Here is a 57,671-nt window from a genome sequence, read left to right as displayed (position 1 = left end):
GACTGCCACACCGTCCTCAACGGCATCACCGGCTCCATCGGCCTCGCCCCGACCCTGGCCGCCCTGGAGGCGGGCCGCACCCTCGCGCTCGCCAACAAGGAGTCGCTGATCGTCGGCGGCCCGCTGGTCACCGCGCTCGCCAAGCCCGGCCAGATCATCCCGGTGGACTCCGAGCACGCGGCCCTGTTCCAGGCTCTCGCCGCCGGTACCCGGGCCGACGTCCGCAAGCTCGTCGTCACCGCCTCCGGCGGCCCCTTCCGCGGCCGGACCAGGGCCGAGCTGGCCGGTGTCACCGTGCGCGACGCCCTCGCCCACCCCACCTGGGCGATGGGCCCGGTGATCACCGTCAACTCCGCGACGCTGGTCAACAAGGGACTGGAGGTCATCGAGGCCCACCTGCTGTACGACATCCCCTTCGACCGCATCGAGGTGGTCGTGCACCCCCAGTCGTACGTCCACTCGATGGTCGAGTTCACCGACGGGTCCACGATCGCCCAGGCGACGCCCCCCGACATGCGCGGGCCGATCGCCATCGGCCTCGGCTGGCCCGAACGGGTCCCCGACGCCGCCCCCGCCTTCGACTGGAGCAAGGCGTCCACCTGGGAATTCTTCCCGCTGGACAACGAGGCCTTCCCCTCGGTGAACCTCGCCCGGCACGTGGGGCGGCTCGCGGGCACGGCCCCGGCGGTGTTCAATGCGGCCAACGAGGAGTGCGTCGCCGCCTTCCTGGACGGCGCGCTGCCCTTCAACGGGATCGTGGAGACCGTCACCCGGGTGGTCGAGGAGCACGGCACCCCGGTCACGGGAACCTCGCTCACCGTGTCGGACGTCCTCGAAGCGGAGACCTGGGCCCGCGCCCGGGCCCGCGAACTCACAGCCACGACGGCGACCGCGGAGGCGCGTGCATGACGACCTTGATGTTCATCCTCGGCATAGTGGTCTTCGCGGTGGGCCTGCTCGTCTCGATCGCCTGGCACGAGCTGGGGCACCTGTCCACGGCCAAGCTCTTCGGCATCCGCGTCCCGCAGTACATGGTCGGCTTCGGCCCGACCATCTGGTCACGCAAGAAGGGCGAGACCGAGTACGGCATCAAGGCCATCCCGGCCGGCGGCTACATCCGCATGATCGGCATGTTCCCGCCCGACGACCAGGGCCGGGTCACCGCCCGCTCCACCTCCCCCTGGCGCGGCATGATCGAGGACGCCAGAGCGGCGTCCTTCGAGGAACTGAAGCCCGGCGACGAGACGCGCATGTTCTACACGCGCAAACCGTGGAAACGGGTCATCGTCATGTTCGCCGGGCCCTTCATGAACCTCGTCCTCGCGATCGGCCTGTTCTTCTCCGTGCTCATGGGCTTCGGCGTCCAGCAGCAGACCACCACCGTCGCCTCCGTCTCGCCCTGCGTCATCGCCCAGAGCGAGAACCGCGACACCTGCGCGAAGACCGACAAGCCCTCCCCGGCCCAGGCCGCCGGCCTCCGCACCCGCGACAGGATCGTCTCCTTCGACGGCCGGCCCACCAAGGACTGGGACACCCTCTCCGACCTCATCCGGGACAGCGCCGGGAAGACCGTGCCGATCGTGGTCGAGCGCGACGGCAGGCAGCTCACCCTGCACGCCAGGATCGCCACGAACCTGGTCGCCAAGAAGGACGCCGGCGGCGGCTACGTCCAGGGCAAGTACGTCGAGGCCGGCTTCCTCGGCTTCGGCGCCGCCACCGGCGTGGTCACGATGGACTTCGACGACTCCGTGGCCTGGATGACCGACCGGGTCGGCGACGCCGTCGCGTCCCTCGCCGACCTGCCCGGCAAGATCCCCGCCCTGTGGGACGCCGCCTTCGGCGACGGCCCGCGCGAACCGGACTCCCCGGTGGGCATCGTGGGCGCCGCCCGCATCACCGGCGACATCGCCACCCTGGACATCCCCGCCTCCCAGCAGGTGGCGATGTTCGTGATGATGCTCGGGATGTTCAACCTCTCCCTCTTCCTGTTCAACATGCTCCCGCTGCTGCCGCTCGACGGCGGGCACATCGCGGGCGCCCTGTGGGAGGCCCTCAGGCGGAACCTGGCCCGGGTGCTGCGCCGGCCCGACCCCGGCCCGTTCGACGTCGCCAAGCTGATGCCGGTGGCGTACGTGGTGGCCGGGATCTTCGTCTGCTTCACCGTCCTGGTGCTGATCGCGGACCTCGTCAACCCGGTGAAGATCTCCTAGCCATCCGGTGTTCACGCGGCCCGGAACCCCTTCCGGTCCCGGGCCGCGTGCGACCGCGCCGGATCACGGGTGTGATGTGTGGCGCCCGGCCCGGTGCCGTAATCTCGGACCCTGGAGCCCGCCGTATACGGGACCGGATCCTGAACCACGACTTGGGGTTGCACAGCAGATGACTGCGATTTCTCTCGGCATGCCGTCCGTTCCGACCAGGCTCGCCGAGCGTCGGAAGAGCCGGCAGATCCAGGTCGGAAGCGTGGCGGTCGGCGGGGACGCGCCGGTCTCGGTCCAGTCGATGACCACCACCCGCACGTCCGACATCGGCGCCACCCTCCAGCAGATCGCCGAGCTGACCGCCTCCGGCTGCCAGATCGTCCGTGTGGCGTGTCCCACCCAGGACGACGCCGACGCCCTCGCCACGATCGCGAAGAAGTCGCAGATCCCGGTCATCGCCGACATCCACTTCCAGCCCAAGTACGTCTTCGCCGCCATCGAGGCCGGCTGCGCCGCGGTCCGCGTCAACCCCGGCAACATCAAGCAGTTCGACGACAAGGTCAAGGAGATCGCCAAGGCCGCCAAGGACCACGGCACCCCGATCCGGATCGGCGTCAACGCCGGCTCCCTGGACCGGCGCCTGCTCCAGAAGTACGGCAAGGCGACCCCCGAGGCGCTGGTCGAGTCGGCCCTGTGGGAGGCGTCCCTCTTCGAGGAGCACGACTTCCGGGACATCAAGATCTCCGTCAAGCACAACGACCCGGTCGTGATGATCGAGGCCTACCGCCAGCTCGCCGAGCAGTGCGACTACCCGCTGCACCTCGGCGTCACGGAGGCCGGCCCCGCCTTCCAGGGCACGATCAAGTCGGCGGTCGCCTTCGGCGCGCTGCTGTCGCAGGGCATCGGCGACACCATCCGCGTCTCCCTCTCGGCCCCGCCGGTCGAGGAGATCAAGGTCGGCATCCAGATCCTGGAGTCCCTGAACCTGCGCCAGCGCGGCCTGGAGATCGTCTCCTGCCCGTCCTGCGGCCGCGCCCAGGTCGACGTCTACAAGCTCGCCGAAGAGGTCACGGCGGGCCTGACCGGCATGGAGGTCCCGCTCCGCGTCGCCGTCATGGGCTGCGTCGTCAACGGCCCCGGCGAGGCCCGCGAGGCCGACCTCGGTGTCGCCTCCGGCAACGGCAAGGGCCAGATCTTCGTCAAGGGCGAGGTCATCAAGACCGTCCCCGAGTCCAAGATCGTGGAAACCCTCATCGAGGAGGCCATGAAGCTGGCCGAGCAGATGGAGCAGGACGGCGTGGCCTCGGGCGAGCCGTCGGTGTCGGTAGCGGGCTGACCCCCGTACCCGCCCTTGTTCCCGTGAGTCCCGTCACCGCCCGGTGGCGGGACTCAGCCGTACCCCGGCCCACAGGTCTTGCCCGGCTGCCCCGGCGCGACGCCCCACTTGTCGGCGAGCGGCCGGACTCGTCACACGGCTCCCGCACCTCGGGCAGCCGCTCGGCCCGCGTGTCGGACACGCTTCCGGTCTTCGGGCGGCTGTCGAAGCGAGTGCGGACACAGGCGGCCACGGAACGCGCCGAACTGGGCCGCCTCACCGGCTACTCGGCGGCGACCCTCGCGTCGTTCGAGCAGGGCGCTGACCGACTTCGTCGAGGAGAGGGAGAGGGCGCGGTATCCGGCGTTCTTCCAGGACGCGGCGGTGCTGGAGAAGAAGGCGGTGGCGGTGCACTTCTTCGGTGTGCAGACCGTGCCTGGTCCGAGGAAGCGGTACTACGGCGGCGACTGGGCGGTACGTCTCGTACGTGCTGAGGCCCTGTCGCCACGGAAGTCACTGGCCCTCGCAGAGGAAATGCTGGAAGAGGTATGAACGGGCCGGCGTGGTTCGAGAGCGGCTACAGCGACGGCGAGGGCGGCGAATGCGTAGAGGTGGCCGCCTGCCCCACCACCATCCACGTCCGGGACTCCGAGCACGACCCCGCCACCGCCCCCACCCTCGCGGTGCCGACGGCGGCCTGGGACGCGTTCGTCGGGTTCGTCCGGCGTCCGTGAATCGATCTCGCTCCCGCGGCGAGGCGCTGCGCAGGTCCAGGAGGTACAGTGCCGGGACCAGCAGAACCCCACCGTGAGGCCCCGTAGTGTTGACCCAGACCACAACCCGGGTCCTGGAACCGAGTGACCTGGACGCGGCGCTCGCCGTGCTCGATCGTGAGCCGGTCGCCAACGCCTTCGTGGCCTCCCGGGTCCAGGTCGCCGGCCTCGACCCCTGGCGGCTCGGCGGCGAGATATGGGGCTGGTACGAGGATGGCATGCTCACGTCCCTGTGCTACGCGGGCGCCAACCTCGTCCCCATCTGCGCCACCCCCCGCGCCGTCCGCGCCTTCGCCGACCGCGCCCGCCGGGCCGGCCGCCGCTGCTCCTCCATCGTCGGCCCCGCCGACGCCACCGCCGAGCTCTGGCGGCTGCTGGAGCCGCACTGGGGCCCGGCCCGGGACGTCCGCGCCCGCCAGCCGCTGATGGTCACCGACCGCATGCCCGACGACATCGCCCCCGACCCGTACGTCCGTCGCGTCCGCAAGGACGAGATGGAGACGATCATGCCGGCGTGCGTGGCGATGTTCACCGAGGAGGTCGGCGTCTCCCCGCTCTCCGGTGACGGCGGCCTGCTCTACCAGGCCCGGGTCGCCGAACTCGTCGGCTCCGGCCGCTCCTTCGCCCGCGTGGACGAGCGGGGCCGGGTCGTGTTCAAGGCGGAGATCGGCGCCGCCACCCCCCAGGCCTGCCAGATCCAGGGCGTGTGGGTGGCCCCCGAGTACCGGGGCAGGGGCCTGGCGGCCCCCGGCATGGCCGCGGTGCTGCGCTACGCCCTCGCGGACGTCGCCCCCGTCGCGAGCCTCTACGTCAACGACTTCAACACCGCGGCGAGAAGGACGTACCGGCGCGTCGGCTTCCGGGAGACCGGGGCCTTCATGAGTGTGCTCTTCTGACACCCCTGTACGCTCCCCGCATGGACCCAGTGATCGGCCCCCTGGACCTCACCGCCCACGTGGACGAGGCGTTGGCTGTCCAAGCCGTCGCCTTCGGCCTCGGCCCGGAGGAGGTCGCCGTACGCCGGCAGATCGTCCAGCGCCACATGCAGTACCAGGGCGCGCGGGCCTACGGCGCGACCGTCGGCGGCCGGCTCGTCGGCTTCGTGTACGGCATGCCCAACAGCCGCACCCACTGGTGGTCCACCGTCGTGGAGCCCTACCTGCGCGCGGGCGGCAACGCCCACTGGCTGGACGACTCCTTCGTCATCACCGAGCTGCACGTCCACCCCGACCACCAGAACCGCGGCATCGGCCGGAAGCTGATCACCACCATCACCGACACCGCCGCCGAGCCCCGCTCGATCCTCTCCGCGATCGACGTCGACAGCCCCGCCCGCGGCCTGTACCACTCCCTCGGCTACACCGACCTCGCCCGCCAGGTGCACTTCCCGAGCGCACAGCGCCCCTACGCCGTGATGGGCGCCCCGCTGCCGCTGCGCAGGCGTTAACCGATTTCCACCGGCACGGGCGGCCCGGATAACCTCCATGCCACCACCTTTATCCGGCAGGAGTACGAGAACCATGGCCAACGCACCGGTCCAGCGCATGTCCCAGTTGATGGCGAAGACGCTGCGCGACGACCCGGCGGACGCCGAGGTCCTCAGCCACAAGCTCCTCGTCCGCGCCGGCTACGTCCGCCGCACGGCGGCCGGCATCTGGAGCTGGCTGCCCCTCGGCAAGAAGGTCCTCGCGAACGTCGAACGCGTCGTCCGCGAGGAGATGGACGCCATCGGCGCCCAGGAGGTCACCCTGCCCGCCCTGCTGCCCCGCGAGCCCTACGAGGCGACCGGCCGCTGGGACGAGTACGGCCAGGAGCTGTTCCGGCTCAAGGACCGCAAGGGCGGCGACTACCTCCTCGGCCCCACCCACGAGGAGATCTTCACCCTCCTGGTCAAGGACCAGTGCACGTCCTACAAGGACCTGCCGGTGATCCTCTACCAGATCCAGACCAAGTTCCGCGACGAGGCCCGCCCCCGCGCCGGCATCCTGCGCGGCCGCGAGTTCCTGATGAAGGACTCCTACTCCTTCGACCTGGACGACGAGGGCCTCGGCGCCTCCTACGCCCTGCACCGCGAGGCCTACCAGCGGATCTTCGCCCGCCTCGGCCTCGACTACCGCATCTGCGCGGCCACCGCCGGTGCCATGGGCGGCTCCAGGTCCGAGGAGTTCCTCGCCCCGGCCGAGGCCGGCGAGGACACCTTCGCGGACTGCCCGAACTGCGACTTCGCCGCCAACACCGAGGCGATCGCCTACCAGCTCGCGCCGGTGGACGGCTCCGCCGTGCCCGCGCTGGAGGAGATTCCCACCCCCGACACGCCGACCATCGAGACGCTGGCCGCCTCGCTCGGCGTCCCGGCCTCCGCCACGCTGAAGAACCTGCTGGTCAAGGTGGACGGCGAGATCGTCGCCGTGGGCGTGCCCGGCGACCGCGAGGTGGACCTGGACAAGGTCGAGGCGCACTTCGCCCCGGCCGCCGTCGAGATGGTCACCGAGTCCGATTTCGCCGCCCACCCCGAGCTGGTCCGCGGCTACGTCGGCCCGCAGGGCCTGGGCGAGAAGGTGACGTACATCGCCGACCCGCGCGTGGCCCCCGGCACCGCCTGGATCACCGGCGCCAACAAGGAGCACACGCACGCGAAGAACGTCGTCGCCGGACGCGACTTCGAGGTCGACGCGTACGTGGACGTCGTCGTGGTCCAGGACGGCGACCCCTGCCCGAAGTGCGGCACCGGCCTCCAGCTGGACCGCGCCATCGAGATCGGCCACATCTTCCAGCTCGGCCGCAAGTACGCCGACGCCCTCAAGCTGGACGTCCTCGGCCAGAACGGCAAGCCGGTCCGCGTCACCATGGGCTCCTACGGCATCGGCGTCTCCCGCGCCGTCGCCGCGCTCGCCGAGCAGACCGCCGACGACAAGGGCCTGGTGTGGCCCAAGGAGGTCGCCCCCGCCGACGTGCACGTGGTCGCCGCCGGCAAGGCACTCCAGACCGAGCTGGCGCTCGACGTCGCCGGGAAGCTCGCCGCCGCGGGCGTCCGCGTCCTCGTGGACGACCGGGCCGGGGTCTCCCCGGGCGTGAAGTTCACCGACTCCGAGCTGATCGGCGTCCCGCAGATCCTGGTGGCCGGCCGCCGCGCCGCCGAAGGCGTGCTGGAGCTGAAGGACCGCAAGACCGGTGAGCGCGAGGAGCTGACGGTCGAGGAAGCGATCGCCCGCCTGACCGCGTAGGCACCGGGCCCGCCGACCACGCCCCCGGGTCCCCCGGGGGCGTCGTCGCTACAGCCAGCCCGCGAACTCCAGCAGCAGCTCCGCGTCCGCCGGCCGGCCCACCCGCAGCGCCCGCACCCCGGACTCCACCGCCCTGAACAGCGTCCAGCCGCGCAGCCGGTCCTGATCGACCTCCAGCGACTCCGCGAGCCGCTTGATCCGGCGCCGGGTGGTGGCCGGGCCGGACGGCTGCGCGATCAGGTCCTCCACCCGGTCCCGGACCAGCCGCGCCAGATCGAAGGCGCTGTCCCCGACCACCGGGTCCGGCCCCACCGCGAGCCACGGCATCCGCTCGCCCGAGAGCACCTTGCTCTGCCGGAACGTGCCGTGCAGCAGCCGGTCCTCGGGCGGCGCGGCCAGCAGCGCCTCCCGGGCGGCGAGCGCCGACTCCACGAGCGGCGCCACCTCGGGATCGGCCCCGGCACTCGCCCGCATGGCCGCCGCCTGCCGCCCGGTGCGCTCGGCGACGGTCTCGAAGACGTGCCCGGCCGGCGGCTCCACCCACAGCCTGCGCAGCGTCCCCGCCGCCTCCAGCAGCGCCTTCGCCTCCGGCAGGGAGCGCACCGACACATCCGGGTGCAGCCGCTCCAACAGCAGCGCCCCGTCCCCCGCGCCGTCCTCCAGCAGCTGTACGGCACCCAGCCCGGCCCAGTGCGCCAGCGCCGCCCGCTCGCTCTCCGGGCGGGACCGGGGCGGCACCAGCTTCAGCACGGCCGGGGTGCCGTCCGGCCGCCGTACCAGCATCACCAGGCTGCTGCGCCCGCCCGGCACCTGCACCCGTTCGACGGTCAACCCGCGCCGGGCGACGGCCTCCTCGGCCGCCGCGGGCAGCCGTGCCAGCCAGTCGTCCCCGGCCGGTGCCGTCTCACCGAGCGCCCGCACCAGGCGCGGCGGCGGTTCCAAAGCCATGCGCGAGTCGTTCCCTTCGTGTGGGGTCCATGTCCGGTCACCGCCCGAGCCCACTGGGGGCCGAGCCCGATCCCGTCCCGGTCCGTCTCCGGCCTTGCCCGGTCCGGACCTGTACCAATCCGGTCCCGATCCGATCCGATCCGGCCCGGGCCCGGGCCGAGCCCGATCCGGTCCAGCCCTGATACGGTCCCGATCCGGCCCGGGCCCGGGCCGAGCCCGATCCGGTCCCGATCCGGCCCGGGCCCGGGCCGGTATCCGATCCTGGCCCGGTCGTTTCCGGTCCCTTCGTCCGGGGCCGGACGCGCGGTCCCGCGCCCCCTCCCCGGCGCCGTCCTGCCGTTCTGCCGTCGGGCCGGGCGGCCCCGCCCGGCCCGTGCGGCCCGACGGCACCGGCGTACGAGCCGCGGACCAGCGTCTCAGCGCCTCGCCGGGGCCGTGGTGGCCGTCGCGGAAGCGGAAGCCGACGTGGTCGTGCCGGCCGCGCCGGTCCGCTCGTCGGTCCGTCCGCCGGACCGCTCGGCGAGCCCAGGGAAGGCTACGCTCTCCCCGCTCCAGCGCACCGCCCGCACCGCCGCCTCCCTGAGCGCCCCGGCCGCCTCGGCCCGCCGCGCCCCGGTCGCCGCCCGCACCAGGTCCGCGTACACGCCGGCCACCCCCTCCTCCAGCCGCGCGGCCAGCCGCACCGCCGCCGGTCCGTCCTTGACCGCGAACGGAAGCGCGTACGCGGCGCTCGCCGCGACCGGAGCGGCGCCCAGGTCGCGTACCGCGCGCACCAGCGCGTCCCGGCGCGCCCGGTGGGCGTCGTACGCCGTCCGTGCCTCCGCCCGCCGCCGCTCGCCGATCCGGCCGCCGACGACCCCGTAGCCGTACACCGCCGCGTGCTCCGCGGCCAGCGCCGCCTGGAGCGCGGTCACCTCGGCCCGCTCCGTCTCCTCGCTCACCGGGCTCCCTCCGTCAGCAGGTACGCGTGCGCGGCACCGGCCGCCGCGACCGACGCCAGCAGCCGGGCCACCTCGTCCGGCGCCTCCAGCAGGTCCCGGGCCCGCCGGTCGGCGAGGGCGCGCTCGGCGGCGGCCAGCCCGGCGACGGCGTCCTTCTCCCCGGCGGGCACGGGCGCGGCCGAGGACTTCGACACCGACGGCGTGGGCGTGGGCGTACCGTCCTCGAACGCCGCCGCGTGCGCCGCGACCTGCGCCCGCAGCGGCCGCAGCCGGTCCGCCAGGGCGGGATGCGCGGCGAGCACCGCGTCGTACCGCGCCAGCAGCCCCCGGCTGTCGAGCGCCGCACGCGCGCGGGCCCGCGCGGTGGCCGACGGCCCGTCGCCGGCCGGGTCCGCTCCGGCCGAACAGCCCGCCAGCAGGGTGACGCCGGCGGCCGAGGCGAGCAGGGTTCTTCTGCGCGGCCCCGAGGGGGTGCGCGACGGCGAGGGGTACGGCACGGCTGACGTCCTCGGGGCTCGTACGAACACACGGGCGGGAACGGCGCCCGCCGTTGATCACGGTACCCGCGCATCCGCTCGCCGCATGTCACCGGCTCAGCGGACCCGCCCGCCGCTGCGAAGCACCCCCCGCGGGAGGCAGTAGGCTTTGTCCAGACACGCGACCCATCCCACAACAGCACACGCGGCCGAGGAGTCACCCGGATGAGCACCACCCAGAGCGAGAGGCTGCGAGAGCTGCTGGAACCGCTCGTCACCTCCCATGGGCTGGATCTCGAAGAGATCGCCGTGGACTCCGTAGGACGCAAGCGGGTGCTGCGCGTCGTCGTCGACTCCGACACCGGAGCGGACCTGGACCGGATCGCCGATGTGAGCCGCGCGCTCTCGGCGAAGCTGGACGAGACCGACGCGATGGGCGAGGGCGCGTACGACCTGGAGGTCGGCACCCCTGGCGCGGAGCGCCTCCTCACCGAGCACCGGCACTTCGTGCGCGCCGTCGACCGGCTCGTGAAGTTCCAGCTCACGGAGGGCGGCGAGCTGCTCGCGCGGATCCTGGAGGCCGACGACGAGGGGATCGACGTGGAGGTGCCCGGCGTGAAGGGCCGCAAGGCCACCCGCCGCAGGCTCGGCTTCCCGGAGATCGCCAAGGCGCGCGTGCAGGTCGAGTTCAACCGCAAGGACAGCGAGAAGGACAAGAAGGACATGAAGGAAGAGGAGGAGGCGTAGCCGTGGACATCGATATGAGCGCCCTGCGGGGTTTGGTCCGGGAGAAGGAGATCTCCTTCGACCTGCTGGTCGAGGCGATCGAGTCGGCCCTCCTCATCGCCTACCACCGCACCGAGGGAAGCCGCCGACACGCGCGCGTGGAGCTCAACCGGGAGACCGGGCATGTGACCGTGTGGGCGAAGGAGGACCCCGAGGACCTCGCGGAGGGCCAGGCGGCCCGCGAGTTCGACGACACCCCGTCCGGCTTCGGCCGTATCGCCGCCACCACCGCCAAGCAGGTGATCCTGCAGCGGCTGCGCGACGCCGAGGACGACGCGACGCTCGGCGAGTACGCCGGCCGCGAGGGCGACATCGTCACCGGCGTGGTCCAGCAGGGCCGCGACCCGAAGAACGTGCTCGTGGACATCGGCAAGCTGGAGGCCATCCTGCCGGTGCAGGAGCAGGTGCCCGGCGAGACGTACCCGCACGGCATGCGCCTGCGGTCCTACGTCGTCCGCGTGGCCAAGGGCGTCCGGGGTCCGTCCGTGACCCTCTCCCGCACCCACCCGAACCTGGTGAAGAAGCTCTTCGCCCTGGAGGTGCCGGAGATCGCCGACGGCTCCGTGGAGATCGCCGCGATCGCCCGTGAGGCCGGTCACCGCACCAAGATCGCCGTACGGTCCACCCGTTCGGGCCTGAACGCCAAGGGCGCCTGCATCGGCCCCATGGGCGGCCGGGTGCGCAACGTGATGGGCGAGCTGAGCGGCGAGAAGATCGACATCGTCGACTGGTCGGACGACCCGGCCGAGATGGTCGCGAACGCCCTGTCACCCGCCCGGGTGAGCAAGGTGGAGGTCGTGGACATGGCCGCCCGCTCCGCACGGGTGACCGTGCCGGACTACCAGCTGTCGCTGGCGATCGGCAAGGAGGGCCAGAACGCCCGCCTCGCCGCCCGCCTCACCGGCTGGCGGATCGACATCCGGCCGGACACCGAGCAGGCCGGCGCCTAGCCGGGAGAACGCCCCGGGGAGCCGGGACCAGGACCGGACCCGGGGGAGCGGAGCCGCGGCCGGGGAATAGATACCGGCCGCCCGACGCTGAGATCACGACAACAGCCGTTCGATTCTTGCCCCAAAGGAGTGAGGTCGGTACGGGGAGGTAGACTTAACCGTGTCTGGCCGGACGCACGCCCGAACATGCCCTGAACGCACCTGTGTGGGGTGCCGGGAGCGGGCGGCCAAGAACGATCTCCTGCGGATCGTGGAGAGCGGGGACGCATGCGTCCCCGATCCTCGCGGTACGCTGCCCGGCCGGGGTGCCTACGTGCACCCCGCCCTGGTCTGTCTCGACCAGGCGGTACGCCGCCGGGCGTTCTCGCGGGCACTGCGCGTCCCGGGAGCGCTCGACACAAAGGCGTTGCGTCGATACGTCGAGCGGACGACAGTTGCCGAGCAGGCAACGCAGTAAGACGTGCCGTACGGAACCCCGTACGGTCTGGTACCTCGCGAGTCGAAAGCAGGTCGAGATTGCGATGAGCACTCGATGAGTACGCGATGAGTACGCCCATGAACTAGCGACGGTCCGGCTTCAACCCGGACCTCAAAGGAGCGAAGTGGCTAAGGTCCGGGTATACGAACTCGCCAAGGAGTTCGGTGTAGAGAGCAAGGTCGTCATGGCCAAGCTCCAGGAACTCGGTGAATTCGTCCGTTCGGCGTCTTCGACCATCGAAGCGCCGGTTGTACGCAAGCTGACCGACGCCTTCCAGGGCGGTGGCAGCGGCAAGTCCGCGAAGCCCGCCCCGCGCAAGGCCTCCCCCAAGCCCGCCGCGCCCTCTCCGGCGCAGGCGGCACGTCCGGCTTCCCCGGCCCCGCGGCCGGCGGCGGCTCCCAAGCCCCCGACGGCGCCCGCCGCCCCGCAGCCGGCCGCCCCGTCGGCCCCCGCGGCGTCCGCGCCGGCCCCGGCCGCCCCGGGTCCGCGCCCGGTGCCCGGTCCCAAGCCCGCGCCGCGTCCGGCCCCGGCCGCCCCGGAGTTCACCGCTCCGCCGGCCGCTCCGGCCGCGCAGGCCCCGCAGGCTCCGGCCGCCCAGGGCCCGCGTCCCGGCGGCTCCCGTCCCGGCGCCCCGAAGCCCGGCGGTTCCCGTCCGGCCTCCGGCCAGGGCCAGGCGCCCCGTCCGGGTCAGGGTGGTCAGCGTCCCGGCGGCCAGGCCCCGCGTCCGGGTGCCCGTCCGTCCGGTCCGCGCCCGGGCAACAACCCCTTCACCTCCGGCGGCAACGCCGGCATGGCCCGTCCGCAGGCCCCGCGCCCGCAGGGCGGCCCGCGTCCCGGTCCCGGCGGTCCCGGCGGCGCTCCGCGCCCCCAGGCGGCCGGCGCCCAGGGCGGCGGTCCGCGTCCGCAGGCTCCGGGCGGTCCGCGTCCGTCGCCGGCCGGCATGCCCCGCCCGCAGGGCGGCCCGCGTCCCGGCCCGGCCGGTCCGCGCCCGAACCCCGGCATGATGCCGCAGCGTCCCGCTGCCGGCCCGCGTCCGGGCGGCGGTGGCCCCGGCGGCCGCGGTCCCGGTGCCGGTGCACGTCCCGGTGGCGGCGGCGGTCGTCCCGGTGGCGGCGGCTTCGCCGGCCGTCCCGGTGGCGGCGGTGGCGGCTTCGCCGGCCGTCCCGGTGGTCCCGGTGGCGGCGGCGGTGGCTTCGCCGGCCGTCCGGGTGGTCCCGGCGGTGGCGGCGGTGGCCGTCCCGGCTTCGGTGGCCGTCCCGGTGGTCCCGGTGGCCGCGGTGGCACGCAGGGCGCCTTCGGCCGTCCCGGTGGTCCCGCGCGCCGCGGCCGCAAGTCGAAGCGGCAGAGGCGCCAGGAGTACGAGGCCATGCAGGCCCCGAGCGTCGGCGGCGTGATGCTGCCGCGCGGCAACGGCGAGACCATCCGTCTCTCCCGCGGCGCGTCGCTCACCGACTTCGCGGAGAAGATCAACGCCAACCCGGCGTCGCTCGTCGCGGTCATGATGAACCTCGGCGAGATGGTCACGGCCACGCAGTCCGTCTCCGACGAGACCCTGCAGCTCCTCGCCGGCGAGATGAACTACGCGGTTCAGATCGTCAGCCCCGAGGAGGAGGACCGCGAGCTGCTCGAGTCCTTCGACATCGAGTTCGGCGAGGACGAGGGCTCCGAGGAGGACCTGGTCGTCCGTCCGCCGGTGGTGACCGTCATGGGTCACGTCGACCACGGTAAGACCCGACTGCTCGACGCGATCCGCAAGACGAACGTCATCGCGGGCGAGGCCGGCGGCATCACCCAGCACATCGGTGCCTACCAGGTCGCGACCGAGGTCAACGGCGAAGAACGCAAGATCACCTTCATCGACACCCCGGGTCACGAGGCGTTCACCGCCATGCGTGCCCGCGGTGCGAAGTCGACCGACATCGCGATCCTGGTCGTCGCGGCCAACGACGGCGTCATGCCGCAGACGGTCGAGGCGCTCAACCACGCCAAGGCGGCCGACGTGCCGATCGTGGTCGCGGTCAACAAGATCGACGTCGAGGGTGCCGACCCGACCAAGGTGCGCGGTCAGCTGACCGAGTACGGCCTCGTGGCCGAGGAGTACGGCGGCGACACCATGTTCGTCGACATCTCCGCCAAGCAGGGTCTGCACATCGACTCGCTGCTGGAGGCCGTGGTCCTCACGGCCGACGCCTCGCTCGACCTGCGGGCCAACCCGCACCAGGACGCGCAGGGCATCTCGATCGAGTCCCGTCTCGACCGCGGCCGCGGTGCCGTGGCGACGGTCCTCGTCCAGCGAGGCACCCTGCGGGTCGGCGACACGATGGTCGTGGGCGACGCCTACGGCCGGGTGCGCGCCATGCTCGACGACAACGGCAACAACGTCGCCGAGGCCGGCCCGTCGACGCCGGTCCAGGTCCTCGGCCTGACCAACGTCCCGGGTGCGGGCGACAACTTCCTGGTGGTCGACGAGGACCGTACGGCCCGTCAGATCGCCGAGAAGCGCGCCGCCCGCGAGCGCAACGCCGCGTTCGCCAAGCGCACGCGCCGCGTGTCGCTGGAGGACCTGGACAAGGTGCTCAAGGCCGGCGAGGTCCAGCAGCTGAACCTGATCATCAAGGGTGACGCCTCTGGTTCCGTCGAGGCCCTCGAGTCCTCCCTGCTCCAGCTGGACGTCGGCGAAGAGGTCGACATCCGCGTCCTGCACCGCGGCGTCGGTGCGGTCACGGAGTCCGACATCGACCTGGCGATGGGCTCGGACGCCATCGTGATCGGCTTCAACGTCCGTGCGGCCGGCCGTGCCGCGCAGATGGCGGAGCGCGAGGGCGTGGACGTCCGGTACTACTCGGTCATCTACCAGGCGATCGAGGAGATCGAGGCGGCCCTGAAGGGCATGCTGAAGCCGGAGTACGAGGAGGTCGAGCTCGGTACGGCGGAGATCCGCGAGGTCTTCAAGTCGTCCAAGCTGGGCAACATCGCCGGTGTGCTCATCCGGTCGGGCGAGGTCAAGCGCAACACCAAGGCGCGCCTCATCCGCGACGGCAAGGTCGTCGCGGAGAACCTCACCATCGAGGGCCTGCGTCGCTTCAAGGACGACGTCACCGAGATCCGCGAAGGCTACGAGGGTGGTATCAACCTCGGCAACTTCAACGACATCAAGGTCGACGACGTCATCGCGACGTACGAGATGCGCGAGAAGCCGCGGGCGTAACAGCCCCTGGTTCGTGCTGGCCGGCGGGATTTCGGTCCCGCCGGCCAGCGCGCCGTTTCCGCCCATCCGATCGCTCGGGTGGGCGAGCGGGAACCCGGGGCGCCGCCCCCGGAAAACCCGGTCGAGCCGCCGGCGGGCACGCGGTACGGTGGCTCCAGGCCATCGATCCCGTACCGGCGGGTAAACCGGCACCGACATGTACGTGGGGACTCTGTCCTTCGACCTCCTCCTCGGCGACGTCCACTCGCTGAAGGAGAAGCGCTCCCTCGTCCGCCCGATCGTCGCCGAGCTCCAGCGGAAGTACGCGGTGAGCGCGGCCGAGGTGGATCACATGAACCTCCATCGGCGGGCGGTCATCGGCCTCGCCGTGGTCTCCGGCGACGCGGCGCACCTCACCGACGTGCTGGACCGGTGCGAACGGCTGGTCGCCGCGCGCCCCGAGGTGGAGCTGCTGTCGGTCCGACGCCGTATCCACGGCGAAGACGACTGACGACGACCAGACCACAGAACGCAAGCAAGAAGAAAGAACGGGAGACGGACCAGTGGCCGACAACGCGCGGGCGAAAAGGCTGGCGGACCTCATCCGGGAGGTGGTGGCCCAGAAGCTGCAGCGCGGGATCAAGGACCCGCGGCTCGGCTCGCACGTCACCATCACGGACACCCGGGTCACGGGTGACCTGCGGGAGGCGACCGTCTTCTACACGGTCTACGGCGACGAAGAGGAGCGGAACGCCGCCGCGGCGGGCCTGGAGAGCGCCAAGGGCGTCCTGCGCTCCGAGGTGGGCCGCGCGGCCGGGGTGAAGTTCACGCCGACCCTGACCTTCGTCGCGGACGCCCTGCCGGACACCGCCCGGACCATCGAGGACCTCCTCGACAAGGCCCGGCAGTCCGACGAGAAGGTGCGCGAGGCGGCCACCGGCGCCACGTACGCCGCCGGCGCCGACCCCTATCGCAAGCCGGCGGACGACGACAGCGACACGGACGGCGACGCCACCGAATGACCCAGAAGCACACCACGCCCGACGGCCTCGTCATCGTCGACAAGCCGTCGGGCTTCACTTCGCACGACGTGGTCGCCAAGATGCGCGGGATCGCGAGGACCCGCCGCGTCGGCCACGCCGGCACCCTCGACCCGATGGCCACCGGCGTCCTGGTTCTCGGGGTCGAGCGCGCCACCAAGCTCCTCGGGCACCTCGCGCTCACCGAGAAGGAGTACCTGGGCACCATCCGCCTGGGCCAGACCACCCTCACCGATGACGCCGAGGGCGAGATCACCTCGTCCACCGACGCCTCCAAGGTGACCCGGGACGGCATCGACGCCGGCATCGCCCAGCTCACCGGCGAGATCATGCAGGTGCCGTCCAAGGTCAGCGCCATCAAGATCGACGGCGTCCGGTCGTACAAACGGGCCCGCGAGGGCGAGGAATTCGAGATCCCCGCCCGGCCGGTGACCGTCTCCTCCTTCGCCGTGTACGACGTGCGCGACGCCGTCGCCGAGGACGGCACGCCCGTGCTCGACCTGGTGGTGTCGGTGGTCTGCTCCTCCGGCACCTACATCCGCGCCCTGGCCCGCGACCTGGGCGCCGGTCTCGGCGTGGGCGGCCACCTCACCGCCCTGCGCCGCACCCGGGTCGGCCCCTACAAACTGGACGAGGCCCGAACCCTGGACCAGCTCCAGCAGGAGCTGACCGTGATGCCGATCGCCCAGGCCGCGGACGCCGCGTTCCGGCGCTGGCAGGTCGACGCCAAGCGGGCCCGGCTGCTGCTGAACGGCGTCCGGCTGGAGATGCCCGAGGAGTACGCGGGCGCCGGCGCGGTGGCCGTGTTCGGCCCCGAGGACCGTTTCCTCGCGCTCGTCGAGGAGCACCGGGGCAAGGCCAAGAGCCTGGCCGTCTTCGGCTGAGCCCGGCCGGCCCCCGGGGGGGGGGGGGGGGGGGGGGGGGGGGGGGGGGGGGGGGGGGGGGGGGGGGGGGGGCCCCCCTTTCTCCCCCCCCCCCCCCCCCCCCCCCCCCCCCCCCCCCCCCCCCCCCCCCCCCCCCCCCCCCTCCACGATCCCCCCCTCTTCCCCCACCCCTAGGGTTGTCCCGCAGCCCCCGTTCATTCACCCGGCCGGCCGGGCGCTCGGAGTGAACCGGGGGAGCGGAAGGGGGCGCGTTCACCGCGAGAACTGTCCTGGCCCGCCCCGCGTGCCTACGGTCGGGGCAGGGCACGGGGACGGGCGGGGAGGTACGGCCATGGCGGAACGGGGCCCGCGCACCGAAGGCGGGCGCCGGGAGCGGGAGGAACACCGGCCCGGCGAGCCGGTACCCGGCGCACCGGCCGTGCACGGCGACCTTCCCGACGTCGCCCGGCCCACCGGCGCCTACGGATCGGGGACCCGGCCGGCCGCCCCCTCGGCCTCGGCTTCCTCGCCGACCACGAGGGCACCCTGCTCACCAGCCACGAGACCGTCGACGGCCGGCCCCGGCTCATGCTGGAAGCCCCCGGTGAGCGCCCTCGCGCGGTCACCGCCGACGCCGTCACCCCGCTGCCCCGCCTGGGCCTCGCCCTGATCCGCGCCGAGGGCCTCGGCGCGGACCCGCTGCCGCTGACCGTACGGGAACGGATCGACGCCGGCAGCTACGTACGGATCGCCGCCGGCTGCTGGCGCCAGGCGCGGGTACTGGCCGCCACCCGGGCCGCGTACACCGCCGCGGACGGCCCCCACCTCCTCGACGACGTGCTGGAGCTGGCCATCGGCACGGCGGGCCGGGACGCGCTGCGGCCCGGCGGGGGAGCGGCCGGGGGACCGGTGTGCGACGCCCGGACCGGCGCGGTCGTCGGCGTCCTCGGCACCGCCCTCGGCACCGAGGGCCGCGAGGCGGTCCTCGCGGCCCCGCTGCGGCCCGCCGACGGCGCCCTCGCCGCGCTGCTCGCCCGCAACGCGGCCACCGTGCCCGCCTACGGCGCCGACCTCAACCTCGCCGGCATCCTCCAGCTGACCACGACCTCGGTGGGCCAGGACGGCCCCCCGGGCGCCGCCGACCCGATCGAGCGCCCCGGCACCGCCCGGGAACTGGCCGCCTTCACCGGCGGCCACCGGCCCGTGCTCGGCCTGGTCGGCGCCCCGGGCAGCGGCCGTACGACACAGCTCGCGGTGCTGGCCGCCCGCCGCGCCCGGGGCGAGCGGCCCGCGCCGACGCTGTGGCTGCGCGGTGCCGACCTGGCGGCCGGGGACGGCTCGGTGGCCGACGCCGCGCGCCGCGCCCTGACTCGCGCCGCCCGGATCGTCGCCGCGTCCCGCGCCGTCCGCCCCGAGGACCTGGGCGACGTCGGCCCCGACCACCTGGCCCGCCTCGCCGCCCGGGCCGGCCGCCCGCTGCTGCTCCTCCTCGACGGCCCCGAGGAGATGCCCCCGGACCTCGCCCACCGGCTGCCCGAGTGGGCCCGGGGCACGGCCGACTGGCTCCACCGGGCCGGTGCCCGCCTGGTGGTGGCCTGCCGGGAGGAACACTGGGAGCGCGCGGGGCGGGCGTTCCCCGGCCACCTGCTCCACGCCCCGGCGGACGGCCGGGGGACCGACCTGCCCCCGTGCCTCCCCCTCGGAGACCTCACCGCCGACGAGGGGCGCCGGGCACGCGCCCGGTACGGCATCCCGGACGGCGCGCTCGCCGAGCGGGACGCCCGGCACCCGCTCACGCTCCGGCTGCTGTCCGAGGTCCGGGCCGCCGCCCCCGAAGCCCCGCTCCCCGCGCCCCTGGACCGGCACGACGTCTACGCCGCCTACCTCGACCTGGTGTGCCTGCGCGTCGCGGTCCGCCTCGCCGCCACCGGCGGGCTGCGCGGTACGGCCGTACGGCGGCTCGCCGCGCGGGTGGCCGGGCAGGTGCACGAGGCGGCCCGGCGCAGCCTCGGCCCCGGCCAGGGCGGGCTGGACCGGGAGTCGTTCGAGGCCGTGTTCCCGTGGGGACCCGCCCCGGCCGGACTCGGGGCCGGCACCGGCTGGGCCTCCGCCGTCCTCGCCGAGGGCCTGCTCGTCCCGGCCGGCGACGGCTATCGCTTCGCCCACGAGGACCTGGCCGACTGGCTGCACGGCATGCACCTGGACCTCGACGAGGCCCTGCGCGCCCTGCTGCCCCCGCCCGGCGAACGGCCCGGGGCGCCCCGCACCGACCCCGTGCCGCACCACCGCGTCGGCCCCGTCGTCCAGTCCCTGCTGTTCCTCGCCCGCCGGCACGGCACTGGCCAGCTCGCCTCACATTTACAGGAGTTGACCGACGCCCTGGACCGTGACACCGGCTCCTGGTGGGCCGCCCGGCTGCTCGCCCGGACCCTGCTCCGGCTCCCGGACGCGACCCCGTACACCCGGGTGCTGCGCCTGCTCGCCGACCGGATCGTCACCTGGCACCACGCCCGGCGGCCCGTCCCGGCCGAGTTCGGCCCCGCCTTCTGGACCGCGCTGCCCGTCCCCGACGCCGAACGCCTGGACCTGCTGCGCCGCCTCCTCCCGGCGGACCCGGCACCCTTTGCCCCGGCCGCCCGCCACCTGGACGCCGTCGCCGCACTGCTCGCCGCCGCACCCGACGTCGTACAACCCCTGCTCACCCGCTGGTTCACCGACGAGCGCCCGCTGCCCGCGACCCCGCACGCCACCGTGGCCACGGCCGCGCAGGCACTGCTGCACACCCACCGCCACCGCGCCCCCGACGGTCTCACCGAGGCGTTGGCGGACTGCCCCCACCCGCGCGCCCGGGAACTGCTCGCCGCCCTCGCCGAGGACGAACCGCCGGCCCTCTGCCGGGCGGCCGACCGCTGGGCGCACGACGAACGCCCGGCCCGCCGGGCCGCGGCCGTCGCCTTCGGACTGCGCGCCGCCCCGCACGTCCGCACGGCGGCCGACCGCGCCCTGCTGCGCCGCGCCGCCCTCGCCGTGCTCGTCCGCCCCGCCGACCACGCCCTGTACGGCGGCGCCCGCGCCGTACTGGTCCACGACCCGCACACCCGCGACCGCCATCTGCCCGCGGCCCTCGGCCACTTCGCCGAGGGCGACCCGCGGATCCCGCCGGGCGCCCTCGCCCCGGCCCTCGCCACCCACCCCGAACCGGTCCTGGAGGCCTTCCGCGCCCGGCTGCGCACCGCGGACGCGGGCGGCTGCGCGGACGCCGCCCTGCGCGCCCTCGCCGACACCGCCGCTCCCGTCCTCGCCCAGCCGGTCGCCGCGCTGCTCCGGGAGGCGGTGGAGCTGCGCCCGGAGACCGCCGGGCCGCTCGCCCGCCGCGTCCACCGCCGGCTCGACCGGGGCCCCGCCGCCCGGCCCGTCCTGCTGCCCCTCGTCACCGCCCTGCTCGACGGCGGTCCGGAACCCCTCCGGGCGGCCCTCGCCACCGTCCTGGCCGGCGCCGGCACGCCCGCCTCCCGCCCGCTCCGCCGCGAACTGCTGGAGTTCCTGCTCGACCGGGAGGCGGACCCGGCCGTCCTGGACGCCGTCCTGCACGCGGCGGCGGCCCGGGACGACACCGGCGGCGGACCGGACGAGGAGGAGACCCGTCGCCTGCTCCACCGCACCGGCCTGCTCCTCGTCCGCACGCCCGAGGGCGCCGCCCGCTGCGACCGGGCCCTGTCCGGCCTCCTCCGGCACGTGCCCGGCTTCGCCGCGCGCCTGGCCCGCTGGCTGGCCGACGCCCCCGACGACTGGGCCGCCGTGGTCGGCCCCGGCACCCGCCGCGTGCTCGAGAAACCGGCGGACGTGCGCGTACCGGCCTGAGGGGACGCGGGACGACCACGGGCGGACCCCGACCGGCCTGGGCGGATACGGGGCATACGCGCACCGGCCGGGGCGGCGCCGCCGACGTGCGCCCCGTCACAGCCCCCATGCCGATGCTGGCGCGGAGCACCCGGCATGGCACCCTTAGACCTGCACAACGAGGTCAAGACAGACACGGACAAGGGTTCGAGGAGCGGTCACAGTGCAGCGCTGGCGTGGCTTGGAGGACATCCCCCAGGACTGGGGGCGCAGCGTCGTCACCATCGGTTCCTACGACGGCGTCCACCGCGGCCACCAGCTGATCATCAAGCACGCCGTCGACCGCGCCCGCGAACTGGGCGTACCCGCCGTCGTCGTCACCTTCGACCCGCACCCCAGCGAGGTGGTCCGCCCCGGCAGCCACCCGCCGCTGCTCGCCCCGCACCACCGCCGCGCCGAGCTGATGGCCGAGCTGGGCGTCGACGCGGTCCTCGTCCTTCCCTTCACCACCGAGTTCTCCAAGCTGTCGCCCGCCGACTTCGTGGTGAAGGTCCTGGTGGACAAGCTGCACGCCAAGGCGGTCGTGGAGGGCCCCAACTTCCGCTTCGGCCACAAGGCCGCCGGCAACGTCGAGTTCCTCACCGAGCAGGGCAAGACCTACGACTTCGAGGTCGAGGTCGTCGACCTGTACGTCACCGGCGCGGCGGGCGGCGGCGAGCCGTTCTCCTCCACGCTGACCCGCCGCCTGGTCGCCGAGGGCGACGTCGCGGGCGCCCGCGAGATCCTGGGCCGCCCGCACCGCGTGGAGGGCGTCGTCGTCCGCGGCGCCCAGCGCGGCCGGGAACTGGGCTTCCCGACGGCCAACGTCGAGACGCTCCCGCACACCGCCGTCCCCGCCGACGGCGTCTACGCGGGCTTCCTGCACGCCCAGGGCGAGGCCATGCCGGCCGCCGTCTCCGTCGGCACGAACCCGCAGTTCGACGGCACCGAGCGCACGGTCGAGGCGTACGCCATCGACCGCGTCGGCCTCGACCTGTACGGCCAGCACGTCGCCGTCGACTTCCTCGCCTACGTGCGCGGCCAGGCGAAGTTCGATTCCCTGGACGCCCTGCTGGAGCAGATGGCCGAGGACGTCAAGCGCTGCAAGGAGATCGTGGCGGCGGAGAGGTAGTCCCCGCCCGTCCGCTTCCCGTCGGCTCGCACGACGCGAAAGGGCGGCCGGTGCCCGGTGCACCGGCCGCCCTTTTCCGTGCGTCCCTACTGCTGCGCGGGCGGCGCCTGCGGCGGCTGCCGGCCCGGGTACGGCTGGGGCTGTGCCTGCGGCTGCCCGGGCTGCGGGTAACCGCCCGGCTGGGCCGGGTACGGCTGCGGCTGGCCCTGCTGCGGCGGGTACGGCTGCTGCGGCGGGGCGTACGGCTGACCGGGCGCCTGCGGGTACGGCTGCCCCGGCGCCTGGGGATACGGCTGGCCGCCGCCGTACAACTGCTGGTCGGGCGCGGCCTGGCCCGGCATCGGCGGGGCGGCCACCGGAGGCGGGTTGCCGTCGCTCGTCCACAGTCCGTGCGCCTGCTGGTGCCGGGTGAAGTCCTCGGCGACCAGCGCGGCGAGGTTGAAGTACGCCTCGCGCGTCTTCGGCCGCATCATGTCGAGGTCGACCTCGGCACCGGCGGCCAGGTGCTCGTCGAACGGCACGACGACGACCCCGCGCGTGCGGGTCTCGAAGTGCGCCACGATGTCCTCGACCTTGATCATCTTGCCGGTCTCGCGGACCCCGGAGATCACCGTGAGAGACCGGGAGACCAGGTCGGAGTACCCGTGCGCGGACAGCCAGTCCAGCGTCGTACTCGCGCTGCTCGCACCGTCCACGGACGGCGTGGAGATGATGATCAGCTGGTCGGCGAGGTCCAGCACCCCGCGCATCGCGCTGTACAGCAGACCGGTGCCCGAGTCGGTCAGGATCACCGGGTACTGCCGGCCGAGGACGTCGATCGCCCGCCGGTAGTCCTCGTCGTTGAACGTGGTCGACACGGCCGGGTCCACGTCGTTGGCGATGATCTCCAGACCGGAGGGCGCCTGGGAGGTGAACCTCCGGATGTCCATGTACGAGTTCAGGTACGGGATGGCCTGGACGAGGTCGCGGATGGTGGCCCCGGTCTCCCGGCGCACCCGGCGCCCGAGCGTTCCCGCGTCCGGGTTGGCGTCGATCGCCAGGATCTTGTCCTGCCGCTCGGTGGCCAGGGTGGAGCCGAGCGCGGTCGTCGTGGTCGTCTTGCCGACACCGCCCTTGAGGCTGATGACCGCGATCCGGTAGCAGGACAGCACCGGCGTGCGGATCAGCTCCAGCTTCCGCTGCCGCTCGGCCTCCTCCTTCTTCCCGCCCAGCTTGAACCGGCCGCCCGCCGCGGTGGGCCGGCCGCTCTTCGCCTTCTGCTTCTTGTTGTTGAGCAGCCGGTCCGAGGACAGCTCCACGGCGGCGGTGTAACCGAGCGGCGCGGCACCGGGGTTGGTCGGCTGCCGCTGGTCGTGCCGCACGGGCTGCGGCCACGCGGCCCCGGTGCGCGGATCGACCGGCGCCTGCGGGGCACCGGGCCCGGCGGGACCGGACTGCGCGCTCTGCGGGGGCTGCGGGAAGCCGTAACCGCCGGGCGGGGCGGGGGCGTTGGGGCCCGGCTGCGGACCGGCCGCCGGTGCGGTGGGCTCGTTCGGCTGGGGAGCCGGGGGCTGCGGGAAGCCGTAACCGCCGGGCTGTGCCGGGGGGGTGGGTGCGCCGGGCTGGGGGAAGCCGTAGCCGCCGGGCGGGGTGGGGGCGTGGGGAGCCGGCCGGGGCCCGGCCGCCGGTGCGGTGGGCTGGTTCGGCTGGTGGGGGTTGCCGGGCGGCTGGTTCGGGTCGTGCGGCTGGTGCCACGCGGCGGGCGCGGGCTGCGGTGGCTGGGGCTGGAACGGCGGCTGCGCGCCGGGCGCACCGGCCGGTCCCTGCCCGTCCGCGGGCTGCGGCTGCGGCTGCCGGCCCGGCATCGGTCCGGGCTGCTGCGGCCACTGGGCGGCGGGCGCGGGGGCGGCGGGCTGGTACGCGGGCGGCAGCGGCGGCAGCCCCTCCTGCGGCGGAGGCGGCGGCGTCCAGCCGGGCTGGGCACCCTGCGGAGCCGGGGGAGCGGGCGGCACGGCGCCGTACGGGGCGCCGGGCCCGGGCTGCGGGGCCACCGGGGGCTGGGGGAAGCCGTAACCACCGGGCTGGGGAGCGGGGGGCTGCTGGGACGCCGGGGGCTGCGGGAAGCCGTAACCGCCGGGCTGCGGAGTCGCCGGGGGCTGGGGGAAGCCGTAGCCACCGGGCTGGGGAGCGGGGGGCTGCTGGGACGCCGGGGGCTGCGGGAAGCCGTAACCGCCGGGCTGCGGAGTCACCGAGGGCTGGGGAAAGCCGTAGCCACCGGGCTGGAGAGGAGCGGGCTGCGAGGCGGTGGGCTGCGGAGGGCCGGGCTGCGGGGTGTCCGTGGCGGGCGGCGCGGCGGGCTGCTGGGCGGCGCTGTCCGGGGCACCGGCGGCCGGGGTGCCGGCGGCCGGGGTGCCCTCACCCGGAAGGCTGTCCTCGGGCGTGCTGTCGCCGGGCTCGCTCTGCCGAGCCGTGCCGTCCTGGCTCGTGCCGTCCTGGCTCGTGCCGTCCTGAGTCGTGTCCTCCTGCGCGGTGCCGTCCTGAGCCGTGCCGTCCTGAGCCGTGCCGTCCGCCGGAACGGCGGCCGACCGCTCCGGCGCGACGGAGCGCGGGGGGCCGGCGGTGCGCTCTCCGGCACCGCTCTCCTCGACGGACTCCTCGGCGGTCTCCCCGGCAGGCTCGCCGACCGCGCCGTCCTCCGCCGCGGAACCCTCGGCGACAGCCGGTTCCGCGTCCTCCCGGCCGTCCTCGCCCGCCTCGGACGCGGTGTCACCAGCGGTGACGGCGTCCGGACCGGAGGCCCCCGCCTCCGCGCCCTCGTCCGCGGCGCCCTCGCCGTCCCGGGAATCGCCGGCACCGGCTCCGGCCCCGGCCCCGGAGCCCTCGGCCGAACCACCCGCGGCCCCGGCCTGCTTGACCTCGGCCGCCGCGCGCTCGGCGAACTCGGCCAGCTCGCGCTTCAGGGCGCCCGCGGAGAACCGCATGGTCGCCCCGCTGTCCAGATCCCCGTTGTCCGTGTTGTCCGTGTTGTCCGTCTCCGGCTCACCCGCGCCAGGGGCGGCCGGCACCTCCTGCCCGGCCGACTGCGGCTGCTGCGGCTCGAAGCCCTCGGGCAGCCGCGGCATCGGCACGGGGCCGCCGGCCGGCGGCGCGGGCGGCGCGGCCGGGGCGTACGGCGCACCTGTCGGGGCGGGCGGGGCGTACGGCGTACCTTGCGGGGCGGGCGGGGCGTACGGCGTCCCCTGCGCGGGCGTGGCCCCGTGCGCGGGAGCGGGCGGCGGATACGCGGCGCCCTGCCGAGGGGCGTACGGAGCCCCCGGCGGCGGAGCGAACGGAGTGCCCTGCTCAGGCGTGCCCGGCGGCTGGGGGGCCGGCGGCGGCACGGCACCCGGGGCCGGCGGGCTCGCCGGGAACGACGGCACCCCGGAGCCGGCCGGGGCGGCCGGGTCGGCGAAACCGCCCGCGCCCGAGGAGCCCCCCTGCGTGCCGGAGGCGTTCTGCGTGTACCAGGCGGGGGGAGCGTAGTCGATGGTGAACTCGCCGGTGGTCTCGACGGCCTCCGCGTCGGGCTGGTCATCGCCGGGTGTGTCCCAGCCCCCGCGCATCCCGTCCCGATCGCTGCTCACAATTCCTCCTGGTGTGGTCGAGCACCCTCATGCCGTGCCGGGGCGACCATGTCGTGTCGTACCGAGTCGTCCGTAGTCGTTCGGGGCGGTCCGACTCGCCGGCCCCCCCGGGACACCGACGCCCGGCCCACGGGTCCTGCCATCGCGCCCGCTCCCAGCCTAATCACCGGAAGCCGCACCCCGGCAGGCCCGCCCGCCTCTCCGCGCCCGCCCACCGGGCCGGCACCCGCCCGGAGGTGCCCCACCCGTCCCACCAGGCCACCAGGACGCCCCGACAAAAGGGACGGGAAAGGGCAGTTCAGTCCATCCGGCGCGGGGTGCCCAACAATCCGATCTCGGCGTCCGTCGGCTGCGTCAGCACGTACTGCCGGTCACGGTCGGAGCACCACAGGGTGACCCCGTCGGGCAGCGCCGGCAGTGACTCCACCTCGGTCCGCGACAGCGCCATCGTGCGCCCCAGTTCGGCCGCCTCGTCCGGCGAGACCCGCTGGATGCCGGCGAGCCGCGCCTGCCGCAGCAGCCGGGGCGCGACCGGGCTGAGATACGGCAGCAGCGTCAGCACCGACTGCCAGGGACCGGACACCACCCGGCCGCGCGGGGGCCGCATGCCGCAGTCCCGCACCACGAGCACCGGCGTACCGGCGGAGGCGCCCTGCGGCGGGACGCGCCCGACGTCGTACACGGACAGGCCGTTCTGGCCGCCGCCCATCGCGTGCACCATCTGCATCCAGGCCTGCGGCCGGCCGGTCTCCACGGCGACCCGGGCGCCCGTGGCGGCCGAGCGCAGCGCCAGCACCTGCGCGGTCCACAGGCCGCCGATCAGGACGACGTCGTAGGGCGTGGGCCGGTTGATGCCGAGCACGGCCGGCTGTCCCTCGGCGTCGACGCCGGCCACCACCCCGTCGTCCCCGATGGGCAGGGCCAGCGCGTCCAGTTGCTGCACGGGCAGCCCGTGCCGGCCGTGCCGGGGCCCGATCAGGCCCAGCCCGTGCCGCAGCCGGTCCACCGCTCGCCGCGGCCCGGACGGCTCGCGTGTCCCCGGCGCCGCGGGGGCCGCCGGGCCCGCCCCGGCAGGAGTCGTCGGAAGGGTCGTCACCGCGCACCTCCGAGGGGCAGCGTGGCCAGCATGCCGGGCAGCTGCTCGCGGTCGAGCCGGGCCAGGCCCGCCCCGGACTGCCGGGCGGCGGCCTCCAACGCCCGCCGCGCCGCCACGAGTTCGTCGTCGCTGCGCCCCGTCACCCGCAGGTGCCCGCACAGCGACACCTCCTGCCGCTCCCCGGGGGCGAGCGTCAGACTGAAGGTGGTCGCCAGGGCCGGTATCGCCGTGACCCGGGCGACGAACTGCGGCAGGGACTCGGCCCGGCCGCCGCCCAGCGGGGGCCAGCGCCGCACCCAGTACGTGGTGTGCCGCCGGTTGTCACACCGCCAGCTGCGGCCCGACTCCTCCGTGCGCCGCTCCCGGGTCTCGCTGCGCCCCGCCTCCGCGGTGACCAGCGGGTTGGCACAGGCCGAGGTGGCGAGGGCGGCGACCAGCTCCTCCTCGTCCAGCACCCGGGCCCGGAAGCCCGCGCCGGTCAGCCGGCTCGCCAGATGGTCCGCGGCCCGTACGACGCACTTCTGCGCGCCCTCCAGCCCGCCGCCGCGCGCGGCAACGGCCTCCGCGCACAGCTCGGGGTCCAGCTTCAGCGCGATCCAGGTGATGCGCACGGCCGGGGCGCCGGTCTGCTCCTGCAACGGGATGTAGTTGGCGACGGCCACCGACTGCTGGGGCAGGTGCAGCGCGGGCGCCGGCTGCGTGTGCAGCACGATCTGCGCGGACTCCAGGCGGATCCCGTCCACCTCCAGCGCGTCCCGGACCAGCCCCAGCGGCAGCGGCTGGCGGCTGCGCTCGGCGCGCAGCGCGGTCGCGTCGGCCTCCACCTGGAGCACGGCCGTGACGAACGTGCCGTCCCCGACGATGCCGGCCGGCCGCCGGTCCCGCGCGCCGTACGAGTACGTGCGCAGGGCCGGTTCGCACTCCACCGCCGGGACCAGTCCGGGCTCCGTGCCCGGCGGCACCGGGGTGTTCGCGGCCCGCTTCTGCCGTGCCCGCAGCTCCCGTGCGGTGGCGAGCCACTCCGGCAGGGACCGGCCCCGCCGCCGTACGAAGGCCAGCAGGACCAGCACCAGCGCGAGCACCGCCGCCGGCACCAGGGCCGCCATGCCGACCGCCCAGCCGACGAGCAGCACGGCCGCCGCCAGCTCCACCAGCACGAGCCGTTGCAAACGGAACGAGGCGGCCTGGCCCGGGCGTTGCCTGAGGCCGGGCGTGACCTGCTGGCGGTCGCCGCCGCGCCGGGCGGACGCACCGCGCGGCGCGGATCCGGACCCGGCCGCGCGGCCTCGTGCCGCCGACCGGCCGCGCGCTCGCGTCCGCGTTCCGGAAGCCATCACTCCATCCCCCCGATTTGCTCACAACTCGCTGGAACCAGGCCACTGAACAAGGCCCTTGAGGGCCCAGGTACCCTACCCGCTCCACGAGACCCGCTCCGTAGAAGGCATAGTAGGGGCCGGGTCCGACAACGGAGGGCGGGGGAGCGTGGTCCCCGGGCGCGCTCCGCGTGAGTCACGGGGAGAAACAGGCACAGATGGCATCTCGGCGGGACCAACTCAACGCCTACACCTTCGCGAAGCGCCGCATGCTCGCGTCGTTCGTGCAGTCGTCACCGGATGCCTCCGACGAGGGAGCCCCCCGGCCACTGCGCGCGATCCTGCCCGGCGCGATCGTCGGCGTGGTGGTGCTGGCGGCCTTCGGTGCCTGGGGGATGTTCAAGCCGACGGCCCCGCAGGGCTGGGACGCCCCCGGACAGAAGGTGATCATCGCCAGCAAGTCCACCACCCGGTACGTCGTCCTGAAGACCAAGGACAAGGTGCAGCTCCACCCGGTCCTCAACATGGCCTCGGCCAAGCTCGTCCTCGACACCCAGAGCGACGTCGACGTGGTCACCGTCGACGAGTCGGTCCTCGACAACGGCGAGATCCCGCACGGCGTCACCATCGGCATCCCCTACGCCCCCGACCGGCTGCCCTCGGGCAAGGAGGCCGGCGCGGCCAAGGAGTGGGCGGTCTGCGAGCGCCCGAGCGGCAGCGGCGGCTCCGTCCAGAAGGCCGCGTTCGTCCTCGCCGAACGGGACCGGGACAAGCTCCGCGGCAGCCGGCAGAAGCTGCGCGGCGGCGAACTCCTCTACGTCGCCACCCCGGACAGGAAGCAGTACGTGGTCGACGCGCACGGCCGGGCCTACCCCGTGGCCGCCGACGACAGCCTGCTGCTCCAGACCATCGTGGGCGCCGACCGCACCCCGCAGCGGGTGACCAAGGCGTGGATCGACACTCTGCACCCGGGCGACCCGATCAGCTTCCCGTCGGTCACCGGCGTGCCCGCCGCCGCCGCGAACGCCCCCGGCCAGCTCGACGAGGGGGCCAACCGCGTCGGCATGGTGCTGCGCGCCCCGGTCAACGGCCACGAGCAGTACTTCGTCGTCCTGCCCGGCCGGGTCGCCCCCGTCTCCGACTTCGTCGCCCAGCTCCTGCTGGCCAGCACGGACCTCGTGAAGCTCGGCCAGAACGGTCACGCCCAGGAGGTCAGCGCGGGCGCCATCACCCGGGGCGCGCCCTTCGCCGCCGACCACACCTGGCCCACCGAGAAGCCCAGCGCCGTCAACGACCCGGCCCCGGCCGACGGCAGCCGCAACACCGTGTGCAACGTCCTCCACCACGTCGACCCCGACGACGGCGCCACCACCCTGAGCACCTGGGCCGGCACCGACTTCCCGGCGGTGCTGCCCACCGGCTCCTCCAGCGCCTACGTCACCGCCGGCTCCGGCCAGCTCTACCGCCAGTTCCAGGGCCGGGAGACCAAGGCCGGCCCGGTCTTCCTGGTCACCGACACCGGCCTGCGCTACGCCCTGCAGTCCAACGACGACAGCGCCGGCGACGACAAGGGCATCGGCGTCTCCGCCAAGCAGCGCAAGCAGCTCCAGCAGGAGGCCAAGCTGGCGCAGACCCGCCTCGGCTACGCCGACGTCGACCCCGCCCCGATCCCCGCGCCCTGGTCGAAGTTCCTGCCGACCGGCCCCCGCCTGTCGACGGCGGCGGCCCGCCAGCCGCAGGGTTCCTGAGGGGGCGACGATGACGTCCACGCTCCGCGCCCGTACGGCCCTGGCGGCGGCCACCGCCGTCGCCGCCACCCTGCTGACGGCGCCCGCGGCCACGGCGGACTCCGCCTCCGACCAGTGCACGTTCGACAAGACCAACCACAAGTACGCCGGCACGCCCTGGGCGCTGCAGCGCGTCAACCTCGACGAGCTGTGGACCCAGTCCAAGGGCAGGAACGTCAGGGTCGCCGTCATCGACACCGGCGTCGACACGGCCAACCCGCAGCTCGCGCACGCCGTCGACGCGTCCCGGGGCGCCAACTTCCTGCCCCCCAAGGACAAGGAGGGCCGGCCCCTCGACCGCGGCAACGGCAAGGGCACGACCGACACCGTCGGCCACGGCACCCGGGTCGCGGGCATCATCGCGGCCCGCCCCGTGAAGGGCACGGGATTCGTCGGGCTCGCCCCCGAGGCCACCATCATCCCGATCAAACAGAACGACGCGGACGGCAACGGCACGGCCGCCACCCTCGCCCGGGCGATCCGGCACGCTATCCAGGCCAAGGCCGACGTCATCAACATCTCCCAGGACACGGCCAACGCCGTCCCGCCGGACGACGACCTGCGGCGCGCGGTCGACGAGGCCCTGGCCGCCGGCATCGTCGTGGTCGCCTCGGCCGGCAACGACGGCCTCGGCGGCAACCGGAAGAAGACGTACCCGGCGTCGTACCGGGGAGTCCTCGCGGTGGCGGCGTCGGACCGCAACAACGAACGCGCGGCCTTCTCCCAGTCCGGCGACTTCGTCGGCGTGGCGGCCCCCGGCGTCGACATGATCTCCACCGTCCCCAAGGGCGGGCACTGCCCCGACAACGGCACGAGTTTCTCCGCGCCCTACGTGGCGGGCGTGGCCGCGCTGATCAAGGCCAAGCACCAGGACTGGACGCCCCGGCAGATCGTGGCCCAGATCGAGCAGACCGCCGAACGCTCCATCGCCGGCCACGATCCCCTGGTCGGCTGGGGCGTGGTGGACCCGGTCAGGGCCCTCACCGAGGACGACCACCCCATCGAGTCCCCGCACCCCGACGCGGGCCTCACCCATGCGGAGGCCCCCACCCCCGCCCGCCTCACCCTCGGCGAGACCCCGCGCGAACGCACGGCCCGCATCGCGACGTACGTCGCCGTGGCCGTGGCGGTCCTGGTGGCGGGCCTCGGCGGCGGAGCGGTGGCGGTCCGCGACGCCCGCCGCCGGCGCCGCGGCCTGCGGGAAGGCAGGCCATGGACGCGCTGAACAAGCTGAACGTCCTGTCGCTGGTGCTGTCCGCGGTGCTGGTGGCCATGGCCTGCGTCAGGTCGGACCGGGTCCGCTCCTGGCGCGCGAACGTCAACCCGTCGGCCCCGGAACTGCCCGACTCCGCCTTCGTCGTGGCCCGCGTCCTCTTCCTCGGCATGGCGGGCATGGGCGTCTACCTGGCCGTCCAGGGCTTCGGCGTCTCCGACGACGGCTCCTGGAGCGACGGCGAGCTGACCGGCGCGGTCCGCCGAACGGCCGACGACCTGGACGGCTACACCTTCCGGGCCGACGACGCGGGCACGCCCCTGGCTTTCACCGACTACGCGTCGCTGATCGAGGAGAGGGTCATCCGGTACGGCGGCGGCGACGCCCCGGAGTACGGGGTGACGGTCGAGCCGGCCGAGACCAACACGAAGGCGAAGGCGTCCTTCACCATCACCGCCGACGGCACGGACACCGCCTTCTGCACCCACCTCGAGCGCACCCGCTCCAAAAAGGACGACTACACCCCACCGGGCATCACGGGCGGCGAGGGAACCCTGACATACCAGGGCTACCGCCTCAAGACGTCCCTGGGAAAGGGCGAGTGCTGACGGACGGTATGCATGGCGGTGATGTCGTGCCTCACGAGCATTCTCGGGACCGCCCGACGGCTTCGGTGAACGCGGCCGACAGCTTCTTCTTGCAGCCCTTGACCAGCTTGACGGCGCCTGTGCCGGTGGAGAAGAAGTCGTCGTCGGCCGACTGCGCGGCCTTGTCGGTCTCCGGGTTGGCGGTGACGACGGTCGACACGTCGACGTCCTCCTCCCACCACTGCAGATCGGCCGTCACCGCCCACGTTCCGTCCCAACGCCGCGAGCACCGCCGTGGCGGCCAAGGCCAGCCGAGCCATCGAACCCCGAGCCTCCTTCAGGCAACGCATGCTGCGTGGTCCGCTCAGTGGCATGCGCTGGATCGCTGCACCGCCTCCGTGTACGTGGTGATCAGCTGTTTCATGGCCGCGGCATCGCTGTGTTCCGATCCCGAGGCCAGCACAGCCGTGTAGAGAACCTGGTTCCGGTCGTTGCGACAACCGTTCGTCTTTCCGAACGCCTGGTTCCCGGAGTAGACGAACCGACCGTCCTCTGTTTGCTGACCCAGCTTGTCAAGGGTCAGCCCTTTGGCGAACTCGCGTACCGACATGTCGTTCCACCACTCCCGCGCGGTGTACACGACCCGCTTCCCGTCGACGGAGACGGCACAGCGAGTGGCCTTGGCGGAAGCGATGGTGACCTCGGTCGAGACCTTCTTCCCAGGCGGGAGGAACTCGGCGAGCGCCTCAGCGTCGACAGCGGTTCCGCAGGCGCTCCGGGGGAGGGAGTACCCGCGTTCCGGCTCGTCCTCAGAGCAACTCGCGAGTGTGAGAAGGAGAACGGAGACCGCGATGGCTGCCCCGCTTCGGCGGCCTCGGAAAGAACCGGGAGTTACATTCATGGCATTCTCGTCACGGCTGGATGTCAGGAGGTCGTTCTGCTGCCGGGAGCCTGTCCCTGCAGAATGTCATTCGCGTTGATGTAGCCCTGCCGAGCCCCTTCACGCGACCACGTGCCGATGTCGTCCACGTTCGCCAGGTGATATTGCTTGGCGGCCTCTTGGGCGCCTATGGCCACATACTCGTTGTTTTTCTCCAGGCCGGCCTGCCAACGACTTCCCATTTCATCGGCGGCCTCCTCGAGCGCATGCCCTTCGGCATCCTTGTAGATGTGCTCCAGGAGCATGCTGGTGGCCGTACCGGCCCCACCGCCGGCAGCCGCGCCGATCCAAGGGGTCGCGATGAAGGACGTTCCGACACCCACGACCGTTCCCACTCCGCCGGAAATGAGATTCTTGCGCTGGGAAACGCTGTAGTCGAAGTCGTGATCCTTGTCGCCGGCCGGCTTCGCGATCTCTTCCTGTCGACCGAGACCGAGCACGCCCGACACTTCGCCGGACCGCTGGGCGATGTACTTGACCGTGGTCTCCTGGTCCTGAGAGAAGCGCTGATCCGCCGGCAGATCCGGATTCAGGTGGTACTCCATCAGCTTGGACATGTATGCCTGCTGACCCACTTCGACAGCTGCGTATCCTCGTGGATCCTGCCCGACGGCGAACAGGAACTTGCTCACATCCCGGTGCTTGACCTCGGAATCGGCGCCGGCGATCGGATAGAGCTTCTCGATCTGCTTCCAGTCCTCCGAGTCCCGGCTCACGTCAGTCGTGGCGCGGTTGATGTCCGGAAGATACTCGGAAGCCATCTGTCCCATGCTGTCGGACATGACGTTGTGATCGGTGAGTCGTTCCGGGTCGTCTCCCACCGACGAGACGATGGCGTTGAACAGCTTGGCCTGTTCCTCGCTGTGCGGTGCGGTGTCCTGTGTGGGGATCTCTCCCGCAGGATGCCCGGTCGTGGCGGCTTCCAACGCGGACGCGAGGTTGTCGCGGCCATCCGTGCTCTCGCCGCGGCTCAGGTCGCTGTTGCTCTCGTGCGGCCAGTGCCGGTCCTCGAAGAGGTACTTGAAGTTGGAGACCGCGTGCTTGTGGTCGCCGTCCTTCGGGATGAAGTCGTCGTTGAAGAAGTCGGTCGCCGCGCCGGGGTTGTTCGAGAGGCCCTTGAGGTAGCCGGACAAGGGGTCGAAACCGGAGTCGCCCTTCATGTGGTTGAGGTACGGGCTGAACCCCATCCGCTGCCAGGCCCCGTGCTTGCCGTCATCCGTGAACTTCCGTTCCGTCTCCATGAGGCTCTTTCCGTACTGCTTCATGAAGTCGTCGTCGTAGTCGCCCACGCGCATGAGGTTGCTCATGACCTGGAACCCGAGCAGGCCGCCGCGCTTGCCGCCGACCTCCTGGTCGCCGAGGTCGACCATGCGCCGCTTCCACTCGGTCATGTCGGCCGTGTCGCTCTGGCTGGCCGTGGCGAGCGTGAGCCCGAGGTTCTTCTGCAGTTCGCCCAACTGGTCGCGCCGTGCGTGGTTCACGTCCCACGCCACCTGGGGGTCGCTGACATTGGCCCAGAAGGAGAGGGTCTTCTCCGGCCCGAGGTCCTTCGCGAAGCGCTCCGAGAACAGCGGGTCGTCGTGGTACTTCTTCAGCCCGGCGTTGAGCCGGTCGAAGTCCTCCACCGACAGGTCGTCGATGTCCTTCTTGGCCAGCTTCGCCAGTTCGTCGGCTTCCTTCACGGCCGCCGCCGCGGTGTCCCGGTCCTTGTAACTGGCGTCCGAGAAGCCCATCCTGGCCTGGTCGACGATCGCCATGAGGACGTCCTTGGCCGAGTTGTCGCTCTCCGTGGCCTTGCTGAGGATGCCCTGGATCTCGTCGCGGAGGTCGTCGACGTCCTTCTGGTTGGTCGCGCTCTTGTTGCCGCTCGGGTCCGAACCCCAGTCGGGCCGCGTGTTGCCCATGACCGTGAACTTGCCGCCGCCCGCGTCCGTGACGGTCAGGTTCTTCTTCTGGCCGCGCGAGACGGCGTCCGTCAGCTGCTGGTGGAACGTCTTCAGCTCGTCCCGGGTGTCGAGCAGGATCTTGTAGATGGTGGTGGCCTGCGTGTGGGCGTCGCCGAACTCGCCGGCCGTCTTCCCGATGAACTGCTTGGAGACCTGGGCGTTCACGCCGGCCCAGTCGGCCGCGTTGGCGGCCTTGTGCAGATCGTCCTCGGCGTCCTTCTTCAGGTCCGCGAGGTGGTTCACCAGCGTCGACCAGTCGCCGACGGCGTCGTCGAGCAGCTTGAAGTTGGCGTGGTAGAGGGCGTTGAAGTCCATTGGTGGTCGTCCCAGGGAGAGCGTGTCGGCGGTGTGATCGTCTGCGTCGTCGACAACCGGCGCCGCTATTCCTTCTTTTTGCCCTTGCCCTTGCCGTCGTCGCCGTAGTCGTTCTTCCCGCCCGGCGCCCCCACCCGCTCGTCGAAGCCGTCGTCCAGGGCGTCGATGCTGCTCATCTGGCGCTGGATGTAGTGCTCGTCGTTCGCGTGCACGGTCTTGGTGGTCTGCATGTGGTTGGAGATCTGGGCGCAGGCGTCCATCAGCGACTTCAGCTGCTCTTCCCAGCGGTTCGAGACGTGCTGGAGGCCGGCGCCGAGGGCGAAGCCCTGCCGGGTGAGGTCGCCGGCCGCGGAGTCGCTGCCCGGGGTCGCCACGCGGGCCTTGTCCCACAACTGGTCGTAGAGGTGGTGGGCGGCGCTGCCGATCTTCTCCAGGTCCTTGTGGCCGACCTTGAGGTCACCGGTCTTGCTGGGGAGGACATAGGGGCCGTAGGTGCCGCCGCCCCCGTCGACGTGGTTGAGCTGCATGTGTGCCGACTGCCCCTGCGCAGCCTGCGCCTTGAGCCGCTCCCATTCGTCCCATCCCATGGAAGGGCCCCTTCCCCCGTGGTTAGTCCGGTGCCGGGTCAACCTAGCAACCAACGGCAGGGAAAATTTGCGCCATGTCCGCCATGTGCGACCTGTCGGGCGTGAAAATTCGGCGGAGAGTGCCGCCTGGGAGGCCGGTTTCAGGGTTGCCGAGTTCCGGTCCGGGGCAACTGGCCGGCCCCCCGCGTGTGAAGCTTCTGAGTAGATACCGAAACTCTTCTGTCGTTATTGACCGTCTTGTCGCCATCCGCTCCGTCATGAGCCGGTCTCTTTGGGACACCATCGCAACTGAACTGTCGCAGAGTTCAGTTGGCCACCATTTAGGCAGTGACTACAGTGGTCCGCGATGGATCGACGGCGCGGCCGGCTCCCGCTCGATCCGTCCAGCACTACCAACGGGGAAACGGGGAAGGGGTCGCGGTGGGCGACGGTGGCGGCTCGGGCATGAGGCGCGGCGTTGATGCGCTGAGCAAGTTCAAGAACGATGTCGACAAGGCGCTGAAGGCCTTCGAAGGTGCCCCCGGCAGTCCGTCCAGGCTGGCGGAGCACACGCTCAGCGCCGGTTCTTTCAGCGGCTCGAACATCCCCTTCCACGAGGCGACCGAGCTGCACTCCAAGTACGAGCAGGTGCACGAGCGCCTCACCTCGCTGTCGCAGAACCTCGGCCTGCAGATCGAGGCCCTGACGCTCGCGGCGCACGCGGCCGACGTCACGTACGACGGTACGGAGGACGAGGTGCGGCGCCGGTTCTGGCAGATCCACTCCCATCTCGACCAGGAGCACCGGACGGCGACGCAGAAGGACGAGCACGCCGAGAAGAAGCCGGTCGAGGCCGGTGAGCACGGTGGCGAGCACACGTCCGCGAAGGGCGAGTTCTAGTGACTGACAACTGGCAGCAGAAGCCCGAGTACAAGGCCGACGTCGAGCAGGCCAACCGGCAGGTCGGCATCGTCAACACGATCAGTCGGCTGCAGAACGGCTTCCGGGGCACGCCCATGGGGGCGGCACTCTCCCTCGGCAGGACCGACTTCGAGGACCACGATCTCAACGCGATGATCGACTTGGTCCACCACTCCAATCCCGAGCACTTGGAGACGGCCAGCAAGGCATTGTGGGACGCCCGTAAGGCCATCCACGACGCGGCCACGGACCTGGAGACCAACCTCAAGGGCGTCGACTGGGAAGGCGAGGGCGCCAAGCAGTTCCACTCGTGGACCAGCGGTCTCATCGACTGGACCAAGGGGCTCGCGACCTTCGCCGACATCGCCGCCACCGAGATCTCCGCCGCCGCCACCGGTCTGGCCTCCGTGCGCCACTCCATGCCGCCCCGGGACACGCGGCCCGCGAGTGAACAGAAGCGGCCCAAGGACCTGCCCAAGGCCAAGCAGGTCGACGGTGATCCGGACTACGCCGCCGCGCTCAAGGTCGAGAAGGACCGGCAAGAGGCGATCAACCAGGTGAACCGGCTGGCCTCGTTCTACTCCGTGTCCGCCACCGCCCTGGGGATGGCCCTGGACACCGATCCGAAGCCTTACAAGCCGATTCCGGATGTGGGGGTGCCGAAGCCGTTCGGGCATGAAACGGGTTCCTCGCCGGGCCGGTCAGGATCCTCCACGCCCTCCTCTTTGCGTGGAGGTGTGGCGGGAAGCCATGGGGACACGACACGAGGGCACGCGGAGTCGGTTACCTCCCGCGGAACAGGGACTGGTGGTCACGTACCGCCCCTGAAGGAAGTCCACGACCCCGGTACGTCCACGTCCACCGGCCGTGACGTCGGCACGGAGATCAACACCACGACCACCCTGCCCCCGCAGACACCGGCCAGTCCGCCCAGCACTCCGACGCCCACCCTGCCGACGACCAACGGCGGGGGACCGGTGCCGCCGCTGCCCACGGGACCGATGGGGCCTCCCGTCACGCCGACCGGCCGAACTCCCGGCTACGGACCGGCCGGCCGTCCCCCGGTGACGGCGCAAGGGCGGACCGGCCCTGTGGGTACCGGAAGCGGTCGAACGTCACAGGGACCGGCGGGCCAGTCGGGGCGTACCGTCTCCACCGGTCGAGTGCCGCAGGGGCCGAACGGCCAGGCAGGGCGATCCGTACCGGGCGGCCGGGTTCCGCAGGGTCCGATGGGGCAGGCTCATGCCACGGGACGCGCGACCCCGACGGGCCAGCAGGGCGCACGGGGCCCTGTTCAGTCCGGGCGCACTCCGGTAGGCCGTCCCGTCACCGGCGGTACGCCGAGGACGACCGGGACCCCTGGTGGACGTCCTGGAGCAATCGGTCCCACGGGTCCGGCGCGCAACGGCGTCGTGGGCGGCAAGCCCGTCACGGGTCGTACGTCCGGATCCACGGCCGGTCCCCGGGTCCCGCGCGGTATGGTCGTCGGCGCCGAGGAGCCGATCTCCTCCACGCAGCAGAAGGGCGCCCTCGGTCAGCGAGGCGTCGTCGGCGCCCCCACGGCGAAGGCCGAACCCGGCGCGGGCCGGGCGGTGCTGCGCTCGGCGAGCAACCCCGAGGGTGTCATCGGCGGGGCGCGCAACACCAGCGGTTCTCCGCTCAAGGGCTCCGAGGCCGGTGCCACGGGGCTGGGCCGCGGTGCGGTGGGCGGTCGGCAGGCTCCGGCCGGTGAGACCGGCCGTGCCGGCGGGACCGCCCGGACGGAACAGCACCGCTCGTCGCAGCAGCGGCGTGATGTGCCTCAGAAGAGCGACTGAACACGAGCGAGGACATACACGGCATGAAGCCAGGGACCGGTCGACGCGGCACGAGGACCGCCCTCCTGACGAGGCGGAACGCGAGACGGCTGTCTGCTGTGTGCTCGGCACTGGGCACGCTGGTGATCGCGTCGACGGGGCTGGCTCCCGGAGCCGCGGCTGCGGACGACGTTCAGTCCAAGCAGTGGTATCTGGACGCGATGGGCGCCGACGTGATCTGGAAGCACAGCACGGGCAAGGGGGTGAAGGTCGCCGTCATCGACACCGGGGTGAACCCGGACACGCCTTCGCTCAAGGGGCAGGTGCTGGTCGACGAGGTACCCAAGGTCGCGACGTACCACGTCACCCGGGATTACAACGGCCATGGCACCTCGATGGCAGAAATTATCGCGGGCACAGGGGCTGGCGGTGGTATCAAGGGCCTTGCTCCTGGGGCGAAGATCATCCCGATCCGGGTCGGCGACGACTCCCTGAAAGACGAGGAGGAGCGGGCGAAGACCCTCACTTCGGTCAAGGCGATCAGGGCCGCCGCCGATAGCGACGCCAAGATCATCAATATGTCCTACGGAAGCGAGTACTACGAATCCGAAGAGGAGGACGCTGTCAAATACGCGGCCTCCAAGGGCAAGTTGGTTTTTGCTTCCATGGGGAATGACGGCGACAAGGGAAACAAGAAGAATTACCCCGCCATGTATCCCTATGCCGTCGGCGTGGCCGCCGTTGACAAATCCGGTACAGTCGGCAAGTTCTCCACGTACGGAAACGAGGTCGACCTCTCGGCCCCCGGCCTGAACATCCCGGGCTGGTGCGACACCACATTCACCAAGTACTGCACCACCGAGGGCACCAGTAACGCCTCCGCCATAGCCTCCGCCTCCGCAGCCCTGATCTGGTCCGCCCACCCCGACTGGACGGCGAACCAGGTTCTCCGTTCACTCATCGACACAGCCGGTCGCACCTGGTCCAAGGACAAGCCCAGCAAGTACCTCGGCTACGGCATCGTCCGTCCGCGCCGCGTCCTGCTCGACAAGGACATCAACCCGGGCCCGGCCAACAGGGACCCGCTGGCCGCCGAGAACGGAACGGACCCGGACGAGGACATCGCGGCTACCCCGAGCCCGTCGACGGCACCCTCCTCCGGGGCGTCGGTGAAGCCCACCAAGGAGGCAGGTTCCGCCAGCGGACCCACCTCCGCCGCCGCGAAAAAATCCGACTCCGGCAGCGATACCCGGATCTGGTTGATCATCGGCGCCGTAGCCGCCGTACTGGTCATCGCAGGCGCCGGTTTCGCCGTGCTGCGCGCACGCCGTAACGCCTGAGCGGTCTCCCGTACACCTGCCCACTCACCGAGTGGGCGAAGACCCGCTTGCCGGCAGTGCCGACGCCCGACACATGCCTCAGCGCCCGGCAAGGTCAGTTCACACAGAAAGGCACGGAAATGGCGACGCAGCGCCAGAAGGTAAGTGACAAGGACATCATCGTCCTCGAAAAGGAGCTTCTGCACCGTTTCGAGGGCATCAAGGGTCAGCTGAAGGAACTGCAGGCCCTCATCGACAGCCTCGAAGGCAACTGGAAGGGCATCGGCGCCGGCGCGTTCAACGCCAAGCAGACCGAGATCAACGAGCGCATGGTCCGCATCGGCAACATCCTCGCCAAGTTCATCGAGGCCATGAGCACCACGCGGAAGATCAAGGACGGCACGGAAGACGAGGTCCGTGCGCAGGTCCAGAGCATCGACGTCAGCGTCGGCGGCTCGACTTCGGCCCTGTCCAGTTACTGATCCCCGCCAGGTCACCACTTCTCAGCAACGGAGCAATCATGGGCGTCAACAACAGCGGCGAGCTCGAAGTTTCCTACGGCAGCCTCGACGAGACCGCCACCCAGCTGGCCAACCACGCGCGTCGGCTCGAAGAGGGCCTCGAGGCCATCAAGCAGAAGGTCGCCGGCGTCGCCAGCATGTGGGAGGGCGAGGCCCACAACGCGTACACCGAGCAGCAGGCCGCCTGGGACCGCGAGGCGCAGGGCATCCACGAGGCCCTGGTCCAGATCGGCAAGGTCGTGCACGCGGCCGGCGGTGACTACCAGGGCGGCGACCGCAAGGCCGCCAGCTACTTCATGTAAGCCGGACCGGCACAGCACGGACCGGCACAGCACGGCAACGGGGTGGGCACGCACGGGAGGTGCCCACCCTTTGTCATGCCGGACGGAAGCTCGTGCACACCTTCGTACCGTCGCCCGGGTGGACCGCCCCGGCCCGCGGCGTCTCGGTGCCGCACCCGGCACTCGGCGACCGGCATCCGGCGACCGTTGACGCCCCCCGGAGGGAAAGCCGCAGCCGGACAGGCGGGCGGCTCCCCCTCCCTCGGGTCCCGTGCGCCTCAGTACTCCACTTCCACCAACCCCGTCTGCACCAGCGGCTTGCCCCGCTTGCGGGAGACGAAGACGCCCCGGCCCGGGGGCATCGGGCGGTGGCGGACGCCGCCGAGGATGTCGCCCTCGGCCGGGTCGCCGGCCAGGACCAGGCCCTGGGCGCCGAGTTCCTTCATGCGCTGCATGAACGGCTCGTACGAGGCCCGGCCCGCGCCCGCGGAGGAGCGGGCGATGATGAAGCGGACGCCGACGTCGCGGGCGAACGGCAGCATCTCCGTCAGCCCGCTGAGCGGGTTGCCGCTGGAGGTGGAGACCAGGTCGTAGTCGTCGATGACGACGAACACCTGCGGCCCCCGCCACCAGCTGCGGTCCCGCAACTGCTGCGGCGTGACGTCCGCCGTCGGCGTGCGGCGCTGCATCAGGTCGGCCAGCGCCGCCATGTGGTGGTCCATCTGGCTGGACATGGGGATGTACTCCGCCAGGTGGGAGGCGGGGGTGACGTCCAGCAGGGCGCGGCGGTTGTCGACCACGAAGAACTTCGCCTCGTCGCCGCCGTACCGCAGCGACAGCTGCCGGATCAGCAGCCGCAGCAGGTTGGACTTGCCGGACTCGCTCTCGCCGAAGACCAGGAAGAACGGGTCCTGGTCGAAGTCGACGAACACCGGCTCCAGGTTCTCCTCGTCCAGCGCGAACGCGACGCCCCGCCGCGGGAACCGGTCGCCCGGCGGCAGCTCGGCCGCGTCCAGCCGGCGCGGCAGCAGCCGTACCTTGGGGGCGCCCGGCGCCTGCCAGTGCCGTCCGACCTCGGTGGTCAGCGCGGCCGTGGCCTCGGCCAGGTCCGTGTCGGAGGTGAGGCCGTCGATCCGCGGCACCGCCGCCATGAAGTGCAGCTTCTGCGGGGACAGACCGCGGCCGGGGACGCCCGCGGGCACGTTCGCCGCCACCTTGCGGTCGATCTCCGAGTCCATGACGTCACCCAGACGCAACTCCAGGCGGTTCATCAGATGGTCCTTGAGGTTCGCGCGGACCTCCATCGAGCGGGACGCCGTGATGACGAGGTGGATGCCGTAGCCGAGGCCGCGCGCGGCGATGTCCAGGACCGCCGGCTCCAGGCCCTCGTAGTCCGTGCGGAAGTTCCCCCAGCCGTCGACGACCAGGAAGACGTCTCCCCAGGGCTGGTCGGTGACCGAGATGCCGCCCCGGGCGCGCCGGGCGCGGAAGTCGGCGATCGAGGCGATGCCGGCCGTACGGAAGTACTCCTCGCGGCGGGTCAGGACGCCGTACACCTCGGAGACCGTACGGCGCACCCGCTCCGGGTCCAGCCGCGAGGCGATCCCGCCGACGTGCGGCAGGCCGTCCACCGCGGCCATGCCGCCGCCACCGAAGTCGAGGCCGTAGAACTGCACCTCGTGCGGGGTGTGGGTGAGCGCGAAGGCGCAGATCAGGGAGCGCAGCAGGGTGGACTTGCCGGACTGCGGGCCGCCGATGACCTGCATGTGGCCGGCCGCGCCCGAGAAGTCGAGCATCAGACGGTCGCGGCGCTGCTCGTACGGCTTGTCGACCAGGCCGACCGGGACCACCAGGCGCCCGGCGCCCTCGTAGTTCGGCTGCGTCAGGCCGCGGCCCCGCACCGCAGCCAGCCCCGGCAGCAGCGCGTCCAGCGCGGGCGGGCTCTCCAGCGGCGGCAGCCACACCTGGTGGGCCGCCGGGCCTTGCGCCTCCAGCCGGCGCACGATCACGTCGAGCACGGTGTCGGCCAGTGCCTCGTCCACCTCGGGCTCGGTCTCGGTGCGCTGCTGCGGGATCGCGGTGTACTGCACCGGCACCTCGGTGGCCGTGAACAGCACCGGACGGCGGTCCACCGGGAGCCGTCCGCCGGACAGGTCCGTCCGCCGGCCCCCGGAGCGGTACACCCCCGAGACGTAGGCCGCCTTGAACCGGACCATCTCGTCCGTGCCGTACTTCAGGAAGCCGGAGCCGGGGACGTTCGGCAGTTCGTAGGCGTCGGGGACGCCGAGCGCGGCGCGGGACTCGGCCGCGGAGAAGGTGCGCAGGCCGATCCGGTAGGAGAGGTAGGTCTCCAGACCGCGCAGCCGGCCCTCCTCCAGGCGCTGCGAGGCCAGCAGCAGGTGCACGCCCAGCGACCGGCCGATCCGGCCGATCTGCACGAACATCTCGATGAAGTCCGGTTTCGCGGTCAGCAGCTCGCTGAACTCGTCGATCACCAGGACCAGGGACGGGATCGGCTGGAGCGGGGCGCCGGCCGCGCGGGCCTTCTCGTAGTCGTGGATGTTGGCGTAGTTGCCCGCGTCGCGCAGCAGCTCCTGGCGGCGGTTCAGCTCGCCGCGGATGGAGTCGCCCATGCGGTCGACCAGGGTCAGGTCGTCCGCGAGGTTGGTGATGACCGCCGCCACGTGCGGCATCTGCGCCATGCCGGCGAAGGTCGCGCCGCCCTTGAAGTCGGCGAGGACGAAGTTCAGGGTCTCCGAGGAGTGGGTGACCGCGAGGCCCAGCACCAGGGTGCGCAGCAGCTCGGACTTGCCGGAACCGGTCGCGCCGACGCACAGGCCGTGCGGGCCCATGCCCTCCTGCGCGGCCTCCTTCAGGTCCAGCATCACGGGCCGGCCGTCCTCGCCGAGACCGATCGGCACCCGCAGGCGTTCGGCGAGCGCGCGCGGGCGCCAGGTCCGCTTGGTGTCGACGGAGGCCGCGTCGCCGAGACCCAGCAGGTCGGTGAACTCCAGGTTGGCGAGCAGCGGCTCGTCGTCGTCACCGCCGGAGGCCATGCGCAGCGGCGCCAGCTGCCGGGCCAGCGCCTCGGCGGACTCGTAGGACAGCGCGTCGGGGGTGCCCTCGTACACCTCGCCGTGCCCCGACTCCAGGCGCAGCAGCCCGGGCTGGACGACGATGGACAGGTCGCCGCCCGCCGTGGTCAGCTCGCCCGGCACCACCTCCAGGACCGTGACGCCCTGGAGGCCCTCCGGGTTGGCGAGCACCGAGTCCGGCAGCAGGGACAGGTCGTCCAGGACGAGCACGATGTGCGGCTCGTCCAGCAGCGGCGCGGCGCCGGGGTGGAAGCGCGGCCGGCCGGTCAGCCGTGCGGCCAGCAGGTCCTCCAGCTCGCGCGGGTCGGAGCCGATCAGCCGGCGCGAACCCGCGCCGTCCACCGCGCCGGGCGCCTGTGCGTGCGGCAGCCACTTCGCCCAGTCCCAGTGCGCCAGCGCCTCCCGGCCCGCGGCCACCGCGACGACCAGGTCCTGCGGGGAGTGCAGCGAGGCCAGCGAGCCGACCAGGGCGCGGGCCGAGGCCCGCACGGACTGCGGCTCGCCGCTGACCGTGACGTGGTAGAAGGCGCGCAGCGACACCGCCATCGGCAGGTCGCCGACGCTGGCGTGCGCGGCGAGGAAGCGCTGCATCGCGCCCGCGGTCAGCGGCTCCAGCTGCTCGACCGGCCCCGTCTCCGGGGGGATCAGCGGGGTCGCCAGCGGCTGCGCGCCCAGCCCGATGCGGACGTGTGCGAAGTCCTCGTCGCCGGGCCGCCGCTCCCACACCCGGCTGCCCTCGGCGACCAGCGCCCAGAGCTGCTCGGGGGAGGGGTGCAGGTAGTACTGCGCGTCCCGCTGCTTGCGGGCCGTGGCCACGGCGGACCTGCGGGTCTGCGACAGATAGCTGAGGTAGTCGCGGCGCATGTCGGCCAGCTGGCCCTGCGAGCCGCGACGGAAGCGGACCACCATCGCGATGGACATCGCCACCGTCGAGGCGATCATGATCATGCCCATGATCTTCATGAACGGCTGGCCGTTCGTGAAGAAGAAGACCACCGAGCCGCCCATGCCCAGCGTGGGCAGGAGCTGCATCAGCACGCTCTCCTGGTGCCCCCGCGGCAATTCGGGCGGTGGCTGGACAACGACCTCTTCCGTGGGCACTTCGGACGGAAGCGCCCTAGGGGGGCGCTTGACGACAATCTGGCTCACCGCTCACCAATTCCCTTGCCCGACCCAGGCGTTCCGCCCGCCGCCCCGTGTCCGGCGAGCGCAGGCCGCCGCGTGATCCTACTGAGTTCGCGGAGGACGGGTGGGCGGTAGGGTGCCGGATGTTCGCGTGAGCACACGCCGCGCAGGCTGGACATACCGGGGCGAACCCCTCAAGAGTGAGGTGGCGGAACCCCGGAATCCCGCCGTACGGCACCCGGGTCGCCGCGCACCGGGCGAACCGGCACGGGACCTTCACGCCATGGACGCAGCACCACCACCGAGCACGACACAGACGCACCACCACCACTGAGGGGGAGCAGCAGGTGAGCATGACGGCCGCCGCCACCGGCGGACCCGGGACGGGAGCCCCTTCCGCGTCCGGCACCGGACTCGGCTTCTGCCGGGTCACCATCGTCGCGCCGGACAGCCGTATCGACGTGGCCCTGCCCGACGACGTCCCGGTCGCCGACCTCTACCCGGAGATCCTCCGGCTGTCCCAGCAGAGCCCCGCGGCCGGCGCCCCGGTCGGCTACCACCTCGTCCGCACCGACGGCACCGTGCTGGACAGCGCCCGGTCCTTCGCCGCCCAGCGCATCCTCGACGGCGAACTGCTCACCCTGCGCCCGTTCGCCGAGTCCCTGCCGCCGGCCGTCTTCGACGACGTCGCCGAGGCCGTGGCCTCCTCCGTCACCAAGCAGCACAAGCTGTGGAGCGGCGACCTGACCCGGGCCGCCGGCCTCGTCGGCGGCGGTGTGCTGCCCGCACTGCTCGCGTTCGTCGCCTGGACCGCCGACCCGCGCCACGACATGCACGGCCTGGCCGGCATCCTCGCCGCCGTCACCGGCATCCTCCTCGTCGTGCTCTCCGCCGTCCGCGCCCGCGTCTACGACGACCGCGGCTCGGCCGTCGCCCTCGGCCTCGGCGCGCTGCCGGGCATCGGCGTCGCCGGCAGCGGACTGCTGCCACTCGGCGACGGCGAGGGCATCGGCAGACTCCAGTTCCTGCTGGCGTGCGCGGCCGTCCTCGTCGCCGCCCTGATCCTCGCCCTGTGCTCACCGCACGGCGACGGCCCCTTCGTCGCCTTCGTGTTCGCCTCCGCGGTCGCCCTCGTCGCCGTCTTCATCGCGACCCTCACCGGCTGGGCCCCCCGGGAGACCGCCGCCCTGTGCGCCCCGGTCGCCGTCTGCGGGCTCGCCTTCCTGCCCGGCATGTCCATGCGGTTCGCCCGGCTGCCGATCGGCTTCGAGAACCCCAGCGGCGGCGGCACCACCCGCCCCGCCTACGGCGCCGAGCCCACCCCCCAGGAACCGGTGGACATCGAGCGCGTCGAGGCGCAGGCACGGCGCGGCCACGAACTCCTCGTCGGCATGGTCGGCGGCTGCGCGCTGCTCGCCGTCGGCGCCGCGGCCGTGCTCGGCTTCTCCGCCGGCGTCTGGGCCCAGCTGCTCGCCCTCGCCACCGGCATCGCCCTGCTGATGCGCGCCGGCCTGTTCCGCTACACCGCCCAGGTCGCCCCCGTGCTGGCCGCCGGCCTCACCTGCCTGGTCCTGCTCGGCCTCGGCCTCGCCCTCAACCCGCCGGACCACGTCATGCGCGCCGCGCTGGCCGGCGACCGCACCGACCTCGACATCCGCACCGTCTGGCTGATCGCGGCGATCGCCGCGGCCACGGCCCTGGTGACGGCCCTCGGCCTGATCCTGCCGCGCGGCGGGATGACCCCCTTCTGGGGCCGCTTCCTGGAGATCTGCGAGGGCTTCGTCCTGCTCACCCTGATCCCGCTCGCCCTGGCCGTCTTCGACGTGTACGCCAAGGCCCGCGCCATGACCAGCTGACGGAACACGACGCGAAAAAGGGGCGGTACGCGCGCGTACCGCCCCTTTGCGCTCCCGCCTCAGCCGAAGCTCACTGCACGTCCAGGCCCCCGTTGTGCGCCATCGGCTTCAGGTCGAACTCCCCGTCGCGCGCCCCGAGCACGAACGCGGTCCACTCCGCCTCCGTGTAGCGCAGCACGGTGTCCGGGTCGAGCGAGGACCGCATCGCCACCGCGCCACCGGGCAGGTACGCGATCTCGACCCGCTCCTCGTGCTCCTCCGTACCCGGCGCGCACTGCCACTCCACGCCCGAGATGTCGAGCGCGTACAGCTCGTCCCGCTCGCGCTCCTTGCGCGCCTTCATCTCCGCTTCCGTTTCCGCCATCTGCGGCGACCCCTTCCCGACGTAGTACGATCCCGGCGCTCACCCTAGTGGCGTGCGCCACCCCCTCGGCGGGGTTCGCCGACCGGGCGTAAGGTCCCCGCCATCGCCTGGTACCCTGAGTGACGGCCGTATGTGTACGCACCCCCGGAACCCTCGCTGTTCTGGAGGCCGCGCCCAGCGGATCCCCGCCACCCGAGTAACGGAAGCTCCCCCGAGACGCAGACCGGGGGCACTCGGTGGCCACTCACACACCATGAGGAGTACGCGTGTCGCTCGACGCCGCTACGAAGAAGCAGATCATCGCCGAGTTCGGTACCAAGGAGGGTGACACCGGCTCCCCCGAGGTCCAGGTCGCTCTGCTCTCCCGTCGGATCTCCGACCTGACGGAGCACCTCAAGACCCACAAGCACGACCACCACTCCCGCCGTGGCCTGCTGATCCTGGTCGGTCAGCGCCGCCGGCTGCTGCAGTACCTGGCGAAGAAGGACATCCAGCGCTTCCGTGCGCTGGTCGACCGCCTCGGCATCCGCCGCGGTGCGGCGGGCGCCAAGTAGGACGCCACGAGGGAGCGGTTCCCGAAACGAATCGGGGACCGCTCCCTTTGCCGTATGCGGGGCTTCGCCGGGCATACGGTGACCATGGTCGTACCACCGGAAACGTGCGGACTGTCACTCACGCTTTGTAGTGTGGTAGCAGAACGCATCACGTACGACACAGAACGAGGAGAAGCGCACCCAGTCGCCGCCGGTCCTCGGTAGTGGCCCCCGGGGGAGAAGCCCCGGGTGCTTCGATCGAAGACCGGCCCGCACCGCACGGAGCGCCTCTCCACACACCGTCCCCCTGCCACACGGGCAGGCACAGGACGAAGACGAGGAGAAAACGCTAGTGGAGAACGAGACCCACTACGCCGAAGCCGTCATCGACAACGGCCCCTTCGGCACCCGCACCATCCGCTTCGAGACGGGCCGCCTGGCCAAGCAGGCCGCCGGCTCCGCCGTGGCGTACCTGGACGACGACACCATGGTGCTGTCGGCCACCACCGCCTCGAAGAACCCCAAGGACCAGCTCGACTTCTTCCCCCTCACGGTGGACGTCGAGGAGCGGATGTACGCCGCCGGCAAGATCCCCGGCAGCTTCTTCCGCCGTGAGGGCCGGCCGTCCGAGGACGCCATCCTCACCTGCCGCCTCATCGACCGCCCGCTGCGCCCGTCCTTCAAGAAGGGGCTGCGCAACGAGATCCAGGTCGTCGCCACGATCATGGCCCTCAACCCCGACCACCTGTACGACGTCGTGGCGATCAACGCCGCGTCCGCGTCCACGCAGCTGGCCGGTCTGCCCTTCTCCGGCCCGATCGGCGGCGTCCGCGTCGCGCTGATCCGCGGCCAGTGGGTCGCCTTCCCGACCCACACCGAGCTCGAGGACGCCGTCTTCGACATGGTCGTCGCCGGCCGTGTCCTGGAGGACGGCGACGTCGCGATCATGATGGTCGAGGCCGAGGCCACCGAGAAGACCATCAAGCTGGTCGAGGGTGGCGCCGAGGCGCCGACCGAGGAGATCGTCGCCGCCGGTCTGGAGGCCGCCAAGCCCTTCATCAAGGTCCTGTGCCGCGCCCAGGCCGACCTCGCCGCCAAGGCCGCCAAGCCGACCGCCGAGTTCCCGATCTTCCTGGACTACCAGGACGACGTGTTCGAGGCCCTGACCGCCGCCGTCCGCCCCGAGCTGGCCCAGGCGCTCACCATCGCCGGCAAGCAGGAGCGCGAGGCCGAGCTGGACCGCGTCAAGGCGCTGGCCGCCGAGAAGCTGCTGCCCGAGTTCGAGGGCCGCGAGAAGGAGATCTCCGCCGCGTACCGCTCGCTCACCAAGCAGCTGGTCCGCGAGCGCGTGATCAAGGAGAAGAAGCGCATCGACGGCCGCGGTGTCACCGACATCCGCACCCTGGCCGCCGAGGTCGAGGCCATCCCGCGGGTGCACGGCTCCGCGGTGTTCGAGCGTGGCGAGACCCAGATCCTGGGCGTCACCACCCTTAACATGCTCCGCATGGAGCAGCAGCTGGACACCCTCTCCCCGGTGACCCGCAAGCGCTACATGCACAACTACAACTTCCCGCCGTACTCCACCGGTGAGACCGGCCGCGTCGGCTCCCCGAAGCGCCGCGAGATCGGCCACGGCGCCCTCGCCGAGCGCGCCCTCGTGCCGGTGCTGCCCGCGCGCGAGGAGTTCCCGTACGCGATCCGCCAGGTCTCCGAGGCGCTGAGCTCCAACGGCTCGACGTCCATGGGCTCGGTCTGCGCCTCCACCATGTCGCTGCTGAACGCCGGTGTGCCGCTGAAGGCCCCGGTCGCCGGCATCGCCATGGGCCTGATCTCCCAGGAGATCGACGGCGAGACGCACTACGTCACCCTCACCGACATCCTCGGTGCGGAGGACGCCTTCGGCGACATGGACTTCAAGGTCGCCGGCACCAAGGAGTTCGTGACCGCCCTCCAGCTCGACACCAAGCTGGACGGCATCCCGGCCTCCGTCCTGGCCGCGGCCCTCAAGCAGGCCCGCGACGCCCGTCTCCACATCCTCGACGTGATGATGGAGGCCATCGACCGGCCCGACGAGATGTCCCCGAACGCCCCGCGGATCATCACCGTCAAGATCCCGGTCGACAAGATCGGCGAGGTCATCGGCCCCAAGGGCAAGATGATCAACCAGATCCAGGAGGACACGGGCGCCGAGATCACGATCGAGGACGACGGCACGATCTACATCGGTGCCGCCGACGGTCCCTCGGCCGAGGCCGCCCGCGCCACGATCAACGGCATCGCCAACCCGACGATGCCCGAGGTCGGCGAGCGCTACCTGGGTACGGTCGTGAAGACGACCACCTTCGGCGCGTTCGTCTCCCTGCTGCCCGGCAAGGACGGTCTGCTGCACATCTCGCAGATCCGCAAGCTCGCCGGCGGCAAGCGCGTGGAGAACGTCGAGGACGTCCTCGGCGTGGGCGCGAAGGTCCAGGTCGAGATCGCCGAGATCGACTCCCGCGGCAAGCTCTCCCTGATCCCCGTGATCGAGGGCGAGGAAGGCTCCGACGAGTCGAAGGACGACGCCGAGCAGTGACGTCCCGTAGCTCGAAGGCGACGGCCCGCCCCTCTTCGGAGGCGCGGGCCGTCGCCCGTACCCAAACCCTCGTCAAGGGGACCGGCGGCATCGGCACGGTCCGCAAGACCACCCTCCCGGGCGGCCTGCGCATCGTCACCGAGACCCTGCCCTCGGTCCGCTCCGCGACCTTCGGCATCTGGGCCCACGTCGGCTCCCGCGACGAGACCCGGGCCCTGAACGGCGCCACCCACTACCTGGAGCACCTGCTCTTCAAGGGCACGTCCCGCCGCAGCGCGCTCGACATCTCCGCCGCGCTCGACGCGGTCGGCGGCGAGATGAACGCGTTCACGGCCAAGGAGTACACGTGCTACTACGCACGCGTGCTCGACACCGACCTGCCCCTGGCCATCGACGTGGTCTGCGACATGCTGACCGGCTCGCTGATCCTCGAAGAGGACGTCGACGTCGAACGCGGTGCGATCCTCGAAGAGATCGCCATGACCGAGGACGACCCCGGCGACTGCGTGCACGACCTGTTCGCGCACACGATGTTCGGCGACAACGCCCTCGGCCGCCCGGTCCTCGGCACGGTCGACACGGTCAACGCCCTCACCGCCGACCGGATCCGCCGCTTCTACAAGAAGCACTACGACCCGACCCACCTCGTGGTCGCCTGCGCCGGCAACGTCGACCACGCCAAGGTCGTCCGCCAGGTCCGCGCGGCCTTCGAGAAGGCCGGCGCCCTCAGGAACCCGGAGGCACGGCCCATCGCCCCGCGCGACGGCCGCCGTACGATCCGCACCGCCGGCAAGGTGGAACTGCTCGGCCGCAAGACCGAACAGGCGCACGTCGTCCTCGGCATGCCCGGCCTCGCCCGCACCGACGACCGCCGCTGGGCCATGGGCGTGCTCAACACCGCCCTCGGCGGCGGCATGTCCTCCCGCCTCTTCCAGGAGGTCCGGGAGAAGCGCGGCCTCGCCTACAGCGTGTATTCGTACACCTCCGGCTTCGCCGACTGCGGCCTGTTCGGCGTCTACGCCGGCTGCCGGCCCAGCCAGGTCCACGACGTGCTGCGCATCTGCCGCGACGAACTCGACCACGTCGCGCAGAACGGCCTCTCCGACGACGAGATCGCCCGTGCCATCGGCCAGCTCAGGGGCTCCACCGTGCTCGGCCTGGAGGACACCGGCGCGCTGATGAACCGTATCGGCAAGAGCGAACTGTGCTGGGGCGAGCAGATGTCCGTCGACGACATGCTGGCGAAGATAGCCGCGGTCACCCCGGACGAGGTCCGCTCGGTGGCCCGCGACATCCTGGGACAGCGCCCGTCGCTCTCGGTCATCGGCCCGCTCAAGGACAAGCAGGCCGCCCGGCTGCACGACGCGGTCGCCTGAAACACCACCGGTTAGGAAGCAGGAACATGAGCAAGCTGCGCGTGGCGGTCCTCGGTGCCAAGGGCCGGATCGGAGCCGAGGCGGTCAAGGCGGTCGAGGCCGCCGAAGACATGGAGCTGGTCGCCGCCCTCGGCCGGGGCGACAAGCTGGAGACCCTGGCCGAGACCGGTGCCCAGGTCGCCGTCGAGCTGACCACCCCGGCCTCGGTCATGGGCAACCTCGACTTCTGCGTGCGCCACGGCATCCACGCGGTCGTCGGCACCACCGGCTGGACCGACGAGCGCCTCGCGCAGCTGAGGGGCTGGCTCGACCGGTCCCCGGAGACCGGCGTGCTCATCGCGCCGAACTTCTCCATCGGCGCCGTGCTGACGATGAGGTTCGCGCAGATCGCCGCGCCCTACTTCGAGTCGGTCGAGGTGGTCGAGCTGCACCACCCGAACAAGGTGGACGCCCCCTCCGGCACCGCCACGCGCACCGCCCAGCTCATCGCCGAGGCCCGCCGGGCGGCCGGCACCGCCCCGGCACCGGACGCCACCGCCACGGCCCTCGACGGCGCCCGGGGCGCCAGCGTCGACGGCATCCCCGTGCACGCCGTACGGCTGCGCGGCCTGCTCGCCCACCAGGAGGTCCTGCTCGGCGGCGAGGGCGAGACCCTGACCGTCCGGCACGACTCGCTGCACCACAGCAGCTTCATGCCGGGCATCCTGCTCGGCGCCCGCCGGGTGGTGACCACTCCGGGCCTCACCTTCGGCCTGGAACACTTCCTGGACCTGAGCTGAGCCCGAAGACGACATGCGCGCGAAGATCACCTACCTCGTCACGGCCGCCGTCCTGGTCTTCTACTTCGTCCTGGTCGGCAGCCGTGGCGTCCTGCTCATCCAGTCCGGCACGCTCCTCACCGTCACCTTCGGCGTGGCGGTGCTGATCCTGCCGGTCATCGGCCTGTGGTTCCTGTGGAAGAACACCCAGTTCGTCCGCAAGGCCAACCAGCTGGCCGCCGAACTCGAAGCCGAGGGCGGCCTGCCGGTCGACGAACTGCGGCGCCTGCCCGACGGCCGGATCGACCGCGACTCGGCCGACGAGGTCTTCGCCCGGCGCAAGGCCGAGACGGAGACGACCCCGGGGGACTGGCGCTGCTGGTTCCGCCTCGCCGTCGCCTACCACGACGCCCGTGACACGCCCCGGGCCCGCAAGGCGATGCAGAGGGCCATCGCCCTGCACGACGGACAGCCCGTACGGGCCTGACACAGGCCCGCGGCACCCCGCCGCACCCGCACGCGCGACGGCTCACCCAACCGCCGCGCGTGCGCGTGCGTTCCGGCCCGCGCGCCCGCACGGCGGAGCCGCGTACCGCTACGACCCCTGCGGCGCGTCAGCCGCGTCCGCACTCCGCCGCCCACGCCTCCACCGTGTCCGCGGCCCGGTCGAAGGCCATCGGCCGGCCCAGGAAGTCCAGGGTGTGCGTGGTCAGCAGCGGCGGGGTGTCGTCGGGCGGCAGGTCCGTGCGCACGAGGGCCAGCGCCTGTCCCTGCACCGTGCGCGGCAGCCCCAGCCACCGCACCGGCCGCTGCACCGTCCGCACCGACACCACCCGCTCCCACGGCAGCGTCCGTGTCCGCAGGAAGCCGGTCCGGCGCAGCCCGCGCCGGCTCACCCACACCCCCATGCGCAGCAGCCGCAGCGCGGAGGCGATGATCAGCAGCCCGGCTGCGAGAACCGCCGCGGCGGTGGACACCGAGCCGGTCAGCGCGGTGAGCACCGCGCCGAAGAGCACGAACGAGGCGAGCAGCAGCCACAGCGCGGCCATGCCCACCCGCCACGGCCCCGGCCGGTAGGGGCGCCGCCAGTGGTCCGGGTCGTCGTGCGGCAGCGCGCTGCCGGCTGCCGTCTCGAAGGTGGGGTCGGCCGTCGGAAAGGGCAGGGGCACGGCTGGTCCTCGCTCGGTCCTCGCATGGGCTGTGCCCGGTGAGGCTATCCGGCGGGGTGTGCGCCCACCAGCCGTGCGCGTCCGGAAGAGTAAGTGCCCGCGCTCAGTGTCCCTGGGACGCCTGGGACTGCTGAGCCGGTGCGTCGGACGGCGTGGAGAGCGCCGGCGTACCGGCTATCAGGGCCCCCACGAGCCCGGCGACGAGGGTGAGACCCAGCAGCCAGCGCCCGGCCATCTCACCGAAGGACGCCCGCGGACGCGGCGGGGGAGTCACATTGCTGCGGAACCTGTCCGCCTCGGCCACGAAGGCGAAGGGCACGGGCTCGCGGGGGGTACCTCCCGGCGGTAGCTGGGGGCGGAACATCGCGGCTGCCGCTCCTTTCGGGGTGCGGAGATCGAATGGGCACGCTTCATCGGTAAAGACGTTCGGGTGACACAAAAGGTGCCCCATGTCCGGAAAAAATCGCAGGCAAGGTCGCTTTCGTTCGCGGCCGGGTCCCCCCGTACAGTGGGCGCGAACCTCCAGCAGCAGTGGGAAGGACCTGTCCAACCGTGACCCGCACCCCGGATGAACTGAAGATCGACCTGCGCAGTGATGTCACCGTCGAACTGGTCAAGCACAGCGCCGCGGACTCCGACGTGCTCTTCGCCGCCCGTGTGTCGACCATCGGGGAGCAGTCCCTGGACGAACTGAACAAGGACCCCGAGCGGTCCAAGGGCCTGATCAACTACCTGATGCGCGACCGGCACGGCAGCCCGTTCGAGCACAACTCGATGACCTTCTTCATCAGCGCCCCGATCTTCGTCTTCCGCGAGTTCATGCGGCACCGCGTCGGCTGGTCGTACAACGAGGAGTCCGGCCGCTACCGCGAGCTCCAGCCGGTCTTCTACGTCCCGGACGTTGGCCGCAAGCTGGTCCAGCAGGGCCGGCCGGGCAAGTACGTCTTCGTGGAGGGCACCGAGGAGCAGCACGCCTTGGTCGGACACGCCATGGAGGAGTCGTACCGCCAGGCCTACGCGACCTATCAGGAGATGCTGGCCCAGGGCATCGCCCGTGAGGTCGCCCGCTCGGTGCTCCCCGTCGGCCTCTACTCCTCGATGTACGCCACCTGCAACGCGCGCTCCCTGATGCACTTCCTCGGCCTGCGCACCCAGCACGAGCTGGCCAAGGTGCCCTCCTTCCCGCAGCGGGAGATCGAGATGGTGGGCGAGAAGATGGAGGCGGAGTGGGCGAAGCTCATGCCGTTGACGTACGCCGCCTTCAACGCGAACGGGCGTGTGGCTCCGTAGCGAAGTCTTGTTCCCGCGCCGGGAACGGGCGTACGGACCAGCTTGGCGAAGTGTCCGTATTGCGGCATTCAGAGAAGTTCATCTAGCCTGATCAACGGACCCGGCACTGCTTGAACCCCCGAGCAGGCAGTGTCGGGCTCCACCTTTGTCCTGACTTTCCCGGCACCCCACGGGCAGACCCCGCATCGAGCACCGAGTAGCGTGTTACCCATGGCTCCGACCTCGACTCCGCAGACCCCCTTCGGGCGGGTCCTCACCGCCATGGTCACGCCCTTCACGGCGGACGGCGCACTCGACCTCGACGGCGCGCAGCGGCTCGCCGCCCACCTGGTGGACGCAGGCAACGACGGCCTGATCGTCAACGGCACCACCGGCGAGTCCCCGACCACCAGCGACGCGGAGAAATCGGACCTGGTACGAGCCGTCCTGGAGGCCGTCGGCGACCGCGCCCACGTCGTCGCCGGCGTCGGAACCAACGACACCCACCACAGCGTCGAGCTGGCCCGCGAGGCCGAGCGCGCCGGCGCCCACGGCCTGCTGGTGGTCACGCCGTACTACAACAAGCCCCCGCAGGAGGGCCTGTACCGGCACTTCACGACGGTCGCCGACGCCACCGGCCTGCCGGTCATGCTCTACGACATCCCCGGCCGCAGCGGCGTCCCGATCAACACCGAGACCCTGGTCCGGCTCGCGGAGCACCCCCGGATCGTCGCCAACAAGGACGCCAAGGGCGACCTGGGCCGCGCGAGCTGGGCCATCGCCCGGTCCGGCCTCGCCTGGTACTCCGGCGACGACATGCTGAACCTCCCGCTGCTCTCGGTCGGCGCGGTCGGCTTCGTCTCGGTCGTCGGCCACCTCGTCACCCCCGACCTGCGCGCCCTGGTGGACGCGTTCGTCTCCGGTGACGTCGTCAAGGCCACCGAGATCCACCAGAAGCTGCTCCCGGTCTACACCGGCATGTTCCGCACCCAGGGCGTCATGACGGCCAAGGCCGCCCTCGCGCTCCAGGGACTGCCCGCCGGGCCGCTGCGCTCGCCCATGGTCGAGTGCTCCGCCGAGGAGATCGCCCAGCTCAAGATCGATCTTGCGGCCGGCGGGGTACAGCTCTGATTAAAGACTTGGCACCACAGCACGGGCTTCACAACTGAATCGACAACCGCAGACGCAGGCCCACCGGTGCCTGCACCCCACACACAACTGCTTCTGCACGAACGTCATGCGCGCCACGTGCCCGACCGGTACGTGGCGCGCGTGTTTGAGGAGAGTCTTTTGAGTCATCCGCATCCTGAACTGGGCCCGCCCCCGCCGCTCCCCGAGGGCGGCCTCCGGGTCACCCCGCTCGGCGGCCTAGGCGAGATCGGCCGGAACATGACGGTCTTCGAGTACGGCGGTCGCCTGCTGATCGTCGACTGCGGCGTGCTTTTCCCCGAGGAGGAGCAGCCCGGAATCGACCTGATCCTGCCGGACTTCTCGTCCATCCGGGACCGCCTCGACGACATCGAGGGCATCGTCCTCACCCACGGCCACGAGGACCACATCGGCGCCGTCCCCTTCCTGCTCCGCGAGAAGCCGGACATCCCGCTGATCGGCTCCAAGCTCACGCTCGCCCTGATCGAGGCGAAGCTCCAGGAGCACCGGATCCGGCCGTACACCCTGGAGGTGGCGGAAGGAGACCGCGAGCGCATCGGCCCCTTCGACTGCGAGTTCATCGCCGTCAACCACTCCATCCCGGACGCCCTCGCCGTCGCCATCCGCACCCCCGCCGGCATGGTGGTGCACACCGGCGACTTCAAGATGGACCAGCTCCCGCTGGACAACCGCCTCACCGACCTGCACGCCTTCGCGCGGCTGAGCGAGGAGGGCATCGACCTCCTCCTCACCGACTCGACGAACGCCGAGGTCCCGGGCTTCACCCCGCACGAGCGCGACATCTCCAACGTCCTGCGGCAGGTCTTCGCCGGCGCCCGCAAGCGGATCATCGTGGCGAGCTTCGCGAGCCATGTCCACCGCATCCAGCAGATCCTGGACGCGGCGCACGAGTACGGCCGCCGGGTCGCCTTCGTCGGCCGCTCCATGGTCCGCAACATGGGCATCGCCCGTGACCTCGGCTATCTGAAGGTTCCCGCGGGCCTGGTGGTGGACGTCCGGGCGCTGGACGACCTGCGCGACGAAGAGGTGGTCCTGGTCTGCACGGGCTCCCAGGGCGAGCCGATGGCGGCCCTGTCCCGCATGGCCAACCGCGACCACCAGATCCGCATCGTCGACGGCGACACGGTCATCCTCGCCTCGTCGCTGATCCCGGGGAACGAGAACGCGGTCTACCGCGTGATCAACGGCCTGACCCGCTGGGGCGCCAACGTCGTCCACAAGGGCAACGCCAAGGTGCACGTTTCCGGCCACGCGTCCGCGGGCGAGCTGCTGTACTTCTACAACATCTGCCGGCCGAGAAACCTGATGCCGGTCCACGGCGAATGGCGCCACCTGCGCGCCAACGCCGAGCTGGGCGCCCTGACCGGCGTCCCGCACGACCGGATCGTCATCGCCGAGGACGGCGTGGTGGTCGACCTGGTCGAGGGCAAGGCCAAAATCTCCGGCAAGGTCCAGGCCGGCTACGTCTACGTCGACGGCCTGTCGGTCGGCGGTGTCGGCGAGCCGGCGCTGAAGGACCGCAAGATCCTCGGGGACGAGGGCATCATCTCGGTCTTCGTCGTCATGGACGCCTCCACCGGCAAGATCACCGGGGGCCCGCACATCCAGGCCCGTGGCTCCGGCATCGAGGACTCGGCCTTCGCCGACGTCCTGCCGAAGATCACGGACTCCCTGGAGCGGTCCGCCCAGGACGGCGTCGTGGAGCCGCACCAGCTCCAGCAGCTGATCCGCCGGACGCTCGGCAAGTGGGTCTCGGACACCTATCGCCGCAGGCCGATGATCCTGCCGGTGGTCGTGGAGGTCTGACGCCCCGTCGGTGCTGACCTGGGGGGGGGGGGGGGGGGGGGGGGGGGGGGGGGGGGGGGGGGGGGGGGGGGGGGGGGGGGGGGGGGGGGGGGGGGGGGAGGAGGGGGGGGGGGGGGGGGGGGGGGGGGGGGGGAGGGAGAAAAAAAAAAAAAAAAAAAACGAAACAGCACACCCCCCCCCCT

General features: G+C 72.3%; 48 protein-coding genes (1 of these 48 running past the window's edge). 34 read left to right on the top strand and 14 right to left on the bottom strand.

All coding sequences use genetic code 11. The features are described 5' to 3' along the window. The 8 genes from dxr to ACZ4W9_RS27900 form a co-directional block, all read left to right on the top strand. Window positions 1–909: the 3' portion of a 1-deoxy-D-xylulose-5-phosphate reductoisomerase gene (gene dxr / locus ACZ4W9_RS27935; RefSeq protein ID WP_467940384.1), read on the top strand. The gene continues 360 nt to the left of window position 1, outside the view; the window shows 909 of its 1,269 coding nt (coding positions 361–1,269); the start codon falls outside the window, past its left edge; its stop codon occupies window positions 907–909. Next, window positions 906–2,210 (top strand): M50 family metallopeptidase, encoded by a 1,305-nt coding sequence (locus tag ACZ4W9_RS27930; protein WP_467940382.1) that lies wholly within the window; start codon window positions 906–908, stop codon window positions 2,208–2,210. The genes dxr and ACZ4W9_RS27930 overlap by 4 nt, the downstream gene beginning before the upstream one ends. 169 nt (window positions 2,211–2,379) lie before the next feature. Then, entirely contained in the window at window positions 2,380–3,537 is a 1,158-nt protein-coding gene (gene ispG / locus ACZ4W9_RS27925; protein ID WP_467940381.1) for a flavodoxin-dependent (E)-4-hydroxy-3-methylbut-2-enyl-diphosphate synthase, read from the top strand. A gap of 363 nt (window positions 3,538–3,900) precedes the next feature. Further along, a complete protein-coding gene (locus ACZ4W9_RS27920; RefSeq protein WP_467940379.1) occupies window positions 3,901–4,068 on the top strand; it encodes a hypothetical protein in 168 nt (55 codons plus the stop codon). Beyond that, window positions 4,065–4,250: a DUF397 domain-containing protein gene (locus ACZ4W9_RS27915; protein ID WP_467940378.1), complete on the top strand. Its 186-nt coding sequence runs from the start codon at window positions 4,065–4,067 to the stop codon at window positions 4,248–4,250. Before ACZ4W9_RS27920 ends, ACZ4W9_RS27915 begins: the two co-directional genes overlap by 4 nt. An 86-nt stretch (window positions 4,251–4,336) precedes the next feature. After that, window positions 4,337–5,185, top strand: coding sequence for a GNAT family N-acetyltransferase (locus ACZ4W9_RS27910; protein WP_467940376.1), 849 nt, complete (start codon window positions 4,337–4,339; stop codon window positions 5,183–5,185). A 20-nt stretch (window positions 5,186–5,205) separates the two neighbouring features. Further along, on the top strand, window positions 5,206–5,736 hold the full coding sequence (locus ACZ4W9_RS27905; RefSeq protein ID WP_467940374.1) for a GNAT family N-acetyltransferase: 531 nt from the start codon (window positions 5,206–5,208) through the stop codon (window positions 5,734–5,736). A 73-nt stretch (window positions 5,737–5,809) separates the two neighbouring features. Beyond that, window positions 5,810–7,513 carry a proline--tRNA ligase gene (locus tag ACZ4W9_RS27900; RefSeq protein WP_467940373.1) on the top strand — a complete coding sequence of 568 codons (1,704 nt, stop codon included), beginning with the start codon at window positions 5,810–5,812 and terminating at the stop codon, window positions 7,511–7,513. A 48-nt stretch (window positions 7,514–7,561) separates the two neighbouring features. Here ACZ4W9_RS27900 and ACZ4W9_RS27895 read toward each other — a convergent pair whose 3' ends face one another. The 3 genes from ACZ4W9_RS27895 to ACZ4W9_RS27885 all read right to left on the bottom strand — a co-directional run bounded on the left by ACZ4W9_RS27895 (window position 7,562) and on the right by ACZ4W9_RS27885 (window position 9,899). After that, window positions 7,562–8,461, bottom strand: coding sequence for an aminoglycoside phosphotransferase family protein (locus ACZ4W9_RS27895; protein ID WP_467940372.1), 900 nt, complete (start codon window positions 8,459–8,461; stop codon window positions 7,562–7,564). Window positions 8,462–8,877: 416 nt separating this feature from the next. Then, on the bottom strand, window positions 8,878–9,402 hold the full coding sequence (locus ACZ4W9_RS27890) for a ferritin-like domain-containing protein (RefSeq protein WP_467940370.1): 525 nt from the start codon (window positions 9,400–9,402) through the stop codon (window positions 8,878–8,880). Then, the gene (locus ACZ4W9_RS27885; RefSeq protein ID WP_467940369.1) at window positions 9,399–9,899 is read right to left on the bottom strand and encodes a hypothetical protein; all 501 of its coding nucleotides are present in this window, start codon (window positions 9,897–9,899) and stop codon (window positions 9,399–9,401) included. Before ACZ4W9_RS27885 ends, ACZ4W9_RS27890 begins: the two co-directional genes overlap by 4 nt. 204 nt (window positions 9,900–10,103) lie before the next feature. Between ACZ4W9_RS27885 and rimP the strand changes: the two genes are divergently transcribed. From rimP to ACZ4W9_RS27840, 9 genes are all read left to right on the top strand, one after another. Beyond that, window positions 10,104–10,625, top strand: coding sequence for a ribosome maturation factor RimP (gene rimP / locus ACZ4W9_RS27880; RefSeq protein ID WP_467940367.1), 522 nt, complete (start codon window positions 10,104–10,106; stop codon window positions 10,623–10,625). A 2-nt stretch (window positions 10,626–10,627) separates the two neighbouring features. After that, window positions 10,628–11,614, top strand: a complete 987-nt coding sequence (gene nusA, locus ACZ4W9_RS27875; protein ID WP_467940365.1) for a transcription termination factor NusA — start codon at window positions 10,628–10,630, stop codon at window positions 11,612–11,614. A gap of 160 nt (window positions 11,615–11,774) precedes the next feature. Next, window positions 11,775–12,071 carry a YlxR family protein gene (locus ACZ4W9_RS27870; RefSeq protein ID WP_467940364.1) on the top strand — a complete coding sequence of 99 codons (297 nt, stop codon included), beginning with the start codon at window positions 11,775–11,777 and terminating at the stop codon, window positions 12,069–12,071. A 145-nt stretch (window positions 12,072–12,216) separates the two neighbouring features. Beyond that, entirely contained in the window at window positions 12,217–15,300 is a 3,084-nt protein-coding gene (gene infB, locus ACZ4W9_RS27865) for a translation initiation factor IF-2 (RefSeq protein WP_467940363.1), read from the top strand. A 196-nt stretch (window positions 15,301–15,496) separates the two neighbouring features. Beyond that, window positions 15,497–15,790, top strand: coding sequence for a DUF503 domain-containing protein (locus ACZ4W9_RS27860; RefSeq protein WP_467940361.1), 294 nt, complete (start codon window positions 15,497–15,499; stop codon window positions 15,788–15,790). Window positions 15,791–15,842: 52 nt separating this feature from the next. Further along, entirely contained in the window at window positions 15,843–16,301 is a 459-nt protein-coding gene (gene rbfA, locus ACZ4W9_RS27855; RefSeq protein WP_467940360.1) for a 30S ribosome-binding factor RbfA, read from the top strand. Then, window positions 16,298–17,203, top strand: coding sequence for a tRNA pseudouridine(55) synthase TruB (gene truB, locus ACZ4W9_RS27850; RefSeq protein WP_467940359.1), 906 nt, complete (start codon window positions 16,298–16,300; stop codon window positions 17,201–17,203). Before rbfA ends, truB begins: the two co-directional genes overlap by 4 nt. 465 nt (window positions 17,204–17,668) lie before the next feature. Next, entirely contained in the window at window positions 17,669–21,043 is a 3,375-nt protein-coding gene (locus ACZ4W9_RS27845) for a trypsin-like peptidase domain-containing protein (RefSeq protein WP_467940459.1), read from the top strand. A 202-nt stretch (window positions 21,044–21,245) separates the two neighbouring features. Continuing rightward, entirely contained in the window at window positions 21,246–22,193 is a 948-nt protein-coding gene (locus ACZ4W9_RS27840; RefSeq protein WP_467940357.1) for a bifunctional riboflavin kinase/FAD synthetase, read from the top strand. Window positions 22,194–22,279: 86 nt separating this feature from the next. On the opposite strand, the gene ACZ4W9_RS27835 is transcribed toward ACZ4W9_RS27840, so the two are convergent. From ACZ4W9_RS27835 to eccE, 3 genes are all read right to left on the bottom strand, one after another. Then, entirely contained in the window at window positions 22,280–25,795 is a 3,516-nt protein-coding gene (locus ACZ4W9_RS27835) for an SCO5717 family growth-regulating ATPase (protein ID WP_467940356.1), read from the bottom strand. A gap of 298 nt (window positions 25,796–26,093) precedes the next feature. Beyond that, a complete protein-coding gene (locus ACZ4W9_RS27830; RefSeq protein ID WP_467940355.1) occupies window positions 26,094–26,891 on the bottom strand; it encodes a hypothetical protein in 798 nt (265 codons plus the stop codon). Beyond that, the gene (gene eccE / locus ACZ4W9_RS27825; protein WP_467940353.1) at window positions 26,888–28,225 is read right to left on the bottom strand and encodes a type VII secretion protein EccE; all 1,338 of its coding nucleotides are present in this window, start codon (window positions 28,223–28,225) and stop codon (window positions 26,888–26,890) included. The genes ACZ4W9_RS27830 and eccE overlap by 4 nt, the downstream gene beginning before the upstream one ends. Before the next feature lie 197 nt (window positions 28,226–28,422). On the opposite strand from eccE, the gene eccB reads away from it, so the two are divergent. From eccB to ACZ4W9_RS27810, 3 genes are read left to right on the top strand one after another with little or no spacing between them, the layout of a single operon-like run. Beyond that, window positions 28,423–29,952, top strand: coding sequence for a type VII secretion protein EccB (gene eccB, locus ACZ4W9_RS27820; protein WP_467940352.1), 1,530 nt, complete (start codon window positions 28,423–28,425; stop codon window positions 29,950–29,952). A gap of 10 nt (window positions 29,953–29,962) precedes the next feature. Further along, window positions 29,963–31,216 carry a type VII secretion-associated serine protease mycosin gene (mycP, locus tag ACZ4W9_RS27815; protein ID WP_467940351.1) on the top strand — a complete coding sequence of 418 codons (1,254 nt, stop codon included), beginning with the start codon at window positions 29,963–29,965 and terminating at the stop codon, window positions 31,214–31,216. Next, entirely contained in the window at window positions 31,204–31,812 is a 609-nt protein-coding gene (locus tag ACZ4W9_RS27810) for a hypothetical protein (protein ID WP_467940349.1), read from the top strand. The genes mycP and ACZ4W9_RS27810 overlap by 13 nt, the downstream gene beginning before the upstream one ends. A 31-nt stretch (window positions 31,813–31,843) precedes the next feature. On the opposite strand, the gene ACZ4W9_RS27805 is transcribed toward ACZ4W9_RS27810, so the two are convergent. The 4 genes from ACZ4W9_RS27805 to ACZ4W9_RS27790 all read right to left on the bottom strand — a co-directional run bounded on the left by ACZ4W9_RS27805 (window position 31,844) and on the right by ACZ4W9_RS27790 (window position 35,579). Continuing rightward, the gene (locus ACZ4W9_RS27805; protein ID WP_467940348.1) at window positions 31,844–32,050 is read right to left on the bottom strand and encodes a hypothetical protein; all 207 of its coding nucleotides are present in this window, start codon (window positions 32,048–32,050) and stop codon (window positions 31,844–31,846) included. Window positions 32,051–32,155: 105 nt separating this feature from the next. Next, complete coding sequence (locus ACZ4W9_RS27800) at window positions 32,156–32,692, bottom strand: hypothetical protein (protein ID WP_467940347.1); 537 nt, start codon at window positions 32,690–32,692, stop codon at window positions 32,156–32,158. A 23-nt stretch (window positions 32,693–32,715) separates the two neighbouring features. Continuing rightward, on the bottom strand, window positions 32,716–34,992 hold the full coding sequence (locus ACZ4W9_RS27795; protein WP_467940345.1) for a hypothetical protein: 2,277 nt from the start codon (window positions 34,990–34,992) through the stop codon (window positions 32,716–32,718). Window positions 34,993–35,057: 65 nt separating this feature from the next. Then, window positions 35,058–35,579 (bottom strand): hypothetical protein, encoded by a 522-nt coding sequence (locus ACZ4W9_RS27790; protein WP_467940344.1) that lies wholly within the window; start codon window positions 35,577–35,579, stop codon window positions 35,058–35,060. Window positions 35,580–36,023: 444 nt separating this feature from the next. Here ACZ4W9_RS27790 and ACZ4W9_RS27785 point away from each other — a divergent pair, with 444 nt between their 5' ends. The 5 genes from ACZ4W9_RS27785 (at window position 36,024) to ACZ4W9_RS27765 (ending at window position 40,417) form a co-directional block, all read left to right on the top strand. Then, a complete protein-coding gene (locus tag ACZ4W9_RS27785; RefSeq protein ID WP_467940343.1) occupies window positions 36,024–36,458 on the top strand; it encodes a hypothetical protein in 435 nt (144 codons plus the stop codon). Then, a complete protein-coding gene (locus tag ACZ4W9_RS27780) occupies window positions 36,458–38,296 on the top strand; it encodes a hypothetical protein (protein WP_467940342.1) in 1,839 nt (612 codons plus the stop codon). The genes ACZ4W9_RS27785 and ACZ4W9_RS27780 overlap by 1 nt, the downstream gene beginning before the upstream one ends. Window positions 38,297–38,394: 98 nt before the next feature. Beyond that, window positions 38,395–39,615: a S8 family serine peptidase gene (locus ACZ4W9_RS27775; RefSeq protein WP_467940340.1), complete on the top strand. Its 1,221-nt coding sequence runs from the start codon at window positions 38,395–38,397 to the stop codon at window positions 39,613–39,615. Window positions 39,616–39,734: 119 nt separating this feature from the next. After that, window positions 39,735–40,076 (top strand): WXG100 family type VII secretion target, encoded by a 342-nt coding sequence (locus ACZ4W9_RS27770; RefSeq protein ID WP_030784826.1) that lies wholly within the window; start codon window positions 39,735–39,737, stop codon window positions 40,074–40,076. A 38-nt stretch (window positions 40,077–40,114) separates the two neighbouring features. Beyond that, complete coding sequence (locus ACZ4W9_RS27765; protein ID WP_030619120.1) at window positions 40,115–40,417, top strand: WXG100 family type VII secretion target; 303 nt, start codon at window positions 40,115–40,117, stop codon at window positions 40,415–40,417. Between the two features lie 257 nt (window positions 40,418–40,674). On the opposite strand, the gene eccCa is transcribed toward ACZ4W9_RS27765, so the two are convergent. Continuing rightward, the gene (eccCa, locus tag ACZ4W9_RS27760) at window positions 40,675–44,640 is read right to left on the bottom strand and encodes a type VII secretion protein EccCa (protein WP_467940339.1); all 3,966 of its coding nucleotides are present in this window, start codon (window positions 44,638–44,640) and stop codon (window positions 40,675–40,677) included. A gap of 329 nt (window positions 44,641–44,969) precedes the next feature. Here eccCa and eccD point away from each other — a divergent pair, with 329 nt between their 5' ends. Beyond that, window positions 44,970–46,472, top strand: coding sequence for a type VII secretion integral membrane protein EccD (gene eccD, locus ACZ4W9_RS27755; protein WP_467940457.1), 1,503 nt, complete (start codon window positions 44,970–44,972; stop codon window positions 46,470–46,472). 70 nt (window positions 46,473–46,542) lie between these two features. Here the strand turns inward: eccD and ACZ4W9_RS27750 are convergent, their stop codons facing one another. Beyond that, the gene (locus ACZ4W9_RS27750; protein ID WP_467940337.1) at window positions 46,543–46,836 is read right to left on the bottom strand and encodes a DUF397 domain-containing protein; all 294 of its coding nucleotides are present in this window, start codon (window positions 46,834–46,836) and stop codon (window positions 46,543–46,545) included. A gap of 266 nt (window positions 46,837–47,102) precedes the next feature. On the opposite strand from ACZ4W9_RS27750, the gene rpsO reads away from it, so the two are divergent. The 5 genes from rpsO (at window position 47,103) to ACZ4W9_RS27725 (ending at window position 52,562) form a co-directional block, all read left to right on the top strand. Further along, window positions 47,103–47,390 carry a 30S ribosomal protein S15 gene (rpsO, locus tag ACZ4W9_RS27745; protein ID WP_003997419.1) on the top strand — a complete coding sequence of 96 codons (288 nt, stop codon included), beginning with the start codon at window positions 47,103–47,105 and terminating at the stop codon, window positions 47,388–47,390. 331 nt (window positions 47,391–47,721) lie between these two features. After that, complete coding sequence (locus ACZ4W9_RS27740) at window positions 47,722–49,941, top strand: polyribonucleotide nucleotidyltransferase (protein ID WP_467940336.1); 2,220 nt, start codon at window positions 47,722–47,724, stop codon at window positions 49,939–49,941. Then, window positions 49,938–51,317: a M16 family metallopeptidase gene (locus tag ACZ4W9_RS27735; RefSeq protein ID WP_467940335.1), complete on the top strand. Its 1,380-nt coding sequence runs from the start codon at window positions 49,938–49,940 to the stop codon at window positions 51,315–51,317. The genes ACZ4W9_RS27740 and ACZ4W9_RS27735 overlap by 4 nt, the downstream gene beginning before the upstream one ends. Window positions 51,318–51,343: 26 nt before the next feature. Continuing rightward, on the top strand, window positions 51,344–52,096 hold the full coding sequence (dapB, locus tag ACZ4W9_RS27730) for a 4-hydroxy-tetrahydrodipicolinate reductase (protein ID WP_467940333.1): 753 nt from the start codon (window positions 51,344–51,346) through the stop codon (window positions 52,094–52,096). A gap of 13 nt (window positions 52,097–52,109) precedes the next feature. Beyond that, the gene (locus tag ACZ4W9_RS27725) at window positions 52,110–52,562 is read left to right on the top strand and encodes a tetratricopeptide repeat protein (protein ID WP_467940332.1); all 453 of its coding nucleotides are present in this window, start codon (window positions 52,110–52,112) and stop codon (window positions 52,560–52,562) included. Window positions 52,563–52,689: 127 nt separating this feature from the next. Here the strand turns inward: ACZ4W9_RS27725 and ACZ4W9_RS27720 are convergent, their stop codons facing one another. Together ACZ4W9_RS27720 and ACZ4W9_RS27715 are read right to left on the bottom strand one after the other, a co-directional pair. Further along, window positions 52,690–53,244 (bottom strand): hypothetical protein, encoded by a 555-nt coding sequence (locus ACZ4W9_RS27720; RefSeq protein ID WP_467940331.1) that lies wholly within the window; start codon window positions 53,242–53,244, stop codon window positions 52,690–52,692. Between the two features lie 103 nt (window positions 53,245–53,347). Next, a complete protein-coding gene (locus ACZ4W9_RS27715; RefSeq protein ID WP_467940329.1) occupies window positions 53,348–53,608 on the bottom strand; it encodes a hypothetical protein in 261 nt (86 codons plus the stop codon). 188 nt (window positions 53,609–53,796) lie between these two features. Here ACZ4W9_RS27715 and thyX point away from each other — a divergent pair, with 188 nt between their 5' ends. The 3 genes from thyX to ACZ4W9_RS27700 all read left to right on the top strand — a co-directional run bounded on the left by thyX (window position 53,797) and on the right by ACZ4W9_RS27700 (window position 57,489). Further along, window positions 53,797–54,534: an FAD-dependent thymidylate synthase gene (gene thyX, locus ACZ4W9_RS27710; RefSeq protein WP_467940328.1), complete on the top strand. Its 738-nt coding sequence runs from the start codon at window positions 53,797–53,799 to the stop codon at window positions 54,532–54,534. A 210-nt stretch (window positions 54,535–54,744) separates the two neighbouring features. After that, complete coding sequence (dapA, locus tag ACZ4W9_RS27705; protein WP_467940327.1) at window positions 54,745–55,644, top strand: 4-hydroxy-tetrahydrodipicolinate synthase; 900 nt, start codon at window positions 54,745–54,747, stop codon at window positions 55,642–55,644. Window positions 55,645–55,803: 159 nt separating this feature from the next. Further along, on the top strand, window positions 55,804–57,489 hold the full coding sequence (locus ACZ4W9_RS27700; protein WP_467940326.1) for a ribonuclease J: 1,686 nt from the start codon (window positions 55,804–55,806) through the stop codon (window positions 57,487–57,489). Window positions 57,490–57,671 lie beyond the last annotated feature (182 nt).

It is taken from the genome of Streptomyces sp. NPDC029296 (assembly GCF_055569255.1).
This window is presented reverse-complemented; position numbering and strand designations above follow the sequence as displayed.

Excerpts from the sequence above, each read along its gene's own strand:
- rimP (WP_467940367.1), top strand. The coding sequence starts at position 10,104 with ATGAGCACCACCCAGAGCGAGAGGCTGCGAGAGCTGCTGGAACCGCTC.
- ACZ4W9_RS27915 (WP_467940378.1), top strand. The coding sequence starts at position 4,065 with ATGAACGGGCCGGCGTGGTTCGAGAGCGGCTACAGCGACGGCGAGGGC.
- ACZ4W9_RS27750 (WP_467940337.1), bottom strand. The coding sequence starts at position 46,836 with ATGGCGGAAACGGAAGCGGAGATGAAGGCGCGCAAGGAGCGCGAGCGG.
- dapA (WP_467940327.1), top strand. The coding sequence starts at position 54,745 with ATGGCTCCGACCTCGACTCCGCAGACCCCCTTCGGGCGGGTCCTCACC.
- eccB (WP_467940352.1), top strand. The coding sequence starts at position 28,423 with ATGGCATCTCGGCGGGACCAACTCAACGCCTACACCTTCGCGAAGCGC.
- dapB (WP_467940333.1), top strand. The coding sequence starts at position 51,344 with ATGAGCAAGCTGCGCGTGGCGGTCCTCGGTGCCAAGGGCCGGATCGGA.
- ACZ4W9_RS27860 (WP_467940361.1), top strand. The coding sequence starts at position 15,497 with ATGTACGTGGGGACTCTGTCCTTCGACCTCCTCCTCGGCGACGTCCAC.
- ACZ4W9_RS27900 (WP_467940373.1), top strand. The coding sequence starts at position 5,810 with ATGGCCAACGCACCGGTCCAGCGCATGTCCCAGTTGATGGCGAAGACG.
- ACZ4W9_RS27930 (WP_467940382.1), top strand. The coding sequence starts at position 906 with ATGACGACCTTGATGTTCATCCTCGGCATAGTGGTCTTCGCGGTGGGC.
- ACZ4W9_RS27715 (WP_467940329.1), bottom strand. The coding sequence starts at position 53,608 with ATGTTCCGCCCCCAGCTACCGCCGGGAGGTACCCCCCGCGAGCCCGTG.
- truB (WP_467940359.1), top strand. The coding sequence starts at position 16,298 with ATGACCCAGAAGCACACCACGCCCGACGGCCTCGTCATCGTCGACAAG.
- ACZ4W9_RS27810 (WP_467940349.1), top strand. The coding sequence starts at position 31,204 with ATGGACGCGCTGAACAAGCTGAACGTCCTGTCGCTGGTGCTGTCCGCG.
- ACZ4W9_RS27895 (WP_467940372.1), bottom strand. The coding sequence starts at position 8,461 with ATGGCTTTGGAACCGCCGCCGCGCCTGGTGCGGGCGCTCGGTGAGACG.
- ACZ4W9_RS27770 (WP_030784826.1), top strand. The coding sequence starts at position 39,735 with ATGGCGACGCAGCGCCAGAAGGTAAGTGACAAGGACATCATCGTCCTC.
- ACZ4W9_RS27795 (WP_467940345.1), bottom strand. The coding sequence starts at position 34,992 with ATGGACTTCAACGCCCTCTACCACGCCAACTTCAAGCTGCTCGACGAC.
- ACZ4W9_RS27790 (WP_467940344.1), bottom strand. The coding sequence starts at position 35,579 with ATGGGATGGGACGAATGGGAGCGGCTCAAGGCGCAGGCTGCGCAGGGG.
- eccE (WP_467940353.1), bottom strand. The coding sequence starts at position 28,225 with ATGGCTTCCGGAACGCGGACGCGAGCGCGCGGCCGGTCGGCGGCACGA.
- ACZ4W9_RS27800 (WP_467940347.1), bottom strand. The coding sequence starts at position 32,692 with ATGAATGTAACTCCCGGTTCTTTCCGAGGCCGCCGAAGCGGGGCAGCC.
- ACZ4W9_RS27765 (WP_030619120.1), top strand. The coding sequence starts at position 40,115 with ATGGGCGTCAACAACAGCGGCGAGCTCGAAGTTTCCTACGGCAGCCTC.
- ACZ4W9_RS27905 (WP_467940374.1), top strand. The coding sequence starts at position 5,206 with ATGGACCCAGTGATCGGCCCCCTGGACCTCACCGCCCACGTGGACGAG.
- ACZ4W9_RS27785 (WP_467940343.1), top strand. The coding sequence starts at position 36,024 with ATGAGGCGCGGCGTTGATGCGCTGAGCAAGTTCAAGAACGATGTCGAC.
- mycP (WP_467940351.1), top strand. The coding sequence starts at position 29,963 with ATGACGTCCACGCTCCGCGCCCGTACGGCCCTGGCGGCGGCCACCGCC.
- ACZ4W9_RS27725 (WP_467940332.1), top strand. The coding sequence starts at position 52,110 with ATGCGCGCGAAGATCACCTACCTCGTCACGGCCGCCGTCCTGGTCTTC.
- ispG (WP_467940381.1), top strand. The coding sequence starts at position 2,380 with ATGACTGCGATTTCTCTCGGCATGCCGTCCGTTCCGACCAGGCTCGCC.
- eccD (WP_467940457.1), top strand. The coding sequence starts at position 44,970 with ATGACGGCCGCCGCCACCGGCGGACCCGGGACGGGAGCCCCTTCCGCG.